General features: G+C 44.5%; 48 protein-coding genes, 2 tRNA genes and 1 rRNA gene. 3 read left to right on the top strand and 48 right to left on the bottom strand.

Going from position 1 to position 46,353, the window contains the following annotated elements; genetic code table 11:
* The 15 genes from VP98_RS00255 to spoIIE all read right to left on the bottom strand — a co-directional run.
* Window positions 1-117, bottom strand: a 16S ribosomal RNA gene (locus VP98_RS00255); the annotation flags it as partial.
* Window positions 118-427: 310 nt separating this feature from the next.
* On the bottom strand, window positions 428-1,912 hold the full coding sequence (gene lysS, locus VP98_RS00250; protein ID WP_046173330.1) for a lysine--tRNA ligase: 1,485 nt from the start codon (window positions 1,910-1,912) through the stop codon (window positions 428-430).
* A 15-nt stretch (window positions 1,913-1,927) separates the two neighbouring features.
* Window positions 1,928-2,926 (bottom strand): tRNA dihydrouridine synthase DusB, encoded by a 999-nt coding sequence (gene dusB / locus VP98_RS00245; RefSeq protein ID WP_046173329.1) that lies wholly within the window; start codon window positions 2,924-2,926, stop codon window positions 1,928-1,930.
* Between the two features lie 19 nt (window positions 2,927-2,945).
* A complete protein-coding gene (folK, locus tag VP98_RS00240) occupies window positions 2,946-3,458 on the bottom strand; it encodes a 2-amino-4-hydroxy-6-hydroxymethyldihydropteridine diphosphokinase (RefSeq protein WP_046173328.1) in 513 nt (170 codons plus the stop codon).
* Between the two features lie 3 nt (window positions 3,459-3,461).
* The gene (gene folB / locus VP98_RS00235) at window positions 3,462-3,821 is read right to left on the bottom strand and encodes a dihydroneopterin aldolase (RefSeq protein ID WP_046173327.1); all 360 of its coding nucleotides are present in this window, start codon (window positions 3,819-3,821) and stop codon (window positions 3,462-3,464) included.
* Window positions 3,814-4,635: a dihydropteroate synthase gene (folP, locus tag VP98_RS00230; protein WP_046173326.1), complete on the bottom strand. Its 822-nt coding sequence runs from the start codon at window positions 4,633-4,635 to the stop codon at window positions 3,814-3,816. Before folP ends, folB begins: the two co-directional genes overlap by 8 nt.
* An 80-nt stretch (window positions 4,636-4,715) precedes the next feature.
* Window positions 4,716-5,636, bottom strand: a complete 921-nt coding sequence (gene cysK, locus VP98_RS00225; RefSeq protein ID WP_046173325.1) for a cysteine synthase A — start codon at window positions 5,634-5,636, stop codon at window positions 4,716-4,718.
* Between the two features lie 143 nt (window positions 5,637-5,779).
* Entirely contained in the window at window positions 5,780-6,655 is an 876-nt protein-coding gene (gene hslO, locus VP98_RS00220; RefSeq protein ID WP_046173324.1) for an Hsp33 family molecular chaperone HslO, read from the bottom strand.
* 13 nt (window positions 6,656-6,668) lie between these two features.
* On the bottom strand, window positions 6,669-7,433 hold the full coding sequence (locus VP98_RS00215) for a type III pantothenate kinase (RefSeq protein WP_046173323.1): 765 nt from the start codon (window positions 7,431-7,433) through the stop codon (window positions 6,669-6,671).
* Between the two features lie 105 nt (window positions 7,434-7,538).
* On the bottom strand, window positions 7,539-9,542 hold the full coding sequence (gene ftsH, locus VP98_RS00210; RefSeq protein WP_046173322.1) for an ATP-dependent zinc metalloprotease FtsH: 2,004 nt from the start codon (window positions 9,540-9,542) through the stop codon (window positions 7,539-7,541).
* Between the two features lie 104 nt (window positions 9,543-9,646).
* Window positions 9,647-10,201, bottom strand: a complete 555-nt coding sequence (hpt, locus tag VP98_RS00205) for a hypoxanthine phosphoribosyltransferase (protein ID WP_046173321.1) — start codon at window positions 10,199-10,201, stop codon at window positions 9,647-9,649.
* A gap of 23 nt (window positions 10,202-10,224) precedes the next feature.
* Entirely contained in the window at window positions 10,225-11,586 is a 1,362-nt protein-coding gene (gene tilS, locus VP98_RS00200; protein WP_082087773.1) for a tRNA lysidine(34) synthetase TilS, read from the bottom strand.
* A 30-nt stretch (window positions 11,587-11,616) separates the two neighbouring features.
* A complete protein-coding gene (locus VP98_RS00195; protein WP_052712063.1) occupies window positions 11,617-12,507 on the bottom strand; it encodes a protein kinase domain-containing protein in 891 nt (296 codons plus the stop codon).
* Complete coding sequence (locus tag VP98_RS00190) at window positions 12,491-13,192, bottom strand: vWA domain-containing protein (protein WP_046173320.1); 702 nt, start codon at window positions 13,190-13,192, stop codon at window positions 12,491-12,493. Before VP98_RS00190 ends, VP98_RS00195 begins: the two co-directional genes overlap by 17 nt.
* 53 nt (window positions 13,193-13,245) lie before the next feature.
* Window positions 13,246-15,720 (bottom strand): stage II sporulation protein E, encoded by a 2,475-nt coding sequence (gene spoIIE / locus VP98_RS00185; protein ID WP_052712062.1) that lies wholly within the window; start codon window positions 15,718-15,720, stop codon window positions 13,246-13,248.
* A gap of 188 nt (window positions 15,721-15,908) precedes the next feature.
* On the opposite strand from spoIIE, the gene VP98_RS00180 reads away from it, so the two are divergent.
* Window positions 15,909-15,982: transfer RNA gene (locus tag VP98_RS00180), tRNA-Met, on the top strand.
* 80 nt (window positions 15,983-16,062) lie between these two features.
* A tRNA-Glu gene (locus tag VP98_RS00175) sits at window positions 16,063-16,134 on the top strand.
* Window positions 16,135-16,311: 177 nt separating this feature from the next.
* Here VP98_RS00175 and VP98_RS00170 read toward each other — a convergent pair.
* The 24 genes from VP98_RS00170 to metG all read right to left on the bottom strand — a co-directional run bounded on the left by VP98_RS00170 (window position 16,312) and on the right by metG (window position 39,046).
* Entirely contained in the window at window positions 16,312-17,385 is a 1,074-nt protein-coding gene (locus VP98_RS00170) for a dipeptide epimerase (protein ID WP_046173319.1), read from the bottom strand.
* A gap of 278 nt (window positions 17,386-17,663) precedes the next feature.
* Window positions 17,664-18,101 (bottom strand): S1 domain-containing RNA-binding protein, encoded by a 438-nt coding sequence (locus tag VP98_RS00165; protein ID WP_046173318.1) that lies wholly within the window; start codon window positions 18,099-18,101, stop codon window positions 17,664-17,666.
* Window positions 18,102-18,187: 86 nt separating this feature from the next.
* A complete protein-coding gene (locus VP98_RS00160; protein WP_046173317.1) occupies window positions 18,188-18,586 on the bottom strand; it encodes an FtsB family cell division protein in 399 nt (132 codons plus the stop codon).
* A gap of 13 nt (window positions 18,587-18,599) precedes the next feature.
* Window positions 18,600-19,073, bottom strand: coding sequence for a spore cortex biosynthesis protein YabQ (gene yabQ / locus VP98_RS19395; RefSeq protein ID WP_046173316.1), 474 nt, complete (start codon window positions 19,071-19,073; stop codon window positions 18,600-18,602).
* Complete coding sequence (locus VP98_RS00150) at window positions 19,070-19,330, bottom strand: YabP/YqfC family sporulation protein (protein WP_231584086.1); 261 nt, start codon at window positions 19,328-19,330, stop codon at window positions 19,070-19,072. The genes yabQ and VP98_RS00150 overlap by 4 nt, the downstream gene beginning before the upstream one ends.
* Before the next feature lie 256 nt (window positions 19,331-19,586).
* On the bottom strand, window positions 19,587-19,847 hold the full coding sequence (locus tag VP98_RS00145; RefSeq protein ID WP_046173315.1) for an RNA-binding S4 domain-containing protein: 261 nt from the start codon (window positions 19,845-19,847) through the stop codon (window positions 19,587-19,589).
* Window positions 19,844-21,310: a bifunctional methyltransferase/pyrophosphohydrolase YabN gene (gene yabN, locus VP98_RS00140; protein WP_046173314.1), complete on the bottom strand. Its 1,467-nt coding sequence runs from the start codon at window positions 21,308-21,310 to the stop codon at window positions 19,844-19,846. The genes VP98_RS00145 and yabN overlap by 4 nt, the downstream gene beginning before the upstream one ends.
* Window positions 21,311-21,313: 3 nt before the next feature.
* Complete coding sequence (locus VP98_RS00135; protein ID WP_046173313.1) at window positions 21,314-22,879, bottom strand: putative polysaccharide biosynthesis protein; 1,566 nt, start codon at window positions 22,877-22,879, stop codon at window positions 21,314-21,316.
* 80 nt (window positions 22,880-22,959) lie between these two features.
* On the bottom strand, window positions 22,960-23,496 hold the full coding sequence (spoVT, locus tag VP98_RS00130; protein WP_046173312.1) for a stage V sporulation protein T: 537 nt from the start codon (window positions 23,494-23,496) through the stop codon (window positions 22,960-22,962).
* Between the two features lie 87 nt (window positions 23,497-23,583).
* Window positions 23,584-27,105 carry a transcription-repair coupling factor gene (gene mfd, locus VP98_RS00125; protein WP_046173311.1) on the bottom strand — a complete coding sequence of 1,174 codons (3,522 nt, stop codon included), beginning with the start codon at window positions 27,103-27,105 and terminating at the stop codon, window positions 23,584-23,586.
* A 73-nt stretch (window positions 27,106-27,178) separates the two neighbouring features.
* Window positions 27,179-27,739, bottom strand: a complete 561-nt coding sequence (gene pth / locus VP98_RS00120) for an aminoacyl-tRNA hydrolase (RefSeq protein WP_046173310.1) — start codon at window positions 27,737-27,739, stop codon at window positions 27,179-27,181.
* Window positions 27,740-27,835: 96 nt separating this feature from the next.
* Window positions 27,836-28,468, bottom strand: a complete 633-nt coding sequence (locus tag VP98_RS00115) for a 50S ribosomal protein L25/general stress protein Ctc (RefSeq protein WP_046173309.1) — start codon at window positions 28,466-28,468, stop codon at window positions 27,836-27,838.
* 40 nt (window positions 28,469-28,508) lie between these two features.
* Complete coding sequence (locus VP98_RS00110; RefSeq protein WP_156151271.1) at window positions 28,509-28,730, bottom strand: hypothetical protein; 222 nt, start codon at window positions 28,728-28,730, stop codon at window positions 28,509-28,511.
* A gap of 217 nt (window positions 28,731-28,947) precedes the next feature.
* Window positions 28,948-29,907, bottom strand: coding sequence for a ribose-phosphate diphosphokinase (locus VP98_RS00105; RefSeq protein ID WP_046173307.1), 960 nt, complete (start codon window positions 29,905-29,907; stop codon window positions 28,948-28,950).
* 21 nt (window positions 29,908-29,928) lie between these two features.
* Window positions 29,929-31,305 (bottom strand): bifunctional UDP-N-acetylglucosamine diphosphorylase/glucosamine-1-phosphate N-acetyltransferase GlmU, encoded by a 1,377-nt coding sequence (glmU, locus tag VP98_RS00100; protein WP_046173306.1) that lies wholly within the window; start codon window positions 31,303-31,305, stop codon window positions 29,929-29,931.
* Between the two features lie 164 nt (window positions 31,306-31,469).
* Window positions 31,470-31,763, bottom strand: coding sequence for a septation regulator SpoVG (gene spoVG / locus VP98_RS00095; RefSeq protein ID WP_046173305.1), 294 nt, complete (start codon window positions 31,761-31,763; stop codon window positions 31,470-31,472).
* 119 nt (window positions 31,764-31,882) lie between these two features.
* Entirely contained in the window at window positions 31,883-32,260 is a 378-nt protein-coding gene (locus VP98_RS00090) for a RidA family protein (RefSeq protein WP_046173304.1), read from the bottom strand.
* Window positions 32,257-33,102: a pur operon repressor gene (purR, locus tag VP98_RS00085; RefSeq protein WP_046173303.1), complete on the bottom strand. Its 846-nt coding sequence runs from the start codon at window positions 33,100-33,102 to the stop codon at window positions 32,257-32,259. The genes VP98_RS00090 and purR overlap by 4 nt, the downstream gene beginning before the upstream one ends.
* 68 nt (window positions 33,103-33,170) lie before the next feature.
* Window positions 33,171-34,040: a 4-(cytidine 5'-diphospho)-2-C-methyl-D-erythritol kinase gene (gene ispE, locus VP98_RS00080; protein ID WP_046173302.1), complete on the bottom strand. Its 870-nt coding sequence runs from the start codon at window positions 34,038-34,040 to the stop codon at window positions 33,171-33,173.
* A 139-nt stretch (window positions 34,041-34,179) separates the two neighbouring features.
* On the bottom strand, window positions 34,180-34,437 hold the full coding sequence (gene veg, locus VP98_RS00075) for a biofilm formation stimulator Veg (protein WP_046173301.1): 258 nt from the start codon (window positions 34,435-34,437) through the stop codon (window positions 34,180-34,182).
* Window positions 34,438-34,616: 179 nt separating this feature from the next.
* Complete coding sequence (rsmA, locus tag VP98_RS00070; RefSeq protein WP_046173300.1) at window positions 34,617-35,501, bottom strand: 16S rRNA (adenine(1518)-N(6)/adenine(1519)-N(6))-dimethyltransferase RsmA; 885 nt, start codon at window positions 35,499-35,501, stop codon at window positions 34,617-34,619.
* Window positions 35,498-36,055, bottom strand: coding sequence for a ribonuclease M5 (gene rnmV, locus VP98_RS00065; protein WP_046173299.1), 558 nt, complete (start codon window positions 36,053-36,055; stop codon window positions 35,498-35,500). The genes rsmA and rnmV overlap by 4 nt, the downstream gene beginning before the upstream one ends.
* Window positions 36,056-36,218: 163 nt before the next feature.
* Window positions 36,219-36,986: a TatD family hydrolase gene (locus tag VP98_RS00060; protein WP_046173298.1), complete on the bottom strand. Its 768-nt coding sequence runs from the start codon at window positions 36,984-36,986 to the stop codon at window positions 36,219-36,221.
* A 32-nt stretch (window positions 36,987-37,018) separates the two neighbouring features.
* Window positions 37,019-39,046: a methionine--tRNA ligase gene (gene metG / locus VP98_RS00055; protein ID WP_082087771.1), complete on the bottom strand. Its 2,028-nt coding sequence runs from the start codon at window positions 39,044-39,046 to the stop codon at window positions 37,019-37,021.
* 352 nt (window positions 39,047-39,398) lie between these two features.
* On the opposite strand from metG, the gene VP98_RS00050 reads away from it, so the two are divergent.
* Window positions 39,399-39,683 carry an AbrB/MazE/SpoVT family DNA-binding domain-containing protein gene (locus VP98_RS00050; protein WP_046173296.1) on the top strand — a complete coding sequence of 95 codons (285 nt, stop codon included), beginning with the start codon at window positions 39,399-39,401 and terminating at the stop codon, window positions 39,681-39,683.
* Window positions 39,684-39,717: 34 nt separating this feature from the next.
* Here VP98_RS00050 and rsmI read toward each other — a convergent pair whose 3' ends face one another.
* The 9 genes from rsmI to VP98_RS00005 form a co-directional block, all read right to left on the bottom strand.
* The gene (gene rsmI / locus VP98_RS00045; RefSeq protein ID WP_231584085.1) at window positions 39,718-40,590 is read right to left on the bottom strand and encodes a 16S rRNA (cytidine(1402)-2'-O)-methyltransferase; all 873 of its coding nucleotides are present in this window, start codon (window positions 40,588-40,590) and stop codon (window positions 39,718-39,720) included.
* Window positions 40,568-40,849, bottom strand: coding sequence for a GIY-YIG nuclease family protein (locus VP98_RS00040; protein ID WP_046173295.1), 282 nt, complete (start codon window positions 40,847-40,849; stop codon window positions 40,568-40,570). Before VP98_RS00040 ends, rsmI begins: the two co-directional genes overlap by 23 nt.
* The gene (locus VP98_RS00035) at window positions 40,818-41,579 is read right to left on the bottom strand and encodes a tRNA1(Val) (adenine(37)-N6)-methyltransferase (RefSeq protein ID WP_231584087.1); all 762 of its coding nucleotides are present in this window, start codon (window positions 41,577-41,579) and stop codon (window positions 40,818-40,820) included. The genes VP98_RS00040 and VP98_RS00035 overlap by 32 nt, the downstream gene beginning before the upstream one ends.
* A gap of 63 nt (window positions 41,580-41,642) precedes the next feature.
* On the bottom strand, window positions 41,643-41,960 hold the full coding sequence (gene yabA, locus VP98_RS00030; protein ID WP_046173331.1) for a DNA replication initiation control protein YabA: 318 nt from the start codon (window positions 41,958-41,960) through the stop codon (window positions 41,643-41,645).
* Between the two features lie 49 nt (window positions 41,961-42,009).
* On the bottom strand, window positions 42,010-42,837 hold the full coding sequence (locus VP98_RS00025; protein WP_046173293.1) for a PSP1 domain-containing protein: 828 nt from the start codon (window positions 42,835-42,837) through the stop codon (window positions 42,010-42,012).
* A complete protein-coding gene (gene holB, locus VP98_RS00020) occupies window positions 42,830-43,837 on the bottom strand; it encodes a DNA polymerase III subunit delta' (RefSeq protein ID WP_046173292.1) in 1,008 nt (335 codons plus the stop codon). Before holB ends, VP98_RS00025 begins: the two co-directional genes overlap by 8 nt.
* A 14-nt stretch (window positions 43,838-43,851) precedes the next feature.
* Window positions 43,852-44,181, bottom strand: coding sequence for a cyclic-di-AMP receptor (locus tag VP98_RS00015; RefSeq protein WP_046173291.1), 330 nt, complete (start codon window positions 44,179-44,181; stop codon window positions 43,852-43,854).
* Between the two features lie 45 nt (window positions 44,182-44,226).
* The gene (gene tmk / locus VP98_RS00010; protein WP_231584084.1) at window positions 44,227-44,853 is read right to left on the bottom strand and encodes a dTMP kinase; all 627 of its coding nucleotides are present in this window, start codon (window positions 44,851-44,853) and stop codon (window positions 44,227-44,229) included.
* A gap of 1 nt (window position 44,854) precedes the next feature.
* Window positions 44,855-46,258, bottom strand: a complete 1,404-nt coding sequence (locus tag VP98_RS00005) for an aminotransferase class I/II-fold pyridoxal phosphate-dependent enzyme (RefSeq protein WP_046173289.1) — start codon at window positions 46,256-46,258, stop codon at window positions 44,855-44,857.
* Between the last annotated feature and the right edge of the window lie 95 nt (window positions 46,259-46,353).

Raw genomic sequence — 46,353 nt, 5'->3', positions numbered from 1 at the left:
TTACTCACCCGTCCGCCGCTAACTTGAACGGAGCAAGCTCCGTCAAGTCCGCTCGACTTGCATGTATTAGGCACGCCGCCAGCGTTCGTCCTGAGCCAGGATCAAACTCTCCAAAAAGTGTTTGACTTGCTCATTTGTTTCAATTAGAAGTACGGGGTGTATTTCTAATTTGAAGTAAAAATTTAAAACGTTGACGTTTTTATTGATTTTGTTCAGTTTTCAATGTTCAATGTGTCATTTGCGACTTTAATATCTTAACACTTCTCCAAAGTGATGTCAATCACTTTTTTAAAATATTTTTTAAGTTGCTGTTCTATGCTGCTGACAACGAATATAAATATACCACCGCACTCCCCCCGGCGCAAGCTTTTTTTAAAAGTTTTTAAAAAAAATAAAATCTCCGGTGTGTTCACCGGAGACTTGTTTATTACTCTTTGTGTCTCATATGCGGAAATAGCAGAACATCACGGATCGATGGGGCATTTGTCAAAAGCATAACCAAACGATCGATACCGATACCTAAACCGCCTGTTGGGGGCATACCGTATTCCAGCGCTTCGATGAAATCATCATCCATTTCATGTGCTTCATCATTGCCTTGCTCGCGCTCTTTTAACTGCCCTTCAAATCGCTCACGCTGATCAATCGGATCATTGAGCTCTGTAAAAGCATTCGCATGTTCCCGACGGACGATAAACAGCTCAAAACGATCCGTGAAGCGAGGGTCTTCCGGGTTCTTTTTCGCAAGCGGTGAAATCTCAACCGGGTGTCCATAAATGAATGTAGGCTGCACAAGCTCTTCTTCTACTTTTTGTTCAAAGAACTCATTGACAATATGTCCGTATTGCATCGTCTCTTTGTAATCAATGCCATGTTCCTTCGCCAGTGCCCGCGCTTCTTCATCGCTCATTTCTCTCCAAAAATCAACGCCTGTATATTCTTTTACTGCATCAACCATGTGAAGACGGCGCCATTCCGGTTTTAGTTCCACTGTGTCTTCCCCGTATTGGATTGTTGTTGCGCCAAGCACTTCTTGTGCTACATGAGCAATTAAATTCTCGGTTAAGCTCATAATATCTTTATAGTCTGCATACGCTTCATACAGCTCGATCATTGTAAATTCAGGATTGTGGCGTGTCGATACACCTTCATTACGGAACACACGGCCGATTTCATACACTTTTTCCATGCCGCCTACAATTAAACGCTTCAAGTGCAGCTCAATTGCAATCCGCATGTATAACTCCATATCAAGTGCGTTATGATGAGTGACGAACGGACGGGCAGCAGCTCCGCCAGCGATCGCATGCATCATTGGTGTTTCCACTTCCAGGTAGCCATTGTTATCAAGATAGCGGCGCATGGACTGAATGATACGGCTGCGTGTGATAAACGTTTTTTGGCTTTCCTGATTGGTGATCAAGTCTAAATAGCGCTGACGGTAACGCTGTTCAACATCCTTCAGCCCGTGGTGCTTGTCTGGAAGCGGGCGAAGTGCTTTTGTTAAAAAAATATACTCTGTTGCTTTGACAGACAGCTCTCCAACATTTGTTTTAAACACTTTTCCTTTCACGCCGACAATATCACCAAGGTCTGTTGAAGTAAACAACTCGTATTGTTCTTCACCGACTGCATCTTTCCGTACGTAAATTTGAATTTGTCCAGTTAAGTCCTGTACGTGGGCGAAACCAGCTTTTCCTTTACCGCGCTTTGTCATAATACGCCCTGCGATAGTCACCTCTGCTTCTTTTTCTTCAAGTTCTTCTTTTGAAAAAGAGTCATATTGAGCAGAGATGCTTTCTGCCGTATGCGTACGGTCAAACCGGCCTCCAAATGGATCCTGGCCTTTCTCCCGCAATGTCTGCATTTTTTCTCTTCTAACCAATAACTGGTCGTTTAATTCTTCACTCATTCCGTTCACTCCTAATTAAACCGCCTGATTGGACGCTTCTTTTTCTTCTACTTCATTAACGAATGCTGTCAGCAGTGTCGCAAGCTCTTCGCGTGTTTCACACGCATTGACTTCTTTACGCACTTTTCCATTGCCACGAATCCCTTTTAAATACCACGCCGCGTGCTTTCTCATTTCACGAACAGCCACATTTTCATTTTTCAGTTCAATTAAACGATCTAAATGAAGCAGGCAGACGTCAATTTTTTCGCGCGCTGTTGGCTCATCCATCAATTCGCCGGTTTCAAGGTAATGAACCGTCTGATAGATCATCCATGGATTCCCAAGTGCTGCACGTCCGATCATTACACCATCACAGCCTGTTTCATCAAGCATTCTTTTAGCATCCTGCGGAGTTTGAACATCTCCGTTACCGATTAGCGGAATACTAATGGATCGTTTTACTTCTTTAATAATATCCCAGTTCGCATGCCCTTCATACATCTGGACGCGGGTACGCCCGTGAAGCGAAACGGCCTGGCCGCCCGCGCGTTCTACAGCACGAGCGTTTTCAACAGCGTAGATATGATCTTCATCCCAGCCCATGCGCATTTTCACCGTAACCGGCTTGTCAACTGCGTCAACAACAGCGGAAACCATTTCATAAATCTTGTTCGGGTCTAACAGCCATTTAGCACCGGCATCACATTTTGTAATCTTCGGAACCGGGCATCCCATATTAATATCAATGATATCTGCATTTGTATTTTTATCAACAAAGCTGGCAGCTTGAACAAGCGACTCTTTTTCACCGCCGAAAATCTGCAGGCTTAGCGGCTTTTCACGCTCATCAATATAAAGCATATTCATTGTTTTTTTATTTTGAAGAATAATCCCTTTGTCGCTGATCATTTCAGCACACACCATGCCAGCGCCAAATTCCTTGACCGTGAGGCGGAAAGCCGAATTGCATACACCGGCCATCGGCGCAAGCACTACCCGGTTTTTCAATTCAACCGGACCGATTTTGAACATCATTAATCACCTTTCTGCTTTACAAGCGGTAAAAGGCGTCTGCTGTTTTCCAAAGCCTGACGCCTTCTTTCCCCTGCACATTTTGTAAATAGTGTTCCAGCGGCAAACATGTATCAGGAAGTTCTAGTGATGCATCTATTTCTGCCAGCGGAATGAGCACAAAAGCACGCTCGCCCATTCGCGGATGAGGAATAATAAGGCTATCTGATTTAATATTGTCGTGATTATACAGCAAAATGTCAAGGTCTATTGTCCGGGGACCCCAGCGGATCAGCCGCTGGCGGCCAAGCTCTTTTTCGATTTCCATACACACAGAAAGCAATTCATGCGGTGCCAATGATGTTTCTGCTTTCACTACAATATTGAAGAAAGGCGGCTGGTCGGTGAAGCCGACCGGGTCCGTTTCATAAACAGAAGAAACCGCCAAAACACCTATTTCTTGATGATTACTCAAAAGTCGGACTGCTTCCTTTAATTGCGCTTCCCGGTCACCTATATTTGTTCCGAGTGAGAGATATACACTGTTAGCCATTTCCTATCGTCCCCGCGTAATTTCAATAGCAACAAATTTATAATGTCCGGGAATGGGAGGGTCAGGCTTGATTATTTTAATTGTGCACGTCTGGACGGGCGAAAAATTTGACAAGATATTTGCGGCTATCTTTTCTGCCAGTGTTTCGATCAGCTTTACCGGCTCACCTTCTATCACTTTTTTACATGCATCATAAATATCTGCATAGTTAACCGTATAATCCAAATTGTCTGTTTCCCCTGCTTTCTTCAGTGAAACCTGCAGTGTTACATCCGCTTTGAACCGCTGCCCGAGCTTGTTCTCCTCTGGCAGCACTCCATGATAGCCCCAAAATTCCATATCTGTTATATAAATTTTATCCACGAGCGCCCTCCTTTCCTAACAAGGCATCCATCATTTTCATCATCCGTGCAATCGGCTTTACATCATGCACTCTCATAATTCGGCAGCCTTTTTGGGCTCCGAAGCAGCATGTGGCACCTGTTCCTTCCATTCGTTCATCCACCGGAACATTCAGCACGTAATCGATGATTCGCTTCCTTGAGGTACCGAGCAGAACGGGATAGCCAAGAGCGGCAATCTCGTCCAGGTTTTGCATCATCTCAATATTTTGGTTCATTGTTTTAGCAAAGCCAATACCCGGGTCCAAAATAATCTGACTGTCTGCCACTCCTGCCTTTTTAGCAATCGTAATGCTGTCATGGAGGTCATCTAAGCAATCCTTCATGAAGTCGGTGTAATCCTTCTTTCCTCTATTATGCATTAAAATAATCGGAACTTGCTTTTCAGCTGCCACTGCAGCAATCTCCGGCTCTTTTTTCGCACCCCAAATGTCGTTAATGATGGAGGCGCCGGCTTCAACTGCTTTTTCCGCCGTTCGCGCTTTAAATGTATCAATAGAGATAGGAATCTGCACTGCGGCTGAAACGGCTTCAATAACCGGCGCTGTTCTGCTTATTTCCTCCTCAATAGAAACCGGCGTGTAGCCAGGCCTTGTTGATTCTCCACCGATATCAATAATGTGTGCTCCATCTTTAGCCATTTGCATTGCGTGCTGAACCGCCGCCTCTGTCTCATTATAACGGCCGCCGTCTGAGAAGGAGTCAGGAGTTATATTTAAAATACCCATGACATGTATATGTTCTTCAAAAGTAAGACTGTATTTTCCCGCTTTCATGTTTGCACCGCTCCTTTTTCATCTTTTATTTTAACACGAAAAAAGCCAGACTGTTTTAAACAGCCTGGCTGAAGCGTTAATTAATCAAATTGGTAAAGCGGTGTGCTCAAGTAGCGTTCGCCGTTTGAAGGAAGAATCGCCAGCACTTTTTTGCCCTTGCCAAGCTTTTCCGCAACCTGGATTGCAGCAGCGATCGCTGCTCCAGATGAAATGCCGCCAAGAACTCCTTCTTCACGCGCAACACGGCGGGCAGTTTCAAATGCCGTATCGTTGTCGATTTGAATGATTTCATCATAAATTTTTGTATCAAGAATTGATGGAACAAATCCCGCTCCAATTCCCTGGATTTTATGAGGGCCCGGCTTTCCGCCTGAAAGCACTGGTGAATCTTTCGGCTCAACGGCAATGATCTGTGCATTTGGCCATTTTTCTTTAATTACCTGGCCTGCACCTGTGATAGTACCGCCCGTACCGATACCCGAAACAAATGCATCAAGCTCATCAAACTGTTCAGCAATTTCTTTACCCGTTGTACGGCGGTGAATTTCTGGATTTGCCTCATTTTCAAATTGCTGCGGCAGGAAATAACCTTTTTCCTCTGCAAGCTCTTTCGCTTTGCGAATAGCACCGCCCATGCCTTCCGGTCCCGGTGTAAGAACAAGCTCTGCACCATAAGCGCGAAGAAGATTACGGCGCTCCATGCTCATTGTTTCAGGCATAACAAGAATCGCTTTGTATCCCTTTGCAGCTGCGATCATCGCAAGGCCAATTCCTGTATTTCCACTGGTTGGCTCAATTAATGTGCCGCCCGGCTGTAAGTTTCCTTTTTCTTCTGCTGCCTCAATCATCGCGAGTGCAATCCGGTCTTTTACACTGCTGCCGGGATTCATGTATTCAAGCTTTACATAAACATCTGCACTGTTTTCATTTACAACATTATTCAGCTTGACAACTGGCGTCTGACCAACTAATTCCGCTACTGAATTCGCTACACGTACCATTAATCCGTAACCTCCATTATAAATGCCGAGTATTTTTATTGGTTATATAGAATTTACCAGCTTTTTGTGCAAAAGTCAATCACTTTGATTTACTTCGGGATGAACGAAAAAAAACCTGCCTCCGCAGGCAGATTTTCAATTATTTACGCTTCTTGCTTTAACTGCTCAAGCTCTTCTTCGGAAAACTGATACTTTTCATTACAAAAATGGCACTGCGCTTCTGCACCATGATCTTCATCAATCATTTCCTGAATTTCCTGGCGGCCCAGGCTGATAATCGCATTGCCAAAACGTTCTTTTGAACACTGGCAATTGAATTGAACCGGCATTGTTTCCAAGAATTTCACATTTCCTTCGCCAAGAATGTATGTTAAAACCTCTTCCGGTTTAAGCCCTCGTTCAATCAGTTTTGAGATCGGCTCCATTGTAGTAATTCTTTCTTCCAGGAGAGTAATCGTCGCGTCATCGGTATTCGGCAGAAGCTGGATAATAAACCCGCCTGCTGCCAGTATGGAATTATCCGGATTAACTAGCACTCCTACTCCGACAGAAGATGGAACTTGTTCAGAAACAGCAAAATAATAAGTAAAGTCTTCACCAAGCTCTCCTGAAACGATCGGCGTTTGTCCGCTGAAGTTTTCCCGAAGACCCAAATCCTTTACAACGGTCAGCATTCCTTCCGTTCCGACTGCCCGGCGCACATCCAGCTTTCCCTGGTCATTTAAATCAAAGTGTGTCTGCGGACGGGTAATATACCCGCGGACATTTCCATTTGCATCACTGTCTACAAGAATAGGGCCCGCTTCTCCGTTCCCTTCAATTTTCAAAGTGATTTTTTCATTCCCCTTCATCATGGCACCCATCATCACACCGGCGGTCATACTTCTTCCCAGCGCTGCAGATGCTGTTGGCCACGCACCGTGCCTTCTTTGCGCTTCGCCGACCGTTTTTGTTGTATCAGCCGCGTATGCGCGCACCTGTCCATTAAAAGCTAATGCTTTTACTAAATAATCGCTCACAGTTCTCTTCCTTTCATACGTTTCTTTTATAAATCAATAAAAGACCTTTTAATGTTAAATCGGGATCTACCACATCGATCATGCTGCACTCTTTCGCGATCAAGCCAGCCAGTCCGCCTGTGGCAATAACGGTAGGGTCCGCATTTGCTTCTTTTTTGATTCGGCTGACAATGCCTTCCACCTGGCCGACATATCCATACAAAATTCCCGCCTGCATAGCCGAGACTGTATTTTTTCCGACTACTGTTTCCGGCCGCGTAATTTCAATGCGGGGCAGCTTTGACGCTCGTGTATAAAGTGCTTCGGTAGAAATACCAATACCCGGGGCAATCAAACCTCCCATATAATGACTGCTTTCATCAATATAGCAATACGTTGTAGCTGTTCCGAAATCAACAATAATTAACGGGGTGCCATACTCATGAATGCCAGCAACTGCATTTACAATCCGGTCCGCTCCAACTTCACGTGGATTCTCATATTTAATATTTAATCCGGTTTTTACGCCTGGACCGACGACAAGAGGCTTTACGTGAAAGTACTTTTCACACATGCGCTCCAGTGCCGCCATAATCGGCGGAACAACCGAGGAAATAATAACACCTTCGATTTGCCCAAACTCCAGGCCATCATGCTGAAACAGGCTTTTGATCATCATGCCATATTCATCTTCTGTTTTATTCCGGTTTGTTTCAATGCGCCAGTGATGTTTCAACACTTCCCCTTCGTATACACCGAGCACAGTATTGGTATTCCCTACATCCAGTACAAAAATCACCTTCACCACACCTGTCCGTCTAATTTTCGTGTTTTATCATAACATAACCTTCGAAAAAAGAAGAGAAAAGACGCCCGAAAGAAATTCTCTTCGGGCGTCTTTTTATTATGCTTTCGGGCCGCCGCTATTTGGCGGGTTTTGGAGATCATCACGCACTTCAGATTCATCTGCTGCACCGGCCGGCAGATTTGTCGTTTCAGTAGCCGGCGTTTCCTCTGTTTGAGCTGTTTCACCAGCTTGATCTGAATTATCCTTAACAGGCTGATTATCCGAGTAATCACGTTCCGGCAGTTTGCCATGGTCTGCTAAATGGCGGATTTGCGCTGCATCCAGCGTTTCAATCTCAAGAAGTGTATTCGCAATAAGCTCCAGCTTATCACGATTCTCCGTTAAAATTTGTTTTGCTCTTTCATAGCATTCTTTAATGATCGTCTGGATTTCTGTATCAATTTCATACGCAATCCGATCTGAATAGTTTTGCTCACTGTTAAAGTCACGGCCTAAAAATACCTGCCCCTGTGACTGTCCGAATTGAAGAGGTCCAAGCTTATCGCTCATCCCAAATTCAGTAACCATACGGCGTGCAATTCCTGTTGCCCGCTGGAAGTCATTGTGTGCACCGGTAGATACTTCACCGAAGATAATGTCTTCCGCTACACGGCCGCCAAGCAGGCCGGTAATTTTATCAAGAAGCTCCGGCTTGGTCATAAAGTAACGGTCTTCTTTCGGAAGCATAACGGCATATCCGCCTGCTTGTCCGCGCGGTACAATAGTTACTTTATGAACGATATCGGCATCATCAAGCACCAATCCGATAACTGTGTGCCCCGCTTCGTGGAACGCGACAATTTTCCGTTCTTTTTTGGAAATAACACGGCTTTTTTTCGCTGGACCTGCGATAACGCGGTCTGTTGCTTCATCAACATCGTTCATATCAATTTTCTTTTTATCGGCACGAGCGGCAACGAGTGCTGCCTCGTTCAACAAGTTTTCAAGATCAGCACCGGAAAAACCAGGAGTCCGCTGTGCGATTGCTTTTAAATCCACTGACTCGTGAAGAGGCTTGTTGCGCGCATGTACACGCAGAACAGCTTCACGGCCATTTACATCTGGACGGTCAACCGTAATCTGGCGGTCAAAACGGCCCGGACGCAAGAGAGCCGGATCCAGAATGTCTGCCCGGTTTGTAGCAGCAATCATAATGATTCCTTCATTTGCACTGAAACCATCCATTTCAACAAGCAATTGATTCAGCGTTTGCTCGCGCTCATCATGGCCCCCGCCTAATCCGGCGCCACGCTGGCGTCCAACCGCATCAATTTCATCAATAAAAATGATACATGGGGAATTCTTTTTCGCATTTTCAAACAAATCCCGAACGCGGGATGCACCGACACCGACGAACATTTCAACGAAGTCGGAACCACTGATTGAGAAAAAAGGCACCCCTGCTTCACCGGCAACGGCTTTTGCCAGAAGGGTTTTACCAGTTCCCGGAGGACCCACAAGCAGTACCCCTTTTGGGATACGGGCGCCAAGCTCCGAGAATTTACGCGGATCTTTCAAGAACTCTACAACCTCGACAAGCTCTTGCTTTTCTTCATCCGCTCCGGCCACATCATTAAACCGGACTTTTTTCTTCTCATCGTTGTAAAGGCGGGCTTTACTTTTACCGAAGTTCATCACACGGCCGCCACCGCCGCCCTGTGCCTGGTTCAGTAAGAAGAAGAAGAAAATAAAGATAATAAGGAATGGGATGATTGTTGTAAAAAATTGAACCCATCCACTTGTTTCTTTTGCCGGAAGAACTTCTGCCGTTGTGTTTTGGGAAGCTTCGTTAATTTGGTTCAGCATCGTATCATTGCCTGTTATATAAGTAACAAACATTTCATTTTCTTCTGCCCCTTTTAACTGCCCCCGTATTTCATAAACACCACGTTCAGGCTGGATTGTGAATTCTGCAACGTCATCCTGCTCCAGGTAATTCAGGAATTGATTATATGTGACGTCATTGGTTGGTGCATTATTATTGCTGAAGTAGCTGACAACACCAATAATCACAAGAAAAACGAGTAAATAAAATATAGTGTAACGAAAAATTCTGTTCATCCCTTACCTCCTCCCGAGAAAAACTGACTATATGCAATGTTATCATACAAAAAGTTGGCCTTACAACTATTTAAACCTTCTTTCAGCCTATTCATCTGACTATTTTATTCCTCTTCAGCTGACGTATAAACAGATGGCTTTAAAACACCGATATACGGAAGATTGCGATAGCGTTCTGCGTAGTCAAGACCGTAGCCTACAACAAATGCATCTGGGACCGTAAAGCCAATTGTATCCGCTTTGATCTTCGCTTTCCGTCCAGTCGGTTTGTCCAGAAGCGTGACAATTTTCACAGATTTCGCTTTTCGATAATGGAAAAGTTCAGCCAGGTAGCTTAGTGTTAACCCGCTGTCGATAATGTCTTCGATAATGAGTACATCCCGGCCTTCTACAGACGTATTTAAATCCTTTACAATTTTCACTTCACCAGAAGAAACCGTTGAAGCACCATAGCTTGAAACGTCCATAAAATCCATTTCAAGATGGGTATCCACCCGCTTTACCAGGTCGGACATGAAAGGCATCGCCCCTTTTAATACACAAACGAAGAGAGGGAAGCGGTCTTTATATTCTTCCGTCAGTTCTGCCCCAAGCTCTTTTACTTTTTTCTGTATTTCCTCTTCCGAAATCAATATTTCTTCAATATCGTTACGTAACAATAGATTTTCCTCCCAAAGTTGGTTCATTCCTTTTCATAAATCAACAGCAGCGGCCCGTCTCCTTCATGAATCGACTTACGGATTCCCGGTACCCAGAGGATTGTTCCGTTTGCATCGGTCACGACCGGAATGTAGTCGCGGTATGCAAGTGGAACCTTTTCGTCGATCAAAAGCCGGGCAAGCTTTTTCGCACTATTCATTCCTTTCAGCTCAATTCGATCTCCATTCTGCCGCATCCGTATACAAATCGGCATTGGCGTATCAGGCTTCAAGCGAAAACACTCTGCTTCATCCGGACAAACGCTTTTTTCTGTCAGCGTAAATGTGCCGGCTCCCTGCCGGTAAATCCGATCTTCTTGAAATAGAAAATCGTTACTGTAATCCGGCTCCTCATCCGTTTCGTAGGCAAAGATGCACTGCTTGTTTATTTTGCGTACAGAAAGGCGTGATGGAAGGTTTAGTTTTCCTGATGGGGCAGTTGATTGAAGCAGTTGTAAAATGTGCTGGATATGTAGAAAAGAAAACGCTGTTTTTCCATGATAAAGATAGTTTAATATTAGATGAATCGCCCTTTTTTGTAAAGGCAAAGGCACCTCATGAAACGGCTCGATTTGAAGTGACACAGTTTCCTGTTCCCACGTCGATATATTCTTTATTGTTTCCTGCGCCAGCATACGGAGGAATTGTTCATCTTCCTGCCGTTCTTCTGCAAAATGCTGAATATGCAGCGGTGCTTTTGGGTTTTCTTTTTTTAAAAAAGACAATACCTGGTGCCGGAATCGGTTTCGCGTATACGTGTCCTTCTGGTTGCTCGGGTCTTCCCGGCATTTGATTAAGTGATCATCTGTATAGGCTTGAATATCTTCTTTTGTAACACCAAGAAACGGACGGATAATCCGGCCTCCAGCAAACGAACGCACCGCCGGTATACCGGCCTGTGTGTGTCCCCCGCGTGTTAACTGCATTAAAACGGTTTCCACCTGATCATCAGCATGGTGCGCTGTTGCCAGCTTATTAGCGCCCAGCTCGTCCATTCCTTGCTCAAAAAGCGCATATCGGACATTTCGGGCCGCTTTTTGAATACTGCTATGCGAAACCTCTGCTTCATGCTTCGCATTCGCTCTCCTTCCAAAAAAGGGAACGTCAATTTCACGGCAGAATTCTTCTACAAAACGAAGGTCTTCCAGTGACTCCCCGCCTCGCAGCATGTGATCTACATGAATAGCACTAACAGTGATACCAAGGTGCAGCCTTTGTTTATTCAGAAAGAAAAGAAGAGCCATTGAATCAACTCCGCCTGAGACCGCGACAGCTATGTGGTCCCCCCTTTCAACCATTTCTTTCTTTTTCATAAACCGCTTTACTTCTTCTTCAAAAAAATGCACAGCTCGAGCGCCGCCTCTCTTCTTTTCTTTTTAGTGTAACAAAAACAATAAAAGGATGGCGGCAAAAGCACCTGCAGCTATGACCCATTTTTTCGAGAAAAAAGAGGCCTGTTTTTTCTTCCTCCTTATTGTACCCGTATCTTTTTTGGCAAAACAAAGAAGAAGCTCTTTTTTCATTAAAAAAGCACTGTCATATTCACTGTTAAATGCTTTTAGTAAAACAGGGGCAATTAATTGCAAAGTCCGGGATGATTGAACAATGCCCGCAAGCTCATTTTTATTGCCAAGCGCTGTTTGAACAAGCTGTTTCTGCACAAGAGCAGTAATAAGCACTGCAGCACCAAATAGGTCATAGGAAGGCTCTGCTTTTCGTGTGCCAGCCTGCCAGGCAGCCCTGTCATACAGAGCTGTATACTCTTTAACAGACCGCCCAAATTTTGTAATCCCCCCCACATCTACTGCTCTTACTATTTTGCCGGCCACAATAAAGTTTTCCGGCTTTAAGTCGCCCATCACACTGCCTGACCGGTGAAGCGGCTCAAGAAAATTAAGCAGCCAAATCAGCAGGATAACTGCCCACTCTTCCCGCTTTTCTTTTATAAAGGTGTGCAGCATTGGCCCATGAATATATTCCATAATATAAAACGAATATAGAACTCCTTCTTTTTCTACATCATCTGCTTCAATGAAAAAAGGGCCCGGAGACGTTCCCCTGACCCGCTCAAGTGCTGTTAATGCATTCGTCTCAGATGCCACAGAAGCCGAATCTGCGAACTTTAGCGCGGCCTGGCCGACTTCCCCGGTCACAAGATAAACAGTGCCGTTTGCTCCACGGCCAATTTCTCGTTCTATCCGCCATATATGACCTGTCCATTTTCCTTTGATCAAGTCGCCAGGCTCGGCATTATATTGACTTTTCATTGTATTCATCCATTTCCATAAATGAAGAAAGCGCCTGCCTAATCGCAGGGCCTGTCGGTGTAATACCGCCGGATACAAGCTGTGGAAACGAGTCTGCCAGTCTGCCTGCATGCATCGTCCAGCCAATCTGTTCTTCCGCGGCGCTGTATTTCCCCGGAAATGTCCATAGCGAGAAAGAAGAAGGGCCCATCCTCGACTGCATTGTCATTGAGAGATCATACAAAGCTTCTTTTACAGCGGGCAGCTTCATTTTCATACTGGCACTCATATCAGTCAGAACAAGCAGCTCGAGTGCCGCCTCCTCGCTGATATCTTCTACTTTTTCGGCAATCTCTCTTCTTGTTGCCGGCGGCAATGCTTCCACCTGTGTGTCTTTATTTAAAATGCCCCTCAGCTCTTCGTTAATAATGCTGTAAATGGTGCCGGTCATGGCCTGCCTTGTTACATTGACGACTGTTTCAGATAAGGAAGCGGCCTGCACGATCCGGCTCTCGCCTCCGCCAGCTCTCGCAATTGCTTCAATTTCACTTAAGCCGGCTCCGCTTCCTCCGTTATCAACAATGCCAATAACGTTTACCGTAATACCGCGGCGCTTTGCAAAAGCGGCCATCATTGCCGGGTCCTCTCCTGTGTTGGAGCAGCCGTCCGTTAATAAAAGTAACTGTTTAATTGTGCCGGTATTCATGATCGCCCCCGCCTTTCATTCTTTTTCTTCATATTGGACTGAAAGTATTGATTTTATACAGCCCGGCGCCTTGCCGGACGTTTTTTCGTTTTTTCAGACGGTTCAATATCATAAACTGGGATGGCCGCCCACTCCGGCACATTATGCTCAACGCGCGCTACACACAGCGTCATATCATCTCTTATTTCATTCGACTGTGCCCGAATCACTTCGTCCATTAATAAATCAGCAAAGTCCTGAGGATCCGTTGTTTCGATTGACTTGATTTTACGCTTCATCCACATTTCAGCATTTTCAATAAAATCCGGACCTTCAAAAACACCATCACTCATTGTAATCAGCAGGTCACCCGACTTTAATTGCTCCTGAACGGTTTCTACTTCGAATTGCTGCAAGATGCCGATCGGAATATTTCCTGCCTCTACTTTCATTACCTGGTCGCCCCGTTTTATAAAACTTGGGGAGGACCCTACTTTTAAAAACACTGTACGGGCGTCCTGAAGGTCAATAATGGCCAGGTCGAGCGTAGAAAACACTTCATCATTTGTCCTCAGCGATAAAATCGAATTGATTGATTTGACCGCCAGCGTTTCTTCAATGCCTGACTGTAAAATTTGTTTCAATAAGCTGATAGTGGCGCTGCTCTCGTCATGCGCTCTTCCTCCGTTGCCCATTCCATCGCTGATTGCCAGAGCAAATTTCCCCGTTCCGATTTCAATGGCTGAGAAGGAGTCCCCCGATACAAGACCGCCTCCTTTTGCCGCATGGGCAAGCCCTGTTAGGACCCGAAAGGCTTTGGCCGAGCGAAAAACACTGCGAACGCCCGAGCCATCATGCTGCTCATCTACCACAATGATATATTCATTCAGAAGATCCGAAAGAATAGGTGCAATGATTTTTTCACTTTCTCCATGCCCTCTGGAATGCGGAATCGTCATTTCAATATCCACCGCTCCTTTTTGCACACTAAAAACACTTATATCGCTGATATCCATGCCAAATGATTCAATGGCTGTTGTGATTTTTTCTTCCTGCGTAATATTAGTTTCTTCTTCTTTCTTCATTTCTCCGGCAAAGTCTTTCATGACCCTGGAAACTCCTTCAAGCTGTTCCGCTACAATTTTCCGGCTTTCTCTCATTTGCTGCTTCAGCTTTTTATTTGCCCGGTAATACGTCAGCTGCGAACGGATCTCCGCTTCAACGCGTGCGGGCCGGAAACAATAATCCTCCAATTCCTTTGACAGATGGGGTGCAAGTGACTCAGCCCCTGAGTCTGCATCCTCTAATATGTTTTTCATTAATTCATATGTGTCATCAAATTGGTACGCCCAGCACTGCTCCTTCTTAAAACAGGTCTGGCAGGTTTTTTCGGTAATACCGCTTAAGAATAAATCCACTTCCCGCTCTGCTGTTTCATGATGGTGGCTGGACTGCGAAAAACTTCGAGCAAGCGCATCGAACAGTTCAGAAAACTGTTCCATACGATTGGCCGTTACATCCCGTACTTTTCGCAAATACCGCTGCTGTTCAATAGAGTGCTCTGTTGTGCCGGGAATTAATTTTGATAGATGGTCTGTCCATGCTTTCGGGGTCAGGCATAATAAAATAGCTGCCGTTGCTGACTCGTACAAAGTGGCCATGTTTGTCAGGGCTCCTTCTCCGTAAAAACCGGCCAGTACGGTCGCTGTCATTAAGCCGGCAATGGCGCCGCCGCGCTGCCATTCTTTAAACAACCCTCCCAGCAATCCCGCAAACGCCAGAATACTCATTTCCTGGAAATCGTTTACACCGGACAAACTCAAAATAAGCCCGCTGACCACGCCGGCTGCTGATCCGAATGCTGCGCCGGAGAGAAACGAAATAGCCGTAACCAAATAACGCGCGGCAATATGATCAGCTTCCATGCCGCCAATCATCCAGCCGGCCATGCCTGTTGACGCCGAAGCAAAAACAATCAGCAGGCTGATCCATTCCTCTGTTTTTAATGTGCGAATTCGTCCGGAGAGGGATAAAAACGGCATACACTGCATAAAGATAAGCGTCAGCACGAAAGCAAGTGATGCTTCCACAGCCGCCAATACCAGGTCGTAAGCAGGCACGAATTCTGATCCATTCAGTACGTATGAAAACACACTTCTGACGGCGATGGTCGTAAAAAACACAAAAAAAGGAACGGGCGCTGTTTCTTCTTTATGAAGAGTCCTAAATATTCGGTGAATAACCAGAAAGCAAAATAACAGAGCAAAGGCTCCTGATGCCTGAATTGGTGAAATCGAGAGAGCTCCAGCCAATACCGCTAAAAACACTCTTGGTGCCGCCTCTTTCTTCAGCATAAATACAGCAGCAAAAAAGGAAAGCGCAAATGGCGACAATTGCGACAGCAGCAACGCTCGTCCAAATAAAAAGCCGGCCGGTACCAAAATCCACCCGCGATCCAGCAGAATAAAGGCCGTTTTTCCTGCAAATCCATTTTTCCAGCCCTGGCCTAACACTGCTTCCCCCGTCATTTCCAGCTCCGCTCTTTGCACAATACCACTCCCTTTTAATCGTTAACGAGAAGTATAAAAGATCAGTTGTTCAAACTTTGTCAAACGGCGGAAATCCATCAAAAAAATTGTTCGACAAAATTAGAATGAAATTTTTTTAATAATATTATTGACTTTTTTTTAGTACGCCGTTATTATAGATTTTGTGCTGTTACAGACAAACACATTTTGGCGGTGTAGCTCAGCTGGCTAGAGCGTACGGTTCATACCCGTGAGGTCGGGGGTTCGATCCCCTCCGCCGCTATAAAAGAAAGCTCAACGTCCGATTTGGAAATTATGGGAGCTCATACTTTCTGAAGCTGGATACTACTTTCTTTCTATTAAGGCCCCTTGGTCAAGCGGTTAAGACACCGCCCTTTCACGGCGGTAACACGGGTTCGAATCCCGTAGGGGTCATACAGCAAAAAAAGATCCATGAGCCTAGGCTCATGGATCTTTTTTTTATTGCCGGCAGACTCTTCGCCCTTCTTTGTACGCATCTGCTGCTTTCCGCTGCCTGCCGGCTAAGCACCAATTCGTTTTACTTGTCTCGCTTGAGGTGGTCCTAAAAAACGGGCAATCACTTGTTTCTTTTCAGCCGGAAATGAAGTCATAGCCAATCCCCGGTTTTTCACTAAAAAAAATGGCCGGCCCTTTAAACGGAAATGCTTTAGAATTGCTTCCTTCAAGCCAGAGCGGCGCATCCAGGTCAATTTTTTTAATATTCGGATGGGCAGCAGCAAGGTGTGCGGCAGCCATCACTCCTATACTGCTTTCCATCATGCTGCCGATCATGCAGGGAACCCCGCCCGCCCGCGCAATATCCGCTATCTGCATCGCCCGGAAAATTCCGCCGGTTTTCATTAGCTTAATATTCAGCCAGTCCGCTGCCTTTCTTTCAATAAGCTCAAATGCCTGCTCGGGCGAAAAAATACTTTCATCTGCCATAATCGGTGTTTGAACGTGATCGGTTACGTATTTTAACGAATAAATATCACCCGCAGCAACAGGCTGTTCTATGACTTCAAGATTTAATCCGGCTCTTTCCCACGCATTAATAATGCGGACTGCTTCTTTTTTTGTCCAGCCTTGATTTGCATCAATACGAATTTCAACTGCTTCTCCAACTGCCTCGCGAATGGCCAGAATTCGTTTGTGGTCCTTGTCCGCATTCAGGCCCGCTTTTATCTTTAAAGCCGTAAATCCCTTCTGCACTCCTTCAAGCGCATCCTGCACCATCCTGTCCGTTTCATTAATGCTGATTGTTAAATCATTTTTTAACGTATTTGTTTTGCCGCCCAGCAGTTGATACAGCGGCATATTCAGCTTTTTGCCATACGCATCAAACAGCGCTATTTCTACAGCGGCTTTTGCGCTTGTATTTCCTACACAAGAGTGCTGAATAAGCTCGGATAAAGCCGCTATATTCTCAATTTCCCTCCGGATTAACAGCGGAGAAATAATAGTTTGGACAGCTGCTTCGATAGCGGGCAGTGATTCACCTGTAATAACAATAGTAGGCGAAGCAGTTCCCACTCCCTTTATCCCATTCTCCAGTTCAACCTGAACAGCCACAAATTCAATGGAAGTTACAGTTCTCAGTGCTGTGACGAAAGGCTTCTTTAATAGAGCTGTATGGCGGCTGGTTGATATTTTTTTAATATTCAAGGCAGTTTATTCCTCCTTTTAGCGGAGAAGATACGAGCGGATTAGCAAAACACCCCAAAGTGCAGCTAAAATAAGTCTTGCAAGTATAGCGTAAGTCAAAAACTTAAATATTTGGACAGGAGCTTTAACAAATAATATATGCAGCTATCCACTCCATAATAATGCTGAATAAAAAAGATAAAACCGGCTTTGCAGCCAAACAAAAAGACCCTGAACAAAGTGTTCGGGTCTTTTTAAAATAGAGCGCATATTTATATAGGGATCGACAGGGAGCAGCGTTATCCGCGTCTTCCGCCTCTTCCGCCTCGGCGTGAGTCTGTCTGACGCTTTAACGTTGAAATGCGTTCTTCACTGTCTTTCAAGAAACGGGCCATTTTCGATTCAAAGTTTTCGACTGGCGGCTGACCGCCTCGCGGTCCTTTTTGACGGTAGTCTCCCTGGCGCTGTGGACGTGGACGATATTGCGTTTGCGGCGGCGGATTGTCCTTTGCTTTCCGAATGGATAAACCGATTTTACCGTCTTTCTCCACATTTAATACTTTTACTTCCACTTCATCGCCAACAGTTAGATGATCATTAATATCTTTAACATAATTATCCGCTACTTCACTAATATGGACGAGACCCGTCGAACCTTCCGGCAATTGCACAAATGCACCGAATTTTGTAATGCCGGTAACTTTACCCTGTAACTTGCTGCCCACTTCGATTGACATAAAAAGATTGTTCCTCCTTAAAATTGTTCGAACTTTACTTATATTATAGTACGTAAAAAAAGCGTGTCAACATGACACTGCTTTCTTTACTGTTCTGCCTTCTGTTCACTTTCATTTTCTTCAGGAATATTAAAGATAATTTCTCCATCTTTTGACATAAAATAGTATTTACGGGCAAGTTCCATAATATACTCGTCATCCTGGAGCCGAATCAGCTCTTCCTCTGATTCCTTCTGCTGAGCCTGAAGTTCGGACATCGTGGATTTCGCTTCTGCAAGCTCTTGTTCTTTCTCTTTTAAATTTCCATTTTTTGTAACCAAAGCAGATATAAGTATGCCAATAATAATAAAGGCTATTCCTGCAAACGCAGCGAGCCTGCGCAGTAATTTTTGTTTATGCCGCATCTTGAACATGGATTTTCTATTTTCACTCATAACAAAAGAATTTTTTATGGACGCTACTTTTTCTTTGTTTAATCCGCGCATCGACGTTCCTCCGTTATTTATTTTTGGAGCGGCTAATCGCTTTCCACGGTCGAACGATCAGTACCTTTACCACCCATAATAAAAGAAACTTACTCATTTTGGCAAGAGAAAGTATGCAGTTTACAATAAAAAGGAGAGGACCCACTAAAAATATCCGAAAAATCCCAGCAATCACTCGATATAAAAAACGAATACAGAAAAAAAGACCATCCACGATGGGAAGAACAAAGCGCCGAAGCCCTGTTATATACATAATGCAGCCGGCCAGCCAAAAAAGAAAAAAAGACAGCCTCACGATGCCATCGTTTACATGGTATAAAGAAGCAAATAATAGTATGGCATAAAAAAGCCAAAAGAGACCATCCGTCAAAAAAACAAGAACTTTTGTTTTTGGACGGATGCGCCGGTAAACTTCAATTATGACCCCAAAACTAATTCCCATTACAATCATCACAACAGCTGTATCAAATTGCGTGTCCAGACTCATGTTGACCGTTTGAAAAAGGATTTTCCAAAGCCGCCTTCAACATACATAAAAGCCGTAATTCTCCCTTCGATGATCGCTTCTTTCTTACTTGTATCGAAATGCTTCATTTTCAGGCCGGCGCCCCGAATCTTTAACTTTCCCATTACCGTTTCAAGCAAAAATTCGCTGCTGTCGAACCGTTCAACTTGCATAACTCCTGTTAATTCAATCATTTTACGCCCGTCCATCTTTACGGTATGGTTTTGCCTCATGTCCATGGTATCCATCCCCTTTGTAGAAATGGTATGCACAAAAATCCCTTTTCATGAAAAAAAAACACCCGTTTAGACGGGTATTTGAGAGTGTAGACAAAGTTAGAAAGCAGGCAGATTGAAAACGTTTGACTTTCCAGGAACGCTGCCGGCTGGGAAGCGGATTGACCTTTTGGGGGTCATGAGCATTCACAGCCAGCAAGTGACGCCGAAAGCAAGCGTTTGTCAACAGCCTGAAACACCCGTTCACACGGGTGTTTCATTAGTCGCCCAGCTGTTCTTCTTTTAGAACTGTATACATGCCGGCTGCTTCTTCTTTTTTGGTAGTATCAAGCAGTTTTTCAATTCGGACGGTCATGACGCGGCGGCCAAGACGGACGGTGAGCTCATCTCCCGCTTTTACATTTGAGCTTGCTTTTCCTTCTGTACCGTTAATTAAAATTCTCCCCTGATCTGCTACTTCTTTTGCGAGTGTGCGCCGTTTAATAATGCGCGACACTTTTAAAAATTTATCCAGTCTCATTCTTTTTCCTCCTGTTTGGCTAAATCCCAGAATGCATCTAATTCCTGAAGGGTAAAATCAGCAAATGGCTTTCCGCTTTCCATTACACACTTTTCTACAAAGCTGAAACGGCGGCGAAACTTGCGGTTAATGGCTTCAAGTGCTTCTTCGGGATGAATATCGTAAAATCTTGCTGCATTAATAAGTGTAAAAAGAACATCGCCAAATTCTTCACGAAGCTTATCCGGCTGGCCGGAGCCGGTTTCTGCTAAAAACTCCTGCCATTCTTCTTTTACTTTTTCGATCACACCGGCTGCATCCGGCCAGTCAAAGCCTGCTTTTGCCGCTTTTCTTTGCAGATCATACGCTTCCATTACGGCCGGCTGCCCCTTCGGAATGCCATCAAGCATGCTCTTCCGCCTGTTTCCATTTTCTATCGCTTTGATTTCCTGCCAGTTTGCTTTTACCTCATCTGCTGTTTCGGCTGTCGCCTCGCCAAATACATGCGGATGCCGGCGAATCATTTTTGAAGATGTTGCCTCAATAACATCCTCAATGGAAAACATTCCTTCATCCTCGCCAATTTGCGCGTGAAGTAGTACCTGAAGAAGTACATCGCCGAGCTCGGCAGCTATTTCCTCTTCTTCTTCGTTATCGATTGCTTCAAATAACTCGTACGTTTCTTCAAGCAAGTATTTTTTTAACGAAGCATGGGTTTGCTTAAGATCCCAGGGACAACCAGTCTCCGGATCACGCAGGCGCGCAATAATACCGCGCAGCATTGAAAATTCGCGGTACGCATCTTCTTCTTTTTGAACCGGCGGCACGTAAACGCTCGTTAAATTGTTTAGGGACATTCCATGGTCAAGTTCATAAAGCGGCACTGTGCGCACAGCTTCCTGCCCGCTTCCTGCAGCAGTTACGATCATTACTTCATGATCAGCCGGATACTTCTCCATTAAGGTTAGCTTGACGTCTGATGCAACGAAGGAGTCATACACTTGAGCAACAATAAGATGATTAAAAATATAAATATCATCCCGCTTTAAAGACGTTCCATCAAGAAGCTGGAACCCGTCGGCAGGGTCTATCCCTATACTTGTAAACAATGCATCCAGGAAGCTTTGTCCGCCGGCAATTACAATATCTGCTTCCCCCGACTGCTTTCGCTCCAATAAAAGCTGCACCGTTCTTTCCGCTGCCATAGGGTGGCCGGGAACCGCGTAAGTAATAGGTTCGTGAACAGCTTTTTTCAAAAGCTCCTCTACAATCTCTTCATACACTTCTTCAAATCGGTCATGCTTTTCATAAACAGCATCAAAGCTCTTAAACTCAATGCCTTCTTTTTTCAATTCTTCGGCAGCGGGATGCTCCATTGTCCGGAGCCAGACAGTTTTTGACTGCTTCAGCCGGCGGTATACTCCGAGCGGCATTTGATCCAGATCCCCTGCACCAAGGCCGACAATCGTTATTTGATTCATCATTGTTTACCACTTCCTTTTGAGACGTATCCCCGGCCATTTCCCCAGTTTTTCTCCGAATGGCAGGATACGCAGATCGTCATCATTCCATACTTTCCATTTTATCATGAAAGTAAAAAACAAACAGACACCGAGAAGCGCTCCACCCGCCGCAGTAGCTCCATTCCAAATCCGTCCTGCCTCTGCTGGAAGAAACAGCTGGACAAAAAAGAAAACGGCTGCCGCCATCAGGATGGCGGCTCCTGTTGTTTTAAAAGCAAATATTTTTGTTAAAAGAGGAGCATGGTTTCTGTTCCATACAACCGATAAAAAACAAACTCCAGCCAGAAGGGAGCCTGCTGTTGCAAAAGCTGCACCGTACAATCCATATGCCGGAATTAAAATGGCATTTGCTCCCCATTTAACGGCAACCGTAAAAGCGGTGCCCGCTGCCGGAATCCAATCATTCCCTCTCCCTTGAAAAACGGCATTGATTGTTGCCATTAACGAATAGAAAAAAATAGAGAAGCCGAATACAATTAAAAACCCGGAGCCGGCTGCCGTTTTAAAGAGCATTGTATTAAGCGGCACCATAACAGCCGCCAGGCCGGCAGATGCAGCCAGGCCAAGCGCAAAGCTGAGACGAAATGCCAGCCGGCTGAAGGAAGTCTCCGCCTTTGTATTGTTCTCTTTATGTGCTTTTGAGATTAATGGAACAATTGTAAGGGAAATGGATACTGCGGCGACTACACCAAGCTGGAGCATTGGCTGTCCGCGGTCATAAATCCCTTTCCATGCCTTGGCCTCCGTTTCTGTCATAGGAGAGGAAATCAGCCCGCTGTATATTTGAAAGGAATCTGCAAGCTGCAGCAGGACAAGCGTTAAAGCAGAAATGCATACAGCGGTTCCACGTGAAACAATTTCAAACGCTATTCGGCGGTCAAACAAAAAGAAGATTCTTCTTTGCAGTACCGGTTTCCTGCTATATTTCCACAAAACAGCCGCTGATGCGGCCATTCCGAGCAAGGAACCAATAACAGCACTGAGTCCTGCCTCATAAAGTGTTCCATCCGTAAAAACAATATAAGATGAGAAAAGTAAAATAGCGGCAACCCGGACAGACTGGTCTGCCATTTGAGAAGAAGCTGTCGGGGCCATATTACTGCTTCCCTGAAAGGCTCCTCGCTTGACAGCGATATAGGGAACAAGTAAAAAAAACAGCGAACTGCACTGAATCAGCGGCTTCAGTGAATGATCCGCCATTTTTTCAGCTATCCACCCCGCACTAAAAAAGAGCAGAAGAAAAGCAATCAGCCCCATCAAGCCAATTGTTACAAAAGCGGTATAGACGGCAACCTGCCTTCTGCGCTCATCCCTGTGGGCCGTAAGCCGTGACAGTACAACCGGAAAGCCAGAAACAGCGAGCCCGGCAGCTATTCCGTAAAACGGATACACCTGCTGATAAATATAAAAACCGGTGTCTCCAACAATATTTTGAAAAGGCACCCGGTACACTGCACTTAACATTTTCACAAATAAGGCAGCCGCTGTTAATAAAACAGCTCCTTTTAAAAATGAATTTCTCGGTTCCACACGACCACCTCAGTGACTACTTTACTCATTTTTTTCCTATTTGAAAAGAAAAAACCTGGCTCCCAGGTCGGGAGTCCAGGTTAGTGTTCCATTTGTTTGCCAAAAAAAGCGGCAGCGACGAAGGCGGCTTTCTGCTCTGCCTCGCCTGCTGATCTTTCTTCAGAAAATAAGATAACGGCGCCAATGGTATCACCAGCTGCAATAATCGGCGTGATAAAGTACGATTCCGCTTCTACTGCGCGGCCATCAGCAAACTCTACACTGCGGCGTTCATTGCTTTCGGCTGACCGTCTTTCCTGAATAACTGATTCCACTACCGGACCAATTTTCCGCTCTACAAAATCCTTCTTTTTCACGCCAGCAGCGGAAATAACAGTATCTCTGTCACAAATAAGCACCGAATAGTTTAAGCTGTCATGCAGCGCTTCTGCATACTCCTGCGAAAAATCACCGAGTTCTGTAAACGGTGAGTATTTCTTTAAAATCACTTCGCCGTCCCGATCCACAAAAATTTCCAGCGGGTCTCCTTCGCGAATTCGAAGTGTACGGCGGATTTCTTTTGGAATGACCACACGGCCAAGATCATCAATGCGTCGAACGATACCTGTAGCTTTCATCTTAGACTGCCTCTCTTTCACCATCAAAATATCGAAGCCATTTCTTGGCGTTAGTATCTTTCATAAAGAGGCATTCTATACATAAACTTATGCTTGTTTTTTCGCTGTCTCCAGCTGCTTGATCAAATCGAATGCTGCATTGAACCATCCTTGTTCAGGTGCTTTTTTTACATCGATTGTTATTTTTAAGCGCTGCTCTTCCATTCCAAGGCCGCACATACGGTCAAATTTATTGCAAATGGCAAAAACTTTGGAGCCGTCTATTTCTTTTGTTCCTTCCTCGCTTACAAGGATTGTAACTGTGTCCCTGGACTGCTTAATGGATTCCAATTTTGTTTTCGCTGCATGAATTTTCATCTCAGCCACTTTAAACAAGTCCGCCACTTCAGCAGGATAATCCCCAAAGCGGTCAACCATTTCTTCTTTCAGCTCATCGACTTCATTAAATGAATCCGCTGAACGGAACCGCTTATACATATCAATTTTTTGAGCACTATCTGGAATATACGCATCCGGAATATACGCGTCAATCGTAATATCAACTTCAAAGGCAGGAGCTTTTTCTTCTTTGCTGCCTCCCTGCTTTTGTTCAATTGCTTCTTTCAGCATCTGTGAATACAAATCAAAGCCAACCGAATCGATAAAGCCGTGCTGCTGGGACCCGAGCAAGTTGCCTGCCCCCCGGATTGATAAATCGCGCATGGCAATTTTAAAGCCTGAACCGAGCTCGGTAAATTCCTTAATTGCCTGCAGACGCTTCTCTGCCGGTTCAGACAGCACTTTATCTTTTCTGTACATAAAATAAGCATAAGCTACGCGATTGGAACGTCCAACACGTCCGCGAATTTGGTAAAGCTGGGACAAGCCCATTCGGTCGGCATCATGAACAATCAGCGTATTTACGTTCGGAATATCAACGCCTGTTTCAATGATCGTAGTGGTCACCAGTATATCTGATTCTCCTTCTAAAAAGCCAAGAATGACCGCTTCCAGTTCTGTTTCCGTCATTTGCCCATGGGCATACGCCACCCGGGCATCTGGAACCAGCATGGCAATTTCCTCGGCACGTCTTTCAATATCGTCGACCCGGTTGTATAAGTAAAATACTTGGCCGCCGCGGGCGATTTCCCGTTCTGCTGCCTCACGCACAAGACCCAGATTATGCTCCACCACATACGTCTGGACCGGAAAACGGTTTTCCGGCGGCGTTTCAATTACTGATAAATCCCGGACACCGAGCATTGACATATGAAGAGTCCGGGGAATCGGCGTTGCCGTCAGGGTCAGAACATCCACATTCGTTTTCAGCTGCTTAATTTTTTCTTTATGCGTAACGCCAAACCGCTGCTCTTCATCGACGATCAAAAGACCGAGGTCCTGATACTGAACATCCTTTGATAACAGACGGTGTGTCCCAATGACAATATCGACTGTTCCTGCTTTTAAGCCTTTTAGCGTTTCTGTCTGCTGTTTACGTGTCCGGAAACGGCTGAGCAGGCCAACATTAACAGGAAAGTCCTGCAGACGTTCTTTCAGCGTTTCATAATGCTGCTGAGCCAGTATGGTTGTCGGAACTAAAATCGCTACCTGCTTGCCGTCGGCTGTTGCTTTAAATGCTGCCCGGATCGCCACTTCTGTTTTGCCGTAGCCGACATCGCCGCAAAGCAGACGGTCCATTGGCTGTTCCCGTTCCATATCACGTTTGATTTCTTGAATAGAGCGGAGCTGGTCATCGGTTTCCTCATATGGAAACGCACCTTCAAACTCACGCTGCATGTCGCCATCCGGCGAAAACGAGTAGCCGCGCGCTGCTTCCCGTTCAGCGTAGAGCTTGATTAAATCATCTGCAATGTCCTGTACAGAAGACTCTACTTTCTTTTTGACCCGTTTCCATTCACTTCCGCCGAGCTTATAGATTTTTGGCTCTTTTCCTTCCGAGCCAACATATTTTTGTACGAGTTCAATTTGTTCAACCGGCACAAAAAGCTCATCTGTGCCCTGGTATTTAATTTTTAAATAATCCTTGTGAACGCCATTAATTTGAAGAGTTTCAATTCCTAAATATTTTCCGATTCCGTGATTAACGTGAACAACGTAGTCGCCCGCTTTTAATTCAGAATAGCTTTTAATCCGCTCGGCATTCGAAAGCTTCTGGCGCCGCTTGCTCTTGGGTGCTCTTTTATTAAACAGCTCCTGCTCTGTCACAACTGCAATTTTCAGCATAGGAAATTCAAAACCCGCTGTTAAAGCACCCGGGCCTGTTTGAACAATGCCTTCAATCACTTCGTTTTGATCCTTCAGCACTGTAATTTCTATTCCATAATCATTCAAGGTTGCTTTTATTTTTTCAACCCGTTCCATCGTTTCCCCTAAAAACAGCACAGTGGTTCCTGACTTTTTCCAGCGCTCTACTTCGCCTTCCAGTACATTCATTTGGCCGTGGAAGTTCTGCATCGGCCGCGCAGAAAAATTAACAATGTTTTCCGGCTTGCCACCGGCCGTCTGGCGCATAAACAGGGATAAATAAACCGAAGGCTGGACCGTTGCCCGAATAGCCTGCTGAAGGGTATGTGCAAGGGTCAGCCCATGGACGGCCTTGCCTTCTTCAATTAAAGCGGTATACCATTCTGCCTCTTCTTTTTCCAGCGAATCGCTTATTTCCTTAATACGGCTCATCTCATCAAAAAAGACCACTCCACTTTCCGGCAAATAGGTGGTAACCGGCATCGTTTCGCTGTAAAGAAGTGAGGTATACTTGCCAAGTTCATCAATGCGAATTCCCTGTTTTAACTTTTCGATATCCGATCCTACATGAGCAGACAGCTGCTTTTTTACTTCTGGGCTGCCAATTTGCTTTATTGTATGATCGAGTGCATCCTGAAGACGGCCGGACAGGGCAGCCAGATCTTCTGATGAAGCTGGCATTTCCGCCGCCGGGCCAATTAAAACAGACTCCATATTTTGAAGTGACCGCTGTGAATCCGGAGCGAACGTCCGAATAGAGTCAATTTCAGTATCAAACAGTTCAATACGGACCGGGTGCTCAAAGGTGAGCGGATAAATGTCAATAATTCCTCCGCGAATACTGAATTCACCGGGCGCGTAAACCATATCCGCCCGCTCATATCCCATTTCGACAAGTTCATGCTTTAACTTCTCCAGGTCTGTTTCTTCCCCGGCTGTAAATGTTTTTTGAAGTCGCTTCCATACGTCTTTAGGAGGAAGCAATTTTTTAAAGCCGGCTGCCGGCACAATATAAACGCCTGTGCCCTTGAAAACGAGATGGTTCAGCATATCAATCCGCTGGGCCCGCAATTCAGGGCTGGCAACGCTGATTTCTGCGGCGATCAATTCATTTGCAGAATAGATATAAACTTCTTCCTCCGGAACAAACTGAACCACATCGTCATACAGCTTCTGTGCCTGCAGCATGTTATATGTAATAATCATAACTGGCTTTTGAAGTTTGCGATGAGCTGCCGCTGCAAAAACAGCCCGCAGTGAGCCGGATAAACCGGCTGCCAGCTGTTCCTTCATACCGGCTTCCATCCCGTTGATGATGGATACCGCCTCATCATTTTTTAAAAATAAATCAAGTAAATGGTTCATCCCCATTGTTCCCCCTTATCTCAAACAGAAAAACGCTTTGGGGCATACGCCCAAAGCTTTTTACGCTCTGTATTTATTGATTGTATTTATTCATCACGTCAATAAACGAATGCTCAATTGCGTGAATACAAGCAGATGCACTTTTCTCTACAGCATCGCTCATTTCCTTTTGTTCTTCCTCACTGAATTTACCAAGCACATAATCGACAGTTTTTACCGGGCCATCCGGACGCCCTATTCCCACTCTCACACGCTTAAATTGATCTGTGCCTAAATGGGCAATGGCTGACTTAATTCCATTATGTCCGCCGGCACTGCCTTTTTGGCGGAGCCTTATTTTTCCCTGCGGCAAATCAAGATCATCGTATACGACAACAACATCCTCCGCTTCAATATTATAATACCGCATGACTTCACCGATACTTTCACCTGATAAATTCATATATGTAAGCGGCTTTAATAAAATGACTTTTTCCGTCCCTTTTCGGGCGATGCCATATATGCCTTTATGTTTGGCTTCCGTCAATTCGGCATCAAGCTGCTTTGCCACTTCATCAATAACGTCAAAGCCAATGTTATGGCGTGTTCCTGCATATTTCGCACCCGGGTTGCCAAGGCCTACGATTAATTTCATCTGCTATTGCACCTCAATTTTCACAGTTATCCTTAGTATACATGACCCTATGCAAAAAAAACAGGCAGATTACTCTGCCTGCTGTTATTCAGAGGTTCAGCTTTCGTTTGTTTTTTCTTCTGCCGGCGCTTCGTCTCCTGCTTCATCTGGAGCATCCGTGCCTTCAACATTTTCTTCTTCTATTTTTTGCGGAGGAAGAACAGAAACAATGGTTTCTGCGTCTTCGTTTTCAATAGTGAAATTGTGCTGGGATCGAATATCTCCTACTGCAATAGAGTCACCGATACTAAGCCCTGACACGTCTACTGAGATGGATTCCGGAAACTCAGATACTTTTGCTGTGACATTTAATTCAAACAATGGCTGCTGGATCACGCCGCCCTCTTTTGCCCCTGCTGCTTCTCCCTCAAGATCTACGCGGACTTGCGAAGTGATTTCAGATGAACGGTCAACCGCCAAAAAGTCCGCATGTACAATAAAGCCTTTAATAGGATCCTGCTGGTATTCCTGTAAAATAACATCATGTTTGCTGCCATCTACGTTTAATGAAATTAAACCGTTGCGTCCTACTTCACGGATTACTTTAATAAATTCCGCTTCTTCCACAGCTACAGGCTTCGATTCAACGCCTTTTCCATAGACAACTGCCGGGAATGCACCTGCCGTGCGAATTTGAGTCAGTGCTGCTCTTGTAAAACCTTCACGTTTTTTTGCTTGTAATGTACTCATATACTGATCTTCACCTTCCTGTTATAAATCGGTCACTTTTTTATGTGTATGACTTTTTTATTCCCACGGAAGCTTTTTTATAAACATGAAGACAAAAAAGAAAGCCGCTGCCTGAAAAACCACCTGTCCGTTTAAAAATAAAAAGGGCTATAAAAAAAACTGACAAAAAAGTTGTCAGTCTTTCAATGTTAAAAAATAAATCTGTCAAGAAGATATTCTCTTTTGCGGCTAAATTTATTTTCTTTGTATCAGCCAAAAACATGCTGTTTCCTTCAAGAAGCAGTGCCAGGGGCTGCGTCCTGCCGGTTCCGCTTTCCTGTGGGGCGAACGCTGAACCAGCCTGCATGGACGGCAGGCGCAGGGTCCCGCGGATCCTGGCTCTTCTATATCTGGACCAGGCATGGCGGCCAATCCAAGCCCGGACTGAGCTGAATGTAACCTGGAGAAGATACAGGCAGCTTCTCCTTTCAACAGAATGATTAATCAAACAATGTGCTGACAGATTGATCCTCATGCACACGGATGATGGCTTCGCCAATAAGCGGTGCTACAGACAGCTCCACTACTTTGTCGATTTTCTTTTCAGGAGCAAGTGCAATGGAATTGGTTACAACCAATTCTTTAATGTTCGATTTTTCAATGCGGTCCATTGCAGGGCCGGATAAAACCGGATGCGTACAGCATGCATATACTTCTTTTGCGCCGCTTTCTGAAATTGCATTTGCGGCAAGCGTAATCGTTCCCGCTGTATCGATAATATCATCGATCAAAATCGCGATTTTCCCTTCGACATTCCCGACAATGTTCATAACCTCTGATACATTTGGACGCGGACGCCGTTTATCAATAATGGCAATCGGTGCTTTTAAGCGGTCCGCAAGCTTGCGCGCCCGGGTTACGCCGCCATGATCCGGTGATACGATAACGACATCTTCTTTATTAAGGCCTTTTTCTTGAAAATATTGACCTAAAATAGGCACACCCATTAAATGATCAATCGGGACATCAAAAAAGCCTTGAATTTGCGGCGCATGAAGATCAAGCGTGATTAAACGAGTTGTTCCTGCTGTTTCAAGCAAGTTTGCAACAAGCTTTGCTGTAATCGGCTCACGGGCGCGGGCTTTCCGGTCCTGGCGCGCATAACCGTAATACGGAAGCACAACATTAATTGTTTTTGCAGATGCACGTTTTAGGGCATCAATCATAATGAGCAATTCCATCAAATGTTCATTAACCGGGCCGCTTGTGGATTGGACGATATATACATCACAGCCGCGGATGCTTTCCTCAATGTTGATTTGTACTTCTCCATCGCTGAAACGGGTAACGGAACATTTTCCAAGTTCAACACCGATAAACTCAGCGATTTCCTGAGCAAGTGCCGGATTGGAATTTAACGAAAAGATTTTCAAATTTGGATCTAAATACTGATTGCTCATGATGACCTCCACTGTCCTGATTTACTCATTTTTTGGCAAGATTTTTTGAACGTAATTCTCTTTATTGACCTGGCGGGCACGGGCAATAGCCATTGACTCTTCCGGCACTTCATCGGTAATCGTGGACCCCGCAGCAACATAGGCACCTTTTTTGACAGTGACAGGCGCAATCAGATTAGAATTGCAGCCGATAAAAGCTCCATCTTCAATGGTGGTCAAAAATTTGTCTTTGCCATTGTAGTTAACTGTAATCGTTCCACAGCCGATATTGACGCTGCTGCCAACTTCTGCATCTCCAATATAGCTTAAATGGGATGCTTTGCTGCCCTTGCCGAAGGATGCTTTTTTTATTTCCACAAAATTGCCGATTTTTACGTCATCAGCAAGCGACGACTGCGGACGAATATGCGCAAACGGCCCAATATTTACATCTGAACCAATTTGGCTGTCAAAAGCAGCCGACTGGCGGATCACGGTGCGATTTCCAACTTCACATTCACGAACCTCGCTGTTTGGCCCAATAATACAATCTTCACCAATTGATGTGCTTCCAGAAAGCACGGTTCCAGGGTGAATCACTGTATCTGAGCCAATTACAACATCAGGGCCAATATATGTGTTTTGCGGATCAATAATGGTTACACCTGCCCGCATATGCTGTTCATTGATTCGAGCCCGCATTAAACGTTCAGCTTCACTTAATGCAACACGGTCGTTAACACCAAGTGTTTCCTCAAAGCTCTCCGTTTGATACGCGGAAACCATTTCGCCAGCTTCTTTTAAAATTTCAATAACATCAGGCAAGTAATACTCACCCTGCACATTTTCATTTGAAACATGTTTAAGAGCGTCAAATAAAGCCTTATTGTCGAAGCAATACGTACCTGTGTTAATTTCTTTTACAGCACGCTCTTGTTCAGACGCGTCTTTGTGCTCTACAATACGGGTAACAGACCCGTCTGCTCCGCGAATAATCCGCCCATATCCAGCCGGATTTTCCGCATGGGCTGTTAAAATCGTTGCTTTAGCGCCGGTTTTCTCATGGTGCCGCACAAGCGATTCCATTGTTGACGTCTGAATAAGCGGGGTATCTCCACATACAACAAGCGTACATCCTTCTTTTCCTTCAAGCAGCGCACGGGCCTGGATAACAGCATGCGCCGTACCGAGCTGCTCTTCCTGAAGGGCATAAGCGGACCGGTCTCCCAGCTGCGCTTTTACTTTTTCCGCACCATGGCCAACGATTGTAACAATTTGTTTTGTATGTAAACCTGAGATTTGATCAATAACATGTTCTACCATTGGCTTTCCACAGACTGGGTGCAGCACCTTGTACAATTTTGATTTCATGCGTGTTCCCTGTCCTGCAGCCAAAATGACAGCATAAATGTTCGTCATAAAAGGCCTCCTCACCTGATTATCCATTATTGAATATATCTTAAATACCGGTTTATTTCAATCCTGGCCGGAAAATGACATATTTTTCACAGCACAAAAAAGAGCCCTCGTAATTAGTCAGGCTCTTGTGGAAAAGCGGAAAGCTGTTTGAAAATAAAAAATGATTATGCTTCTTCAAGCGCAACCAGTTCTTCCGTCTCCATTTTGCAGACTCGATGGTATTCTTCAAGGACCGCATCTTGAATCTTTCCGCGGGTTCCAGAATTAATCGGGTGCGCAATATCGCGGAATTCTCCTTCCGGTGTCCGTTTGCTGGGCATTGCTACAAACAGGCCGTTATTGCCATCAATGACACGAATATCATGAATAACAAATTCCCCATCAAAGGTGATGGACGCGATCGCTCTCATTCGGCCTTCTGTTTGAACACGGCGCAATCTTATATCTGTTATTTCCACGCATATTCACCCCCTTTTCCCTTATTTTAAAAAGCTTAAACTACTTATTCCATAATCGTGGCAATTTTTCCTCTTTTTTGGCTAAAAAAATTTAAACAAAAAACCGGCATATAGCCGGCTTATGCTTTTACAAGCGCAATAACTTCAATTTCAACTTTTACGTCTTTAGGAAGGCGTGCTACTTCCACACAAGAACGGGCAGGTTTATGAGCAGAGAAATATTCTCCGTAAACCTCATTGAATGGAACAAATTCATTCATGTCAGACAAAAACACCGTTGCTTTTACCACTGTCTCAAGCGATGCCCCCGCTTCTTCAAGAACCGCTTTTAAGTTCGCAAACACCTGGTGTGTCTGCTCTTCAATCGTTCCCTCTACAAGCCCTCCTTCAGGAGTAAGCGGAATTTGTCCCGAGCTGTAAAACAAGTTGTTTACTACCACTCCCTGTACGTATGGTCCAATAGCAGCCGGAGCTTTTTTTGTGTCTACAATTTTCATTCTAATTCCCCCTGTAAAAATTCATTGTTTTTTTCAAAGTAGTTGCCTTCTACTACGGAAATAGCAGCAGTCTTTTCATTTACATCCTGCAGTTTGATGAGTGAAATGTAATCGTCAATCAAACAGTCGGGATACTCTGCTTCCACCAAAACGGCAATACCTGCTACCGAAGCGTTAAACTCCGCAAGCAGGCTGATCATTCCATTGATGGTGCCGCCGCCTTTCATAAAGTCGTCGACCAAAAGCACTTTTGAACCTTCTTTTAAGCTGCGCTTAGAAAGCACCATTGCTTGAATGCGCTTTGTTGAGCCAGATACATAATTAATGCTGACGGTCGGCCCCTCGGTTACTTTGCTGTCACGGCGCACGACAACAACCGGCACATTTAAATGCGCCGCAATCGCATGAGCAATAGGAATCCCTTTAGTCGCGACTGTCATAACTGCATCAATTTTTTTATCTGCATACGCGGAAGCTAGAAGCTTGCCGATTTTATTCATGATAGCGGGATTCCCGAGCAAATCCATAATATACAGGTAGCCGCCGGGCAAAAGGCGTTCCGGATTTTCAATCTGCCGGCACAAATCCATAATAAATGACTTTGCGCTTTCCTTATCTACACGGGCATAAAATTTCACGCCGCCTGCCGCGCCCGGAACCGTTTGCAGGGTACCAATGCCCCGCTTCTCAAACGTTTCTTTAATAATAGCCAAATCTTCACTGATCGAGGACTTGGCGGAACCAAACCGATTGGCAAAAAGGGTCAATGACACAAGCTGGTGCGGGTGCTCCAGCAAATAATGAGTCATGTCAATAATACGCTCACTTCGACGAAACTTCATCGTTCTATTTAAACCTCCCGGGGAGTAAAACCGAATATTTTAATTATAATATATCTTAATATACGGTTTTAATCAACCAAGTCTCCATCTCCGAGCATACGAACTGCATATACCTGATCACAAAAGCCACGAAGGCAGTTATACACGCGGTGCATTCGAGAATCGTGACGGATCAAGCCAAAAACTGTCGGGCCGCTTCCGCTCATCAGCACCGCATCTGCTCCGAAACGCTTCATTTGCTCTTTAATAAGCGCGACTTCTGGATGCGCCTGTAAAGTGACCGATTCCAATACGTTTCCCATGTTACGGCACATTTTATCATAATCGTTTTCTTTAATGGCTTCAATCATGGCTTTTGTATTCGGATGCTTCATGCGATCAAGCTTTAAGCTTTTATATACTTCACCAGTGGAAACGCCAATCGTCGGCTTTGCGAGAACAACCCAGCAGTTCGGCGGCGCCGGCAAATGCTCAATCTTCTCTCCCCGTCCAGTTGCCAGCGCTGTGCCGCCATACACACAAAAGGATACATCCGAGCCGATTTCAGCTCCAATTTCCGCCAATTCATCAAGTGACAGCCCAAGATTCCAGAGCTGATTCAGCCCTTTTAACGCGGCGGCTGCATCACTGCTTCCACCCGCCAGCCCGGCTGCAACCGGTATGACTTTATCAATTTGGATTGATACCCCTTTTTTAATACCGTATCGTTCTTTTAGCAGTCTTGCTGCCTGGTAAGCAAGGTTGCGGCTGTCATCGGGCACGAACCGATTATGTGAAATAATCCGAATTTCGTTTTTGTTTAAGCTTTCTAACTCCAGCCGATCCGCCAAATCAACCGTTGTCATAATCATTTCTACTTCGTGGTAGCCATCCGGCCGTTTATGCAGGACATCCAGCGTTAAATTAATTTTCGCTGGTGCTTTAATCATTAATTTCATGTCAATCCACCTACTTTACATTATACGCAATAAATTATTGTCTTATTTTATCACAAAAGAAAAAGAGCCGGCTCAAAAGATTCGAATCGAATCTTTTGAGCCGGCCCTCCGGTGCGCAGCTTTAGAAAATGCAGGTTACTTATACTGCATTGCCTGCCGCTGTATCTTCAAATGTCAGTTCAACTGTTTCAGTGAGTACATCCGCGTAACTGTAAGAAACGCGCTCGAATGAATTCTCATCCTGATCAAGTTCTACGACAAAAACAGCAGGATACGTCTCCGTTAAAATACCAGAGCGCTCAATTGTCTTCCGTCGTCCACCGTTTGCTTTCAACAACAATCTTTTACCCAAATGACCATCAAGCGATCTTTTTATGTCAGCTAATGTTTTCGGCATTTGCATCCACCTCACTGTTTTTAGTATAGCATAAACTACCGTTCCAGTCAAATAAATAAAATATTTTATCAGCAGTACCTATCAATGTCAATATTTTTCGTTCGGCAAATACCGATTTTTTTCGATAGCACTAGTATTTCCAAAGGTCACAAAAAAAACCGCTCTATTTTGAAGAGCGGTTAATTCCCCTTTATTCCTTTTTGTTCCAGACAACTCGATAAAGCCGCAAATTCACCAAGGGATAAGGTTTCTCCCCTTCTGGACGGTTCAATTCCCGCTTCCTCGAGCGCAGCAGAAATGGCTTCTTTCTTTTCTTTTCCGTCTGGCAGCCCATTAACCAGATTATTTAAAATTGTTTTTCGTCTCTGTGCAAATGATGTTCTTGTAACCAAAAAGAAAAAATCCTCATCCTTAACAGAAACAGCCGGCTTATCACGCACCTCCAGCTTGATAATAGCGGAATCCACGTTAGGCGGCGGCATAAAGACTGTTTTCGGTACGATAAACGCAATAGAGGCTTCTGTGTAATATTGAACCGCAATGGAAAGAGAGCCATACTCTTTTGAAGAGGGCTTCGCTGAAATCCGGTCACCCACTTCTTTTTGAAGCATCACAACAAAACCATTGACCGGGATTTTATCTTCAAGAAGCTTCATAATGATTGGCGTTGTTACGTAGTAAGGCAAATTTGCTACAACCATCAGCCGTTCAAACTGAGCAAATTCCTGCTCTACTACTTCTTTTACATCGGCTTTCAGCACATCTTCGTTAATGACTTTCACATTATCGTAAGGAGCCAGTGTTTCGTCTAAAATTGGCAGCAGTCGCTGGTCGATTTCAAAAGCAACGACCTTGCCGGCCGAGCGGGCTAAATGCTCCGTCAGCGCGCCAATACCGGGGCCGATTTCAATGACGCCGGTTTCTTTTGTTAATTGGGCTGTTTCGGTGATTCGCTGTAATATATTCGGGTCAATTAAAAAGTTTTGGCCGAGGCTTTTTTTAAATGAAAACCCATGCCGGTCAAGAATGTCTTTCGTCCGGGACGGCGTTGCAATATCTTTCATGACTGTTCCTCCTCCAATACTTCTGCTAACGCTTCTGCAAACCGCTCCTGTGTTATTTGAAACATGAGCAGGCGTTTGTGAAGCTGTTTGCCATTTACATAGCCGATTTTCAGCTTTTGCCCCAGCGCTTCTCTTCTAGATGCAGCTGACGGCCCGCCAATCAAGCCTGCTGAAATAAGATCTTCTTTTGTAATTTGCTCTGCGGCTTCCTCGTTCATATATTGAGCATCACTCAGCGCTTTACGGATTGAATCAACAGAAGCATGCTCGATCCCCACGCCACGGCCATGTTTTTCAATCGCTTCTTTTTTCGGCAAAAAAGCATGGCGGCAGCCCGGCACCCTGTCAGCAATCAAGCTTCTAATTCGCTGGCCCGGATAATCGGGATCGGTTAAAATAATAACGCCTCTTGTTTTTTGTGCATGGCGTATTTGCTCTATTATATCATCATTAATCGCAGACCCTTTTGTTTCAATTGTATCAGCATCGACAGCAAGCTTGATTTTTACTGTATCATCTTTTCCTTCAACCACAATAATTTCCTTTATTTTCATTTTACCTCCACTATGCTAAACACACAGCTCTATGGTGCCTTAACGTACCGTTTTTATTTATTCTTGAAAGGACAGTCAGAGAACTATCATGCTTTGCCGGACTGCACCCGGCAGTGTTAAAAACCGGATATTTAAAAAAGAGGAGGCTGCCAGAGCCTCCTGCTTAATCAAGTTGAAATAATTTATTCGCGTTTTCCATCGTGGCAGAAGCCACTTCTTCATATGAAAGATTTTTCAGAGAAGCAATTTCCTCTGCCACAAGTTTTACATATGAGGGTTCATTGCGTTTTCCCCGATATGGATGAGGCGCCAAATAAGGACAATCTGTTTCGATTAAAAGTTTTTCAAGCGGGACAGCCGCTGCTACTTCTTTTGGTTTTTTTGCATTTTTAAAGGTAACAGGGCCTCCAAGAGAAATGTAAAAATTCATTTTCACACATTCGAGCGCTGTTTCTGCGCTGCCGCTAAAGCAGTGCATAATGCCGCCTACCTCTCCCGCATCTTCTTCTTTTAAAATATCTACAATATCCTGTGTTGCCTCACGGTTATGAATAACAATCGGCAGCTTCACTTTTTTGGCAAGCCGGATTTGGCGGCGAAATACATCTTTTTGAATGTCTCTCGGTGATTTGTCCCAGTGATAATCAAGGCCCATTTCTCCAATAGCCACTACTTTAGGATGGGCTGCAAGCTGTTCAATCCAGTTTAAATCCTCATCTGTCATGTCGATTGCATCAACCGGGTGCCATCCCACAGCCGCGTACAGCTCATCATACGCTTCAACAAGCTCCATCGCCCGGCTGATAGTCGGCCGGTCAAAACCGACCACAACCATTTTGCTTACTCCCGCCTCTTGCGCACGTTTGATTACCTCTTCTACATCTTCCTGAAATTGATCCGCATTTAAATGGACATGTGTATCAAATAGCATGTTATCACCTGCTTTTGTTTCACGTGAAACAATTATTTAATTTTGGCTCCGTTTGGCAGGTTTTCCGGCACTTCTGCAAGCGTTAGAATACCGTCTTTGGAACCGGCCAGAATCATTCCCTGCGATAACTCTCCACGCAGTTTCACCGGCTTTAAGTTGGCCACTACTACCACTTTCCGACCGACTAATTCTTCAGGCTTATAATACTGCGCAATTCCTGATACAACCTGGCGTTTTTCAAAACCAAGGTCCAGCTGCAGCTTCAGCAGCTTATCCGCCTTTTTAACAGGAGAAGCTTCGATAACCGTTGCAGCACGAAGGTCAACTTTCATAAAATCATCGATGCTGATTTCTTCTGCAACCGGTGCATATTCTTCCGCCGGCTTTTCTTCAGCAGCGGGAGCGGAGCCTTGCATTTTTTCTTTAATAAAAGCAATTTCTTCTTCCATATCAAGGCGAGGGAAGATCGGCTCCCCTTTCTTTACGACTTTCACACCAGAAGGAATAGCACCAAACTCGTGTAAGCTATCCCAGTTTTTCAAGCTTTCGTCCGTAATTTGAAGCTGCTCAAAGATTTTTGCAGGTGTTGCTGTTAAAAACGGTGTTAACAGAACTGCCGCCCGGCGCAGCGATTCAGCTAAATGATACATCACAGTGCCAAGCTCATCCTTTTTCTCTTCTTTTGCCAGCACCCACGGCTGTGTTTCATCAATATATTTATTGGTCCGGCTGACAAGCTGCCAGAGAGACGTCAGCGCAACGGAAAATTCCATATTTTCCATCGCTTCTTCATACTCCCGGACGGTTCGTTCATTTGCTTCAACAAGTGCTTTTTCAAATTCCCCTTCTGAACCAGCATAAGATGGAATTTCGCCATTAAAATATTTATTAATCATCGCTACCGTACGGTTCAGCAGATTGCCGAGATCATTTGCCAGATCGTAGTTGATTCGTTCCACAAAGCCTTCCGGTGTAAAAACACCATCAGATCCAAATGGCACTTCACGCAGTAAGTAATAACGAAGCGCGTCAAGTCCGTAACGATCAATTAATGTAACAGGATCCACCACATTCCCTTTTGATTTTGACATTTTTCCATCTTTCATCAGCAGCCAGCCGTGTGCAAAAACTTTTTTAGGAAGCGGCAGGTCAAGTGCCATCAGCATAATCGGCCAATAAATTGTGTGAAAACGGACGATTTCCTTTCCGACTAAATGAACATCTGCGGGCCAATACTTTTTATATTTCTCTTCGTTCTCTGTTCCATAGCCAAGTGCCGTAATGTAATTTGACAAAGCATCAATCCACACGTAAACCACGTGTTTTGGATTTCCGGGCACTTTGATGCCCCAGTCAAATGTTGTGCGGGAAACGGCCAAATCCTCCAGGCCCGGTTTGATAAAGTTATTGATCATTTCATTCTTACGGGATTCCGGCTGAATGAATGTAGGGTTTTCTTCATAATACTTCAACAGACGATCCGCATATTTGCTCATCCGGAAAAAGTAAGACTCTTCCCGCACTTTTTGAACAGGATGGCCGCTGTCCGGGCTTTTTCCGCCAACCACTTCTCCCTGTTCATTGAGTTCTTTATCAACAAGCTGAGTTTCCGTGTAAAAGGTTTCATCCGGAACTGAATACCATCCTTCATACTCACCAAGGTAAATGTCTCCCTGATCTAAAAGCTGCTGAAAGATTTTTTCAACTACTTTTTTGTGACGCTCTTCGGTTGTCCGAATAAAATCATCATTGGAAATATGCATTTTTTTCCAGAGATTTTGAATACCGGCTACAATTTCATCCACATATTCCTGTGGTGTAACTCCTTTTTCATCAGCTTTTTCCTGGATTTTTTGGCCATGCTCGTCTGTCCCGGTCAAATACATGACATCAAATCCGCGCAGCCGCTTGTAGCGTGCCATAGCATCTCCGGCGACAGTTGTATAAGCGTGCCCGATATGCAGGTTGCCGCTCGGGTAATAAATAGGTGTCGTTAAATAAAACGATTTTTTAAGCTCATTCACTGCAAAGTCCTCCTTAAAAAGCCCCCATTTCTGGATGGCAAGCTTTTTTAGTCACTTCTTTTATTCTCTCCCATATACGAATAAATGTAAATATGAACACTTTTTTTTCTAGCGATTTCTTTGTCGAATTTACGATTTTATTCGACAGTGTTCGACAAATTCAGAAAAGAGATTTTAGGGATATTTTAATTATTACCAGATAAAATGTTGATAAATCAATGTTTTTGAGCTTTTCACTTACCAAAGGAAACAAGTTTTATTTATTGACGTTTATGGCAACTCTTGGTATAATTACGTCATAGGGTAAGTTTTTTGTCGAATGTTGACGAATGAATTAATACGATGCTCTTTAAAATAAACATATATATATATTGAGAGGGGTTTTAAAATGAAATCAACAGGAATCGTACGTAAAGTAGATGAGCTTGGACGGGTTGTTATTCCAATTGAATTACGCCGCACACTGGGAATTGCCGAGAAAGACGCTTTGGAAATTTACGTAGATGACGATAAAATCATTCTTAAAAAGTACAAACCAAGCATGACCTGCCAGGTAACAGGTGAAGTTTCTGATGATAATATCAAGCTTGCCGGCGGAAAATTAATTCTTAGCCATGAAGGCGCTGAAATCTTGATAAAAGAAATCGAAGAAGCGTTTGCTAAAGGAAAATAAGCTTGCAAAAAAGGTGCCGGTAAAGGCACCTTTTTTATATATGGTAAGCTGCGTAAACATCTCGTTTTGGCAAATTCCGTTCCTTTGCCACCAGTTTAATCGCTTCTTTTGAATTCATGCTTTGCCCATTCACATAATGGCTGACATGCGCTTCAATCGTCATATCCGCCCACCATTGTTCCTGCAATCCCTCTGACTGTTCTTCACCGCTTCCTTCAACAATCAAGCAGAATTCCCCTTTGATATCTGATTCAGCTGCCCAGCTTGCTGCTTCTCGAACAGTGCCGCGCAAAAATTCTTCAAACCTTTTTGTCAGCTCCCGGCTCAGCACAATCCGGCGCTCTTCCCCTATGTATTCTTTCATCAGTATAAGGGTTTCTTTTAATCGATGCGGTGACTCATATAAAATAAATGTGTTCGGTAGTTTTGCCAGCTGCTCCAGCTCTTTTTTCTTATCTTTTTTTCCACGGTTCAAAAAACCATAAAAATAAAAGGGCTGCGGCGCTATGCCGGATGCAATTAATGCTGTCACGGCTGCATTGGCACCCGGAAGAGGCACAACGCTTATCCCCGCTTCAATTGCCATTAAAACCAATTCATGCCCGGGGTCCGAGATACAGGGCGTTCCAGCATCGCTGACAAGAGCCACTGTCTCCCCTGACTGCATGCGGCCAATCAGCTTCCGTCCGGCTGCTTCACTGCTGTGTTCATGGTAGCTGACAACCGGTGTTGCTACTTCAAAATAGTTGCAAAGCTTTTTCGTGTTACGTGTATCCTCTGCCGCAATCACGTCTGCTTCTTTCAGGATTCTGACTGCACGAAAGGTGATATCTTCGAGATTTCCAATTGGAACTGGCACAAGGTATAACATGCCAGCTTCTTTTTCAAAGCTTTTTTGAGAATTCACTGTTCACGCCTCTCTTCTGTAAATAAGTTTCTTTTTTATAGCGGGGAAGCTGTTTAAAGGCGTATTCTGCACGCATTGCTTCCTGTTTTGTTTCAAAGGATTCACTGTGAATAAGAAGGACTGGCAGGCGGGCTCGTGTATATTTTGCTCCTTTTCCGGCATTATGGACGCTGATACGTCTGGCTAAATCATTTGTGTATCCCGCATAAAGGGAGCCGTCACTGCATTTAACAACGTAAAAATGGTGGCTCGTCTCCATATAGCAGAGTCCTCACTTCTTCTGTATATTCTCCCTTCTCATTGTATACATAAAGGGGGGGAAGAATTTTTAAATCCGGCGCTCCATCTTTAATACCTTCAACAAGAACAGTATTTGCTTCTTTTTTGCCCGCTTTCGGATAAACAAAGCGCAGCCGCTTCGGTTCAATCCGATACTTTCTCATAAGAGTAACAATATCAAGCAGACGGCCGGGCCGGTGAACAAACGCCGCTTTCCCTCCCTGCTTTAAAAGCTGAGAAGCAGATAAAATACAGTCTTCGAGGGTACACATAATTTCATGCCGGGCTATGGCCAGATGCTCATTCATATTTACTTCATTTGCCGAAGGCGTTAGAAAATAAGGGGGATTGCAGGTAACAAGCGTGTATTTTTCTTTTCCCAGCCGCTCGGGCGCTTTTTTTAAGTCATCGTGCACCATGTGAATCTGTGTGTCCAGGCCGTTATATGCCACACTCCGCACCGCCATGTCGTAAAGCCGCTCCTGTATTTCTACTCCTATAATGGGCGCTTTTGATCTGGCTGACATTAAAAGCGGCACCACCCCGTTTCCAGAACAAAGGTCAACAATATATCCGCGTGTTTTTGGAACGGAGGCAAAACGAGCCAAAAGAACAGCATCAAGTGAAAAGGAAAAAACAGACGGGCTCTGGATAATACGCAGTTCTTCGGCCAGTAAATAATCAAGCCGCTCATCCTCTTTTAATTCGATCATTCTCTTACTCTCCTTGCACAAAAGAACCTTCCTTGTAAAAAGGAAGGCCTTTGACTCTCTTTATTTTTTATTTAAAAAGGATAAACAAAACAAACAGTCTTCGTCTTTGCGCGGGCTGCCAAAGTGTACACTGCAAATATGAAAGCCTTCCTGATACAGACGTGCAAGGTTGTCGTAGCCTTCACCGATATCTGCTCCACGCGCCTGCACATTTACCGCCTGCGCTGCTTTTTGTTCATGGCCTCGTTCTAATTCTTCAAGGCGCCGGCGCAAATGCTCATTTTCAATCGTTAATGAATTGTTTTCCTCAAGTATTTCGGCCAGCTGCATTTTCACTTCACCAAGCTGCTGGTACAGCTCTCCGATTTGAAGCTCCATATGGCTGACAGAATCAAAAATACCTTTCTTGTCTAACTTTTCCACCGTCTCAATCACCTGCTTTCACAGAAACGGCTCCTTCTTTCCCGATCTCATCAGATGAGAATTCAAGCGTCCGTTCTAATTCCGGAATATGGACCTGTACGAGCCTCTCCAAAACATTTAAGCCCGTTACGCGTCCGCTGCCGCTTGGTGTTTTTACTTTCTGGCCTACATCCGGAAGCTCGCGGCGTGCATCTTCATACTCATCATTTTCATACTTTAAGCAGCACATTAGACGGCCGCATAAACCAGAGATTTTCGCCGGATTTAATGACAGGTTTTGGTCTTTTGCCATTTTAATCGATACCGGCTCGAAATCTCCAAGGAACGTGGAACAACAAAGCATTCGTCCACACGGTCCAATTCCGCCAAGCATTTTTGCTTCATCGCGGACACCGATCTGGCGGAGTTCAATCCGCGTCCGGAATATAGAGGCGAGATCTTTTACAAGTTCCCGGAAATCAACGCGTCCGTCTGCTGTAAAGTAAAAGATTACCTTATTCCGGTCAAAGGTATATTCTACATCAACAAGCTTCATATCAAGCTTGTGTTCAGAAATCTTGCCTGTACATGTCTCAAAAGCCTGAATTGCTGCTTCACTATTTTCTTGAACCGCAAGCCGGTCTTTCTGGTCCGCGGTCCGAATCACTTTTTTCAATGGCAGAACGACGTCATCTTCATCTACTTCTTTCGGTCCGACTACAACATGTCCATATTCAACTCCGCGTACGGTTTCCACAATAACATGATCTTCGGGTTGAATACTAAGGTCGCCGGGATCGAAATAATATATTTTACCCGCTTGCTTAAAGCGTACACCTACTACATTACACAAAGGCGTGTCCCCCCTGTAACTTTAACAAAAGCTGTTCCATCAGCAGCTGCTGGTTCATGTTGCTGTTTAGTTTTCGCTTCGCTTCTAAAATGGCAGCCATGCGGTCTGCAAGCTTTTCAGCAGACAGATATAAAGCATCCTGCTGCAGAGAAGCGAGACGATCAGGAAATGCAAGACTGTACTTCTCATCAGTCATAATGGAAAGCAAATCCCTATGAATGAGAACGAAAAGATCTAGGGCAAGACTGACCTGCTGTTTCTCTTTGAAATGCAAATGAAAATCTTCTGAAAGCGGAACGATAGCTGAAAGCCCGCCTCCCTTTAGACCTTCATATAATTTTAACACTATTGAACGTGCCTGTGCAAACCACTCATCGTTTGACAGGGCGACCGCTTCTTCCATATGGCTGGTTAACTTGGAAGAAATGGACGCCATGGGGATACTAATACTTTCTTCGATCAGCCGCTGTTTCAGCTCATCTGCATCCATTGGCTTAAACGCCAGCTGTTGGCAGCGTGATAAAATAGTCGGCAATACACGGCTGCTTTGTTCTGTTAACAAAAAAGCCACCGTATTAGCGGAAGGCTCTTCTAAAAATTTAAGCAGGCTGTTCGCTGCACTCGCCGTCATTTTGTCCGCTTGATTAACAATATATACTTTCCAGCCAGATTCAACTGCTGTTTTTGTAAATTCCCGCTGCAAATAATGAATTTGTTCTTTTTTTATCGACAAGCCGTCCGGTTCAATGCTATGAAGATCGGGATGATTGCCATTCTCGATCCGCCGGCAATTAATACATGATCCACATGGTATATATTGATCCTGCGGCTCCAGGCAAAACAGACTTTTTGCAAACAGCATGGCCGTTTCTTTTTTTCCTGTTCCCGGATCTCCTTCAAACAGGTAAGCATGGGCTACACGATCGCGCAGCAGGCTGTTTTCAATCATCCTCATCACAACTGGCTGGCGTTTTTCAGCTTTTTTCCATGGATTAACCATGTGACTCACGACCTTTAAAATTGATGAAACTGCTCAACGGGAAGCACGAAAATGGTTGCACCGCCAACAGGAACTTCCACGGGATAAGGAACGTACGCATCAACATTGCCGCCCATCGGCGATACGGGAGGGGCGACCTGTTCTCGCGACTGGCAATTTTTTTTAATAATTTCAAGAGCATCCTGCACCTGTTCATCTTCTACACCAATCATAAATGTCGTGTTTCCTGCTTTTAAAAAACCGCCTGTTGAAGCCAGCTTTGTTGAGCGAAATTTATGCTTAATAAGCGCATTTGATAATTTATTGCTGTCCTGATCCTGTACAACTGCCATAATTAACTTCATACTATCTTCCCCTCTCACAGGATTTCTTTCATTATAACAAATCTTTTACTTAAGCACTTTTTCAATTTGAGAAAATGCGTCTTGAAAAACGCGTTCTTCCTCTTGTTCTGCGTTAATAATTACAATTCTTTCTTTATTCAGCTCGGCCAATGCCAAGTAGCCCTCCCGTACTTTCTTGTGAAACGAAATATCCTCCAAATCAAGCCTGTTTACTTCACGGCCATTATGACGGTGAATACGGGCAAGCCCAATTTCAGGACGCACATCAAACAAAAGTGTTAATTCGGGCATGACCCCGCCAATGGCAAACTCATTAATCGAACCAACTTCACTCATTCCCAGCCCTCTCGCAAAGCCCTGATAAGCAAGCGAGCTGTCTACAAAGCGGTCACAAAGTACAATTGAGCCCTGCTTTAAGGCGGGAATTACTTTCTCCGCCAGATGCTGACGGCGTGCAGCTGCGTACAAAAGTGCTTCTGTACGTGCATCCATTGCAGTGTTTTCTTTATTTAAAATAACCGAGCGAATTTGTTCGGCAATGACAATGCCGCCCGGTTCTCTTGTTTGAACAACATCCTGTCCTTTTTCCTGAAGCTTTTTTGCAATCCGATTAAGTACCGTTGTTTTACCGGCTCCCTCCGGTCCTTCAATTGTAATAAATAGTCCAGCCACATTAGTTCTCCTTCCGAAACACAAAAATCTTTTGTTCATTTAAGCGGCTTCCGCCATGAAAACGGGCTCCCTGGCTGATTAGCCATTTAATTTGTTCCACCTGATCAGCAGAAATGCTCTCTCCCTCCATAATAAGAGGAATACCCGGCGGGTAAGGAATAATCATTTCTGCTGCTATGCTGTCTACCGCCTCTTTAAGTGAAACAGCTTTTTTCTGATAACGGCTATGCTCATTATAAGACAATGTTAAAGCAGATATATACCCGGATGGCAAAATAGTTGGATACGAAATAACAGACCCTGCTTTTTTTATCTTCAAATGATCCAGCTTTTCTAAAACGAGCCTTTCAAAAAAGGAGTCCTCTGCTTTTAAAAGCGGAAAAACCAGAAGTACTTGATACGGATCAGCCAATTCAACGTATATATCATTGTTTTCAAACAGCTTCTGTACTTCATATCCCGTCAGTCCTTTTACCCGTACAAGCAGCTTATAGGGATCGTCTGCGGCTAAACAAATGAATCCTTTGGCTTCAAGAAGATGAGCTATTCTTTTTTTTACAGCCATTGAGTATGCATAATCTTTATCCCCGTAAAGAGCTAAATAAGAACGCGCGTAGTCAAGAGAAGCCATTAAAGGGTAGGATGGGCTGCTCGACTGAAGTGCCTGTAAATAAAAACGAATGCGCTCCCGGTTAATATTTGGAGATTGGATATGAAGATATGCGCCCATAGTCATGGCTGGCAGCATTTTATGTGCAGACTGCACGACGACATCAGCGCCCATTTCCAGTGCGCTCAATGGAATGCCCTTTCCTTCCGCTTTGAAATGCGCCCCGTGGGCTTCATCCACCAGTACCCAGGATCCATTATTTTTTGCGATCTTCACCAGTTCTTGAAAAGAGCCGGTCATTCCATAATACGTCGGATATGTAAAAATGACAGCCTTGCTGTCAGGATAGGCTTCATATGCTTCCAGCAAGGTTTTAACGGAAATAAGATCTGCGGTTTTTGTTGTTTTGTTTATCTCGGGAGCAAGAAAAACCGGGAAAACTTCTGCCATCTTCAAAGCATTTAAAATTGACTTGTGGCAGTTGCGCTGAACAAATACAATATCTCCTTTTGAAAGAACGCCAAGAATCATGGCAAGATTGCCGCTTGTGCTTCCATTGATAAGAAATTTGCTTTCAAGCGTGCCGTAGAGATCAGAAAGCATATTTTCAGCTTCTTGAATGCACCCTTCCGGGGCATGAAGGTCATCCAGCCCGGTTAGTTCGGTCATATCAAAGGAAAGATCCATCCAGGAGGCAAGCAGTCCGTTTTTATGTCCCGGGACATGAAAAGAAACCGGTTGTTTCTGTTTATGCTTTGTTAATGCTTCAACAATAGGCATGAAAAAATGATTCATTGAGTAAAATCCCCTTTATTTTGAAAACAATGTAAAAAAGAGATGACAATTACGTCATCTCTTTTTTTAATTCTTATGCCAGGCGGCGTCCTGCT

The sequence above is a fragment of the Domibacillus indicus genome (assembly GCF_000970685.1).
Classification (GTDB): Bacteria; Bacillota; Bacilli; order Bacillales; family Domibacillaceae; genus Domibacillus; species Domibacillus indicus.
This window is presented reverse-complemented; position numbering and strand designations above follow the sequence as displayed.

Excerpts from the sequence above, each read along its gene's own strand:
- lysS (WP_046173330.1), bottom strand. The coding sequence starts at position 1,912 with ATGAGTGAAGAATTAAACGACCAGTTATTGGTTAGAAGAGAAAAAATG.
- dusB (WP_046173329.1), bottom strand. The coding sequence starts at position 2,926 with ATGTTCAAAATCGGTCCGGTTGAATTGAAAAACCGGGTAGTGCTTGCG.
- folK (WP_046173328.1), bottom strand. The coding sequence starts at position 3,458 with ATGGCTAACAGTGTATATCTCTCACTCGGAACAAATATAGGTGACCGG.
- folP (WP_046173326.1), bottom strand. The coding sequence starts at position 4,635 with ATGAAAGCGGGAAAATACAGTCTTACTTTTGAAGAACATATACATGTC.
- cysK (WP_046173325.1), bottom strand. The coding sequence starts at position 5,636 with ATGGTACGTGTAGCGAATTCAGTAGCGGAATTAGTTGGTCAGACGCCA.
- ftsH (WP_046173322.1), bottom strand. The coding sequence starts at position 9,542 with ATGAACAGAATTTTTCGTTACACTATATTTTATTTACTCGTTTTTCTT.
- VP98_RS00195 (WP_052712063.1), bottom strand. The coding sequence starts at position 12,507 with ATGAAAAGTCAATATAATGCCGAGCCTGGCGACTTGATCAAAGGAAAA.
- VP98_RS00190 (WP_046173320.1), bottom strand. The coding sequence starts at position 13,192 with ATGAATACCGGCACAATTAAACAGTTACTTTTATTAACGGACGGCTGC.
- VP98_RS00165 (WP_046173318.1), bottom strand. The coding sequence starts at position 18,101 with ATGTCAATCGAAGTGGGCAGCAAGTTACAGGGTAAAGTTACCGGCATT.
- VP98_RS00160 (WP_046173317.1), bottom strand. The coding sequence starts at position 18,586 with ATGCGCGGATTAAACAAAGAAAAAGTAGCGTCCATAAAAAATTCTTTT.
- yabQ (WP_046173316.1), bottom strand. The coding sequence starts at position 19,073 with ATGAGTCTGGACACGCAATTTGATACAGCTGTTGTGATGATTGTAATG.
- VP98_RS00150 (WP_231584086.1), bottom strand. The coding sequence starts at position 19,330 with ATGGACATGAGGCAAAACCATACCGTAAAGATGGACGGGCGTAAAATG.
- VP98_RS00145 (WP_046173315.1), bottom strand. The coding sequence starts at position 19,847 with ATGAGACTGGATAAATTTTTAAAAGTGTCGCGCATTATTAAACGGCGC.
- yabN (WP_046173314.1), bottom strand. The coding sequence starts at position 21,310 with ATGATGAATCAAATAACGATTGTCGGCCTTGGTGCAGGGGATCTGGAT.
- spoVT (WP_046173312.1), bottom strand. The coding sequence starts at position 23,496 with ATGAAAGCTACAGGTATCGTTCGACGCATTGATGATCTTGGCCGTGTG.
- mfd (WP_046173311.1), bottom strand. The coding sequence starts at position 27,105 with ATGAACCATTTACTTGATTTATTTTTAAAAAATGATGAGGCGGTATCC.
- pth (WP_046173310.1), bottom strand. The coding sequence starts at position 27,739 with ATGAAATTAATCGTAGGCCTTGGCAACCCGGGTGCGAAATATGCAGGA.
- VP98_RS00115 (WP_046173309.1), bottom strand. The coding sequence starts at position 28,468 with ATGAGTACATTACAAGCAAAAAAACGTGAAGGTTTTACAAGAGCAGCA.
- VP98_RS00110 (WP_156151271.1), bottom strand. The coding sequence starts at position 28,730 with ATGTTTTTGGCTGATACAAAGAAAATAAATTTAGCCGCAAAAGAGAAT.
- VP98_RS00105 (WP_046173307.1), bottom strand. The coding sequence starts at position 29,907 with ATGAGCAATCAGTATTTAGATCCAAATTTGAAAATCTTTTCGTTAAAT.
- glmU (WP_046173306.1), bottom strand. The coding sequence starts at position 31,305 with ATGACGAACATTTATGCTGTCATTTTGGCTGCAGGACAGGGAACACGC.
- VP98_RS00090 (WP_046173304.1), bottom strand. The coding sequence starts at position 32,260 with ATGAAAATTGTAGACACAAAAAAAGCTCCGGCTGCTATTGGACCATAC.
- purR (WP_046173303.1), bottom strand. The coding sequence starts at position 33,102 with ATGAAGTTTCGTCGAAGTGAGCGTATTATTGACATGACTCATTATTTG.
- ispE (WP_046173302.1), bottom strand. The coding sequence starts at position 34,040 with ATGAAATTAATGATTAAAGCACCAGCGAAAATTAATTTAACGCTGGAT.
- veg (WP_046173301.1), bottom strand. The coding sequence starts at position 34,437 with ATGCCGAAAACATTAGCTGACATAAAAAGATCGCTTGATGGTCATTTG.
- rsmA (WP_046173300.1), bottom strand. The coding sequence starts at position 35,501 with ATGAAAGATATTGCAACGCCGTCCCGGACGAAAGACATTCTTGACCGG.
- rnmV (WP_046173299.1), bottom strand. The coding sequence starts at position 36,055 with ATGAAAATAAAGGAAATTATTGTGGTTGAAGGAAAAGATGATACAGTA.
- VP98_RS00060 (WP_046173298.1), bottom strand. The coding sequence starts at position 36,986 with ATGCTATTTGATACACATGTCCATTTAAATGCGGATCAATTTCAGGAA.
- VP98_RS00050 (WP_046173296.1), top strand. The coding sequence starts at position 39,399 with ATGAAATCAACAGGAATCGTACGTAAAGTAGATGAGCTTGGACGGGTT.
- VP98_RS00040 (WP_046173295.1), bottom strand. The coding sequence starts at position 40,849 with ATGGAGACGAGCCACCATTTTTACGTTGTTAAATGCAGTGACGGCTCC.
- yabA (WP_046173331.1), bottom strand. The coding sequence starts at position 41,960 with ATGGAGCTTCAAATCGGAGAGCTGTACCAGCAGCTTGGTGAAGTGAAA.
- holB (WP_046173292.1), bottom strand. The coding sequence starts at position 43,837 with ATGGTTAATCCATGGAAAAAAGCTGAAAAACGCCAGCCAGTTGTGATG.
- VP98_RS00015 (WP_046173291.1), bottom strand. The coding sequence starts at position 44,181 with ATGAAGTTAATTATGGCAGTTGTACAGGATCAGGACAGCAATAAATTA.
- VP98_RS00005 (WP_046173289.1), bottom strand. The coding sequence starts at position 46,258 with ATGAATCATTTTTTCATGCCTATTGTTGAAGCATTAACAAAGCATAAA.